Source organism: Bradyrhizobium sp. 132 (assembly GCF_023074185.1).
Classification (GTDB): domain Bacteria; phylum Pseudomonadota; class Alphaproteobacteria; order Rhizobiales; family Xanthobacteraceae; genus Bradyrhizobium.
In genome coordinates this window covers 1-57345 of record NZ_JADPKY010000182.1, presented here as the reverse complement: position 1 = coordinate 57345, position 57345 = coordinate 1, and the positions used below count along the sequence as shown (strand labels likewise).

The 57345-nt window shown below is 62.6% G+C and carries 50 protein-coding genes and 4 pseudogenes; 33 read left to right on the top strand and 21 right to left on the bottom strand.

Annotated elements, in window-relative coordinates; genetic code table 11:
• Positions 1–99 (bottom strand): annotated as a pseudogene (locus IVA74_RS40055) (endonuclease); the annotation flags it as partial.
• 399 nt (positions 100–498) lie between these two features.
• Between IVA74_RS40055 and IVA74_RS40050 the strand changes: the two are divergent.
• The 3 genes from IVA74_RS40050 (at position 499) to IVA74_RS40040 (ending at position 2369) form a co-directional block, all read left to right on the top strand.
• Positions 499–702 carry a hypothetical protein gene (locus IVA74_RS40050; protein WP_247353577.1) on the top strand — a complete coding sequence of 68 codons (204 nt, stop codon included), beginning with the start codon at positions 499–501 and terminating at the stop codon, positions 700–702.
• A gap of 723 nt (positions 703–1425) precedes the next feature.
• Positions 1426–1965, top strand: a complete 540-nt coding sequence (locus IVA74_RS40045) for an acyltransferase (protein WP_247353575.1) — start codon at positions 1426–1428, stop codon at positions 1963–1965.
• Between the two features lie 173 nt (positions 1966–2138).
• Positions 2139–2369, top strand: a complete 231-nt coding sequence (locus tag IVA74_RS40040; RefSeq protein WP_247353574.1) for a hypothetical protein — start codon at positions 2139–2141, stop codon at positions 2367–2369.
• A gap of 71 nt (positions 2370–2440) precedes the next feature.
• On the opposite strand, the gene IVA74_RS40035 is transcribed toward IVA74_RS40040, so the two are convergent.
• Positions 2441–2782: an H-NS histone family protein gene (locus IVA74_RS40035; protein WP_247353572.1), complete on the bottom strand. Its 342-nt coding sequence runs from the start codon at positions 2780–2782 to the stop codon at positions 2441–2443.
• 1049 nt (positions 2783–3831) lie between these two features.
• Between IVA74_RS40035 and IVA74_RS40030 the strand changes: the two genes are divergently transcribed.
• A complete protein-coding gene (locus tag IVA74_RS40030; protein WP_247353571.1) occupies positions 3832–4530 on the top strand; it encodes a response regulator transcription factor in 699 nt (232 codons plus the stop codon).
• Between the two features lie 719 nt (positions 4531–5249).
• Here the strand turns inward: IVA74_RS40030 and IVA74_RS40025 are convergent.
• The 3 genes from IVA74_RS40025 to IVA74_RS40015 form a co-directional block, all read right to left on the bottom strand.
• A complete protein-coding gene (locus tag IVA74_RS40025) occupies positions 5250–5459 on the bottom strand; it encodes a hypothetical protein (protein ID WP_247353569.1) in 210 nt (69 codons plus the stop codon).
• 520 nt (positions 5460–5979) lie between these two features.
• The gene (locus IVA74_RS40020) at positions 5980–7305 is read right to left on the bottom strand and encodes an adenylate/guanylate cyclase domain-containing protein (protein WP_247353567.1); all 1326 of its coding nucleotides are present in this window, start codon (positions 7303–7305) and stop codon (positions 5980–5982) included.
• 203 nt (positions 7306–7508) lie between these two features.
• A complete protein-coding gene (locus tag IVA74_RS40015; protein WP_247353565.1) occupies positions 7509–7931 on the bottom strand; it encodes a helix-turn-helix domain-containing protein in 423 nt (140 codons plus the stop codon).
• 116 nt (positions 7932–8047) lie between these two features.
• Between IVA74_RS40015 and IVA74_RS40010 the strand changes: the two genes are divergently transcribed.
• The 6 genes from IVA74_RS40010 (at position 8048) to IVA74_RS39985 (ending at position 15118) form a co-directional block, all read left to right on the top strand.
• Positions 8048–8920, top strand: a complete 873-nt coding sequence (locus tag IVA74_RS40010) for an NmrA family NAD(P)-binding protein (protein WP_247353563.1) — start codon at positions 8048–8050, stop codon at positions 8918–8920.
• 138 nt (positions 8921–9058) lie between these two features.
• Positions 9059–9472: a DoxX family protein gene (locus IVA74_RS40005; RefSeq protein WP_247353561.1), complete on the top strand. Its 414-nt coding sequence runs from the start codon at positions 9059–9061 to the stop codon at positions 9470–9472.
• Between the two features lie 216 nt (positions 9473–9688).
• Positions 9689–10042 (top strand): hypothetical protein, encoded by a 354-nt coding sequence (locus IVA74_RS40000; protein WP_247353559.1) that lies wholly within the window; start codon positions 9689–9691, stop codon positions 10040–10042.
• Between the two features lie 92 nt (positions 10043–10134).
• Entirely contained in the window at positions 10135–10542 is a 408-nt protein-coding gene (locus IVA74_RS39995; RefSeq protein WP_247353557.1) for a FixH family protein, read from the top strand.
• A complete protein-coding gene (locus IVA74_RS39990) occupies positions 10539–11933 on the top strand; it encodes an efflux RND transporter periplasmic adaptor subunit (RefSeq protein WP_247353555.1) in 1395 nt (464 codons plus the stop codon). Before IVA74_RS39995 ends, IVA74_RS39990 begins: the two co-directional genes overlap by 4 nt.
• Positions 11930–15118, top strand: coding sequence for a CusA/CzcA family heavy metal efflux RND transporter (locus tag IVA74_RS39985; RefSeq protein WP_247353553.1), 3189 nt, complete (start codon positions 11930–11932; stop codon positions 15116–15118). The genes IVA74_RS39990 and IVA74_RS39985 overlap by 4 nt, the downstream gene beginning before the upstream one ends.
• Positions 15119–15551: 433 nt before the next feature.
• On the opposite strand, the gene IVA74_RS39980 is transcribed toward IVA74_RS39985, so the two are convergent.
• Positions 15552–16355, bottom strand: a complete 804-nt coding sequence (locus IVA74_RS39980; RefSeq protein WP_247353551.1) for a DeoR/GlpR family DNA-binding transcription regulator — start codon at positions 16353–16355, stop codon at positions 15552–15554.
• A gap of 252 nt (positions 16356–16607) precedes the next feature.
• Between IVA74_RS39980 and IVA74_RS39975 the strand changes: the two genes are divergently transcribed.
• From IVA74_RS39975 to IVA74_RS39955, 5 genes are read left to right on the top strand one after another with little or no spacing between them, the layout of a single operon-like run.
• Positions 16608–17627 carry an ABC transporter ATP-binding protein gene (locus tag IVA74_RS39975; protein WP_247353550.1) on the top strand — a complete coding sequence of 340 codons (1020 nt, stop codon included), beginning with the start codon at positions 16608–16610 and terminating at the stop codon, positions 17625–17627.
• Between the two features lie 56 nt (positions 17628–17683).
• Positions 17684–18943 carry an ABC transporter substrate-binding protein gene (locus IVA74_RS39970; RefSeq protein ID WP_247353586.1) on the top strand — a complete coding sequence of 420 codons (1260 nt, stop codon included), beginning with the start codon at positions 17684–17686 and terminating at the stop codon, positions 18941–18943.
• Positions 18944–18992: 49 nt separating this feature from the next.
• Positions 18993–19913: a sugar ABC transporter permease gene (locus IVA74_RS39965; protein WP_247353548.1), complete on the top strand. Its 921-nt coding sequence runs from the start codon at positions 18993–18995 to the stop codon at positions 19911–19913.
• Positions 19910–20719, top strand: coding sequence for a carbohydrate ABC transporter permease (locus tag IVA74_RS39960; RefSeq protein WP_247353546.1), 810 nt, complete (start codon positions 19910–19912; stop codon positions 20717–20719). The genes IVA74_RS39965 and IVA74_RS39960 overlap by 4 nt, the downstream gene beginning before the upstream one ends.
• Positions 20719–21558 (top strand): endonuclease/exonuclease/phosphatase family protein, encoded by an 840-nt coding sequence (locus IVA74_RS39955; protein WP_247353544.1) that lies wholly within the window; start codon positions 20719–20721, stop codon positions 21556–21558. The genes IVA74_RS39960 and IVA74_RS39955 overlap by 1 nt, the downstream gene beginning before the upstream one ends.
• 65 nt (positions 21559–21623) lie before the next feature.
• On the opposite strand, the gene IVA74_RS39950 is transcribed toward IVA74_RS39955, so the two are convergent.
• On the bottom strand, positions 21624–22475 hold the full coding sequence (locus IVA74_RS39950; protein WP_247353542.1) for an alpha/beta hydrolase: 852 nt from the start codon (positions 22473–22475) through the stop codon (positions 21624–21626).
• A gap of 33 nt (positions 22476–22508) precedes the next feature.
• Positions 22509–23087: a TetR family transcriptional regulator gene (locus tag IVA74_RS39945; protein WP_247353540.1), complete on the bottom strand. Its 579-nt coding sequence runs from the start codon at positions 23085–23087 to the stop codon at positions 22509–22511.
• Positions 23088–23310: 223 nt separating this feature from the next.
• On the opposite strand from IVA74_RS39945, the gene IVA74_RS39940 reads away from it, so the two are divergent.
• From IVA74_RS39940 to IVA74_RS39930, 3 genes are all read left to right on the top strand, one after another.
• Positions 23311–24417 carry an efflux RND transporter periplasmic adaptor subunit gene (locus IVA74_RS39940; RefSeq protein ID WP_247353584.1) on the top strand — a complete coding sequence of 369 codons (1107 nt, stop codon included), beginning with the start codon at positions 23311–23313 and terminating at the stop codon, positions 24415–24417.
• Between the two features lie 40 nt (positions 24418–24457).
• Positions 24458–24916 carry a nuclear transport factor 2 family protein gene (locus IVA74_RS39935; protein ID WP_247353538.1) on the top strand — a complete coding sequence of 153 codons (459 nt, stop codon included), beginning with the start codon at positions 24458–24460 and terminating at the stop codon, positions 24914–24916.
• Positions 24917–25036: 120 nt separating this feature from the next.
• Positions 25037–28147, top strand: a complete 3111-nt coding sequence (locus IVA74_RS39930) for an efflux RND transporter permease subunit (RefSeq protein WP_247353582.1) — start codon at positions 25037–25039, stop codon at positions 28145–28147.
• Between the two features lie 160 nt (positions 28148–28307).
• On the opposite strand, the gene IVA74_RS39925 is transcribed toward IVA74_RS39930, so the two are convergent.
• On the bottom strand, positions 28308–28658 hold the full coding sequence (locus tag IVA74_RS39925; protein ID WP_247353536.1) for a RidA family protein: 351 nt from the start codon (positions 28656–28658) through the stop codon (positions 28308–28310).
• A 324-nt stretch (positions 28659–28982) separates the two neighbouring features.
• Between IVA74_RS39925 and IVA74_RS39920 the strand changes: the two genes are divergently transcribed.
• Positions 28983–31304, top strand: a complete 2322-nt coding sequence (locus IVA74_RS39920; protein ID WP_247353534.1) for a molybdopterin guanine dinucleotide-containing S/N-oxide reductase — start codon at positions 28983–28985, stop codon at positions 31302–31304.
• Between the two features lie 94 nt (positions 31305–31398).
• Here IVA74_RS39920 and IVA74_RS39915 read toward each other — a convergent pair whose 3' ends face one another.
• Positions 31399–32382: an AraC family transcriptional regulator gene (locus IVA74_RS39915; RefSeq protein WP_247353532.1), complete on the bottom strand. Its 984-nt coding sequence runs from the start codon at positions 32380–32382 to the stop codon at positions 31399–31401.
• A gap of 351 nt (positions 32383–32733) precedes the next feature.
• Here IVA74_RS39915 and IVA74_RS39910 point away from each other — a divergent pair, with 351 nt between their 5' ends.
• Positions 32734–35616 (top strand): winged helix-turn-helix domain-containing protein, encoded by a 2883-nt coding sequence (locus IVA74_RS39910; RefSeq protein WP_247353530.1) that lies wholly within the window; start codon positions 32734–32736, stop codon positions 35614–35616.
• A gap of 50 nt (positions 35617–35666) precedes the next feature.
• Here IVA74_RS39910 and IVA74_RS39905 read toward each other — a convergent pair whose 3' ends face one another.
• The 4 genes from IVA74_RS39905 to IVA74_RS39890 all read right to left on the bottom strand — a co-directional run bounded on the left by IVA74_RS39905 (position 35667) and on the right by IVA74_RS39890 (position 41324).
• Entirely contained in the window at positions 35667–36623 is a 957-nt protein-coding gene (locus IVA74_RS39905; RefSeq protein ID WP_247353529.1) for an alpha/beta hydrolase, read from the bottom strand.
• Between the two features lie 145 nt (positions 36624–36768).
• Positions 36769–37470 (bottom strand): type 1 glutamine amidotransferase domain-containing protein, encoded by a 702-nt coding sequence (locus IVA74_RS39900; RefSeq protein ID WP_247353527.1) that lies wholly within the window; start codon positions 37468–37470, stop codon positions 36769–36771.
• Between the two features lie 184 nt (positions 37471–37654).
• Positions 37655–38362, bottom strand: a complete 708-nt coding sequence (locus IVA74_RS39895; protein WP_247353524.1) for a hypothetical protein — start codon at positions 38360–38362, stop codon at positions 37655–37657.
• A gap of 118 nt (positions 38363–38480) precedes the next feature.
• Positions 38481–41324, bottom strand: a complete 2844-nt coding sequence (locus IVA74_RS39890) for a winged helix-turn-helix domain-containing protein (RefSeq protein WP_247353522.1) — start codon at positions 41322–41324, stop codon at positions 38481–38483.
• A 329-nt stretch (positions 41325–41653) separates the two neighbouring features.
• Between IVA74_RS39890 and IVA74_RS39885 the strand changes: the two genes are divergently transcribed.
• The 6 genes and pseudogenes from IVA74_RS39885 (at position 41654) to msrA (ending at position 46826) form a co-directional block, all read left to right on the top strand.
• Positions 41654–42322 carry a sensor histidine kinase gene (locus IVA74_RS39885; RefSeq protein WP_247353521.1) on the top strand — a complete coding sequence of 223 codons (669 nt, stop codon included), beginning with the start codon at positions 41654–41656 and terminating at the stop codon, positions 42320–42322.
• Between the two features lie 34 nt (positions 42323–42356).
• Positions 42357–43035, top strand: a pseudogene (locus IVA74_RS39880) (VOC family protein).
• 253 nt (positions 43036–43288) lie between these two features.
• Positions 43289–44602, top strand: coding sequence for an epoxide hydrolase (locus IVA74_RS39875; RefSeq protein ID WP_247353519.1), 1314 nt, complete (start codon positions 43289–43291; stop codon positions 44600–44602).
• Positions 44603–44662: 60 nt separating this feature from the next.
• Entirely contained in the window at positions 44663–45511 is an 849-nt protein-coding gene (locus tag IVA74_RS39870) for an enoyl-CoA hydratase/isomerase family protein (protein ID WP_247353517.1), read from the top strand.
• 205 nt (positions 45512–45716) lie between these two features.
• Complete coding sequence (locus IVA74_RS39865; RefSeq protein ID WP_247353515.1) at positions 45717–46139, top strand: OsmC family protein; 423 nt, start codon at positions 45717–45719, stop codon at positions 46137–46139.
• 171 nt (positions 46140–46310) lie between these two features.
• Complete coding sequence (gene msrA / locus IVA74_RS39860; protein WP_247353513.1) at positions 46311–46826, top strand: peptide-methionine (S)-S-oxide reductase MsrA; 516 nt, start codon at positions 46311–46313, stop codon at positions 46824–46826.
• Between the two features lie 29 nt (positions 46827–46855).
• Here the strand turns inward: msrA and IVA74_RS39855 are convergent, their stop codons facing one another.
• Complete coding sequence (locus tag IVA74_RS39855) at positions 46856–49696, bottom strand: winged helix-turn-helix domain-containing protein (RefSeq protein WP_247353511.1); 2841 nt, start codon at positions 49694–49696, stop codon at positions 46856–46858.
• Between the two features lie 293 nt (positions 49697–49989).
• On the opposite strand from IVA74_RS39855, the gene IVA74_RS39850 reads away from it, so the two are divergent.
• Positions 49990–50979: a tripartite tricarboxylate transporter substrate binding protein gene (locus tag IVA74_RS39850; RefSeq protein ID WP_247353510.1), complete on the top strand. Its 990-nt coding sequence runs from the start codon at positions 49990–49992 to the stop codon at positions 50977–50979.
• A 6-nt stretch (positions 50980–50985) separates the two neighbouring features.
• Here the strand turns inward: IVA74_RS39850 and IVA74_RS39845 are convergent, their stop codons facing one another.
• Positions 50986–52125, bottom strand: a complete 1140-nt coding sequence (locus IVA74_RS39845; protein ID WP_247353508.1) for an MFS transporter — start codon at positions 52123–52125, stop codon at positions 50986–50988.
• A gap of 741 nt (positions 52126–52866) precedes the next feature.
• Between IVA74_RS39845 and IVA74_RS39840 the strand changes: the two genes are divergently transcribed.
• Positions 52867–53022, top strand: coding sequence for a hypothetical protein (locus tag IVA74_RS39840; RefSeq protein ID WP_247353506.1), 156 nt, complete (start codon positions 52867–52869; stop codon positions 53020–53022).
• A gap of 457 nt (positions 53023–53479) precedes the next feature.
• Here IVA74_RS39840 and IVA74_RS39835 read toward each other — a convergent pair whose 3' ends face one another.
• Positions 53480–53878: a hypothetical protein gene (locus IVA74_RS39835; protein WP_247353504.1), complete on the bottom strand. Its 399-nt coding sequence runs from the start codon at positions 53876–53878 to the stop codon at positions 53480–53482.
• A 347-nt stretch (positions 53879–54225) separates the two neighbouring features.
• On the bottom strand, positions 54226–54918 hold the full coding sequence (locus IVA74_RS39830; protein ID WP_247353580.1) for a DUF2865 domain-containing protein: 693 nt from the start codon (positions 54916–54918) through the stop codon (positions 54226–54228).
• On the opposite strand from IVA74_RS39830, the gene IVA74_RS39825 reads away from it, so the two are divergent.
• Together IVA74_RS39825 and IVA74_RS39820 are read left to right on the top strand one after the other, a co-directional pair.
• Positions 54817–55047: a hypothetical protein gene (locus IVA74_RS39825; RefSeq protein WP_247353587.1), complete on the top strand. Its 231-nt coding sequence runs from the start codon at positions 54817–54819 to the stop codon at positions 55045–55047. The two genes, IVA74_RS39830 and IVA74_RS39825, sit on opposite strands and share 102 nt — an antisense overlap.
• A 413-nt stretch (positions 55048–55460) precedes the next feature.
• Complete coding sequence (locus IVA74_RS39820; protein WP_247353502.1) at positions 55461–55850, top strand: hypothetical protein; 390 nt, start codon at positions 55461–55463, stop codon at positions 55848–55850.
• Between the two features lie 5 nt (positions 55851–55855).
• On the opposite strand, the gene IVA74_RS39815 is transcribed toward IVA74_RS39820, so the two are convergent.
• Both IVA74_RS39815 and IVA74_RS39810 read right to left on the bottom strand, forming a co-directional pair.
• Positions 55856–56098, bottom strand: a complete 243-nt coding sequence (locus IVA74_RS39815) for a PilZ domain-containing protein (protein WP_247353500.1) — start codon at positions 56096–56098, stop codon at positions 55856–55858.
• 6 nt (positions 56099–56104) lie between these two features.
• Positions 56105–56326: a hypothetical protein gene (locus IVA74_RS39810; protein ID WP_247353498.1), complete on the bottom strand. Its 222-nt coding sequence runs from the start codon at positions 56324–56326 to the stop codon at positions 56105–56107.
• Between the two features lie 68 nt (positions 56327–56394).
• Here IVA74_RS39810 and IVA74_RS39805 point away from each other — a divergent pair.
• Positions 56395–56490 (top strand): annotated as a pseudogene (locus IVA74_RS39805) (SOS response-associated peptidase); the annotation flags it as partial.
• Between the two features lie 54 nt (positions 56491–56544).
• Here the strand turns inward: IVA74_RS39805 and IVA74_RS39800 are convergent.
• The gene (locus IVA74_RS39800; RefSeq protein ID WP_247353579.1) at positions 56545–56748 is read right to left on the bottom strand and encodes a hypothetical protein; all 204 of its coding nucleotides are present in this window, start codon (positions 56746–56748) and stop codon (positions 56545–56547) included.
• A gap of 185 nt (positions 56749–56933) precedes the next feature.
• Here IVA74_RS39800 and IVA74_RS39795 point away from each other — a divergent pair, with 185 nt between their 5' ends.
• The gene (locus IVA74_RS39795) at positions 56934–57194 is read left to right on the top strand and encodes a hypothetical protein (RefSeq protein ID WP_247353496.1); all 261 of its coding nucleotides are present in this window, start codon (positions 56934–56936) and stop codon (positions 57192–57194) included.
• Positions 57166–57246: pseudogene (locus IVA74_RS39790) on the top strand (SOS response-associated peptidase); the annotation flags it as partial. The gene IVA74_RS39795 and the pseudogene IVA74_RS39790, both read left to right, overlap by 29 nt.
• Positions 57247–57345: the final 99 nt, after the last annotated feature.

Below are 57345 nucleotides of genomic sequence, written 5' to 3'. Positions count from 1 at the left end.
CTTGGAGCGCTTGGCGCGAATACCGTGGCCAAACGCCTCCTTGGCATCCTCCGGCAGCAGCTTCTTGAGCTCGGTCTTGGCCAGCTCGTGCTCGCCATGTACGGGCCAAGCTTAGAGCTGGTGCGCATCCGCGCCGCCGGCCAGCAGATGTTGGCAGCGCTGCTGGACTGCCCGGTCCCCGCGGATGCAAAGCGTCTCATGGGCCTGGACCACTATGAGCGCGCGCCGCTCTGGTCGGCAAAAGCGGGCGCTTCGCTTACCCCTCGCGCGGGGCTGATGCGTGAGCAAATTGGCTTCGTTCTGGAATTCTTTGATGAACGGCCGAAGCGGAGCTACTCGTCAATTCAGAATGGTGATCGATCCGATATGATAATCGCGGCGCCGGCCTAACGCGCGGTTAAGGAAGAACCTATAGCCTGTTTCCGTCGTTGACCCGTACGCCACCCGAAAGGTGGTTTAGGATCTGGGCCGAATCACATGAGGGACCTCAGGGCAAAATTGGCCAAGCTCCGCGCCGATGCCGCAGATCTCGCCCTGATGAGCAGACGGGCGAGCGATCCGGAAAAGCGTGAACTGTTTGGACGCTTGGCAGATGAGCTTGCCATAGAGGCGCTTGAGCTTGAGCAGGTGGTCAAAAGGCAAAGCAAGAACTCAGGTTCCAACCACCCGGACAAAATCGTAATTCTTAAGGGGGCATTCTGAGCGGGGCTAACGCCTTCCTGATCGCGCAGGCTCGCTCGATCGCGGGACGCTCCGCAATGCTCGGCGATCCCCACCTACCGAACGGCCCCGGCCCCACGATTCTCAGAAACCCCTTGGCCGGGATCCTCTTTGTCCTGGCTACGATAGCCCTCTAGCGAACACCCTCAAGTTCGGCTCGGAGCCGCCCCGGAGCGGTACTTCCCTGCGCAAGGCAAACAAATTCCCTGTTCGCCAGCGAAAATTTCCCTGTTGGATGTGGGCGCAGGGCAGGTTCACGGTTGGGATTTGCTTCGCGAATCTAAGGCCTTGCCGCAACTTGGGAGGGGGGCAGCGGCCCTGCGCCCGGCGCGCTTTCCCTGTAAACTTCCCTGTTCGCAGGGAATAGATAGGCGCCCCCCTTCATCCGGAGGGGCATTGAACCCGAACCGTTTGAAAAGTTGGTTTTGACCGACCGAACCCACAGCGTTGACGAACAGGCGTGGCCGTCTACGTCCCGGGCTTCCGTTGCTTGAGGCCAATGGGCAAGTAGCCGCGACCCATCAAAGGGGCCCGCTCGCAGCTCCGGCGCGGAGCACGGCCTGGACCGCGTATGTTCGAAAACGCTTTGTGCGGAGCCGAAGCCAGTGCCATTCTCCCAGATTCAAACGACCGCGGGTCTGGCTCCGGTTGCATTGTTCGCAGTTGCAAATCACGTGGTGGCTTCCGATGCCCTTAGATCCCAGAATGCCCGATCGCCGAGTCGATCAATGGGTCGCGCTCATCCGAGAGTTTCTGCGAGTTCTTGCAGTTCGCAAAAAAGAACAATTTGACCGAAGAGTCTCAATCGGAGATCTTCTCACCGAACGCGACCAAAACGCCGCGGCATATGGCTTCGGCGAGGGAACCACGATGTACGACAACGTGCTCGTTCTGGGGTCTGTCAAGGTCGGACGAAATACCTGGATTGGACCAGGATGTATCCTGGATGGCTCGGGTGGAGATTTGCAGATAGGGGACTGGTGCTCCATCTCTGCTGGCGTCCAGATCTACACACATCATACCGTAAATCGTTCAATTTCGCTCGGCCGGGATCCGATCGATTACGCACCCACCTGGATCGGCAATGGAGTATATATAGGCCCGAATTCGGTTGTCCAAATGGGTGTAACGATCGGCGACCGCGCGATCATAGGTGCAAATTCACTGGTCAACAGGGATATTCCTACAGGTGCCAAGGCGTTTGGCTGTCCTGCGCGCCTTCAGCGGCCCTCAACGTCGAAATAATGCAATCCGCGGCCGGCCCAAGTTTCCATTTTCGCCGCAACTCCGGTCGCTACCGATCTAATGGCAAGACCAATGCGCAAGCCGGAGGAATAAATAATTACTCAGTTAAGAAATTTAAGTTGCGCTTCCGCTAGTTTGACGTACGATTTAATCGAGGGCTGGAATGTTGCAGGATGACCCCGATGACCCACCTGGACGCCGACAGCGAAGACCGTCGTGAGTTCTTGAAGAGTTGCGGAAGATTTGCCGCCGTGACCCCTCCAGCTATGACCTTGTTGCTCTCCACCTCTCTTACCTCGGCCGCCATCGCGGGTTCGGCTGGCCGAATTGTGCACGGCAACAATGGGGGCGGCAACGGCGGCGGGGACGGCAGTCCTAACGGCAAAGAGGATGACGACCGCTGAAGGGTGGCGCCAACGGCCCGCGACAGCCATGCCGGCGTTCGCGCGGGCGCCGGTACAACGATTGCTTGTGCTCAGCCGGTCTGGCGGCGCTTCTGGCCGGATGAGCGGTTGATCAACAGGTCGGTCAGCTTTTTGCCGGCGCGAAGCTGCTCTTTCAGCCATCGGGGCTGCTTACCGCGACCAGACCAGGTTTGGGATGGTTTCTTAGGATTCCGGTACTTCGGCAGCACTGGAGGGTAGGGGCGCCGTGCACGCTCCTCGGTGGGAGTGCCGGCGGTTCCCTCTATCCTGCGAAGCCGCTGTTCGAGCTTGGCTTTTTCCGCAGTCATCCTGCGACTGAGAACCGTGGTCACCTCGTCGTAAAGTTGCCAAAGGTCCCCCGTAGGGACGGATGTCCAGTCGTCCTTACCCATGGAAGCCGTCCCCAGCTACTTCCGTCAAACAGAAGGTGGAGGGGATATCAGGTCGAAGCCCGGTCCGGCAAGCGCGATCGGTTGGCGGGGCAGGCGGCCAGCGCGAAGTCCGACGCCTGTCGCCGCTACCGCCTCGTGCCGGTTGTCCGACCGAGCAGGCGCCTCCCAGAGGCCCTTCGCCGGTTGGCTCGTCGGGGGCCAAACATCCGTTGCTCGGCCTGCAATACGCGACTACGCAAATTCCGCAATTCGGTGAATTGAACGATCAGATCCTGATGAGTTTGACGCAGAACAGCCGAAGAATGCATGTGACCACCTACACTCGTTACAAAGATCACCTCGTAACCGCTCAGTGAAATTGCCGGGCTGACGAAGACGCCGGTTCAACTCTGCTGACCAGTTGTTCATCGGTGCTACAGTTAGATTGAAGGCCTTTTCCCTGGATTTCGCTCGAAACGAGCATTGGCAGGGTGCTTTCGTTGAAATCAGGCAGTTTGAAAAATTTTCATTCCTCATTTGAGCTCCGCGCCGATACACAAAATCAAAGGATCGGAGCCGTTCTTTGCGTCGGATGAACGCTCCTCGACGATAATATTACTCTGCAGCCTCCCCGGGTTGGATCGCCTCGTTTTAGGCGAAACTTCGTTGAATGTTAGATTTGAATCGCGGATATCCCTATATATCCTTCGTAATATAGCAGCGGTGGACCGATTAGATGGATGTCGATTATGATAGTCAGCGACTCACCCCGCGCCCAAAATACACCGGCCGGGCGAAGTTTACTTGCGTTACTATCAAAAATTGCCCGGAAGGTCGGCTTCCGCCGAAGATTTCGCGTTTTTGCGTTTCGAGCAGAGCCCGGGTTCGTACGGTGGTGCACGCAATTTCAGAGTGAGTTACGCTCACACCGCGGTCAAGCGTTGCGAGATGTGCCTCAGCAAGTGCGACACTTTGACATTGCAAATTGGCTTTATGGTTAGCGAACGTTACCGAAGACGTTGCTGGAATAAACTGCCGCATTATGGGTTTACGAATTGGGCAGAGGAAGCATGCGTCGCATCAGAATTGTCATCGCGGATCGGCACCCGATCGTTTTGGAGGGAATCAGCAGCGTCTTGGCGACGCAGCACGATTTTGCGATCGTGGCCTCATGCGGAGATGCTGCAAGCTGCATCGAGGCAATTCGACTTCTTGTGCCGGACATTGCGCTGGTGGATTTGGGCGCGCCTGAAATGAGCCGGTCTGACTTCCTGGCTCTGGCAAACACCGCGGGCCAGGGTACTCGGGTAGTTTTCTTCGTCGATACGGCTGGCGATGACGCGTTGCAGAAGCTGGTTGCCGGCGGGGTCTGTCTCGTCCTCACGAAGCATGCGAAGCCGGAGACGTTAGTCGCCACCCTGCGGAAGGTTGTTCAGATCCGAGGATTGGCGTCACGGTCGCACAGCACTGGGCAGGTTGCTGAAGACTCTCGCGCAGGTGAGGAGAAGTCCCTGACCCAGCTGACGGACCGGGAGCGGCAGATCATGCGGCTCGTATCGGAGGGCCTATCGAATAAGGAAATTGGGCGTTGCCTGAACATTGCCGACGGTACGATCAAAGTCCACCTTCATCACATCTTTCAAAAACTGGACATCAGTAATCGGACAGTTCTCGCGGCATTGGCAATTTCACGGAATGAGCTGCATTCAGCGCCTCGTGAGTCGAGTGCTACCGGTCTTACACAGCGAGATCCCGCCAGCGCGAAATGACGAGGACGTTAAGCGCAACAACGCCTTTTCGACTCACGGGAATCGGGTCTGCCTCTCAAGGAGGTTCTCGGATGTCCAGGCCCGCGGCCCCCGCAACCCGAGCCACGCTTTTCAGCATGCCGCAGCAAATGAGCCGACGTGCTGGCTGGGCAAGTCAATGCGCTATGCATGCGCTGAAACGATGCTAATTTTCGGCTTTGGTCGCGCTCGATACCCGAGTGATAGCGCGGTCGCAATTGGCCTTGAGCCTCTCTTCCTCTTCATCTGCGCAATCGACGCCGCCATATGCGGTCGGGCTTCCGGAGCTGCCGCCGGTCGCGAAAGGCCCCTTACCATTGCCTCCGGCACCAGCGGATCCGCCGCCAACGGGTGTCCCTGCAGCAGCATGAGGTGAGCTGGGCCGGCCACCGCCGGGTGCTCCACCCCCTCCGGATGATCCGCCGCTACTGGAGGTCCCCGACCTTACCGCGGAGGACCGATCGTTGTCGAAGACAGACTGGTTCCTGTCGCCCTGCGTCGCTCCGTTCAGACCGCCCGAACGTGCAATGGCTTTCGAGGTCAGGGAGGTGGACAGAAGCAATGTCATGACCGGGGGCGTCACGGCCGCGAATCTTCCGCATGTCTTCAAAAACGCCCGCCGGTCGTCGTCTTCGTTGCCGTCCCGGGTCACGCTGCGCTCTCCTCGATTTAAATGAAATATAAAACCATGGTATTATATATTATATTTTAAACAAGGCATTTTCTTTTTGAATGGCGGGAATTGCTGGGCGCGAATCTTCTAGGCCGATCAACGGCAGCATCCAGACTCGCCTTTGAACCTCCTGGGGTCTGGACTCAAGAACCATGCGCTCAATGACGTTGCGGCCTTTATAGGCATTCTTGTCGTATCCATGCGGATGTTTGCGGGTGGGGCGGTCGCTTCCCGGCACCTAGTTCCGCTGGCGATGTTGATGCTTGCGCCGGCATCAGGTCTTCCGGCGTTCGGCAGTGGCATCGCCATCAGCGTACTGTATGCGCTGAGTTTGGGCGGGGCGTCCGGCTCACTGCAGGCCATCAACGCCGCCGGTTACGCCCAGTATCGGCCGCGACCGTCTTGGTGCAATCAGGGGAGCGTCGTTCATCTTCGGCATCGCGGGCGCGGCATTCGGACCGCTGCCTTTCGCAGTCAGCATCGATTGGACAGGAAGTTATGCCGCCGTCCTCATCGGTTGTTGTGCTCTTTGCCTTACGTGCCGGGCTTGCGCTTTCACGGTCCAGCGACCGTCCTCCGCGCGGCGAAATTAATAGCCAAGCGAAAGAGTGGGCGAGCGGGATCTCCGCTTCAGGGCGACCCGCGCAATAGTTGATCTCCTAGCGTCCGTCAGGCCGATTGTCCGCACTGGGTCAAAATGCGAAGAACTCAACCTGAGCAAATCTGGTTCGCCAATAGCATCAAGAGCGGCCCTTCACTTAGATGATCGCTGCGAACAGATCCCACCGGCCCGGAAGTCCCTTAAGTTCATGCGATCCGCGCTCGGCGAACCTCAAACCCGCGCCTGCGACGAGATCGGTGACGACCCGTGACACCAAGACTTCGTCAGGCTGCGACTGGGTCATAACGCGCGAAGCTGCATGCACGGCGACGCCGCCTATATCGCGGCCCCTGATCTCGATTTCGCCGGTGTGAAGACCCACTCGGAGCGCCAAGCCAATCTGTTTTGCAGCTGTTCCAAGCGCGAGGGCGCAACGAACGGCGCGGGCTGGTCCGTCGAAGGTGGCGAGAATGCCATCGCCGGTGGACTTGATCAAAGTGCCGCGATGCTTCTCGACGATTTGCGACGCCAGTTCATCGTGACTGTCGAGCAATTTGCGCCATGCCCGGTCGCCGGCTTCGGCGGCGCGGCGCGTTGAATCGACGATATCCGTGAATAGGACCGTGGCGAGAACGCGATCGATATCCTCCGGCGAGCCGTCGCGATGCCCCGTCATGAACTCTTCGATATCGCCAAGCAGCTCGTCGCGATCGCTGAAGCCGAAATATGGACTGTGGTCATCTCCGGCATATTCGATGAATCGCGCGCCGGGAATCCCCGCGGCTAAATCGCGGCCATGCTCGACCGGTACCTGCACGTCGCCGTGACGATGCAGCACGAGCGTCGGAGCGCGTACGTTCTCAAGCAGCTGACTCACATCGATCGACGCATTCAGCAGGGCAAACTGCTTTATGGCTCCGGGACTGGCTGCAAGCCTTTCATACTTGGCGAATTGCGCTACGGCGGCAGGATCGGTCGCGAGGCTGGGAGCAACTCTGTTGATCATCGCGCCCGTGCCCCACGACTTCATGAGCTGTATGGCCCGTTGCTCGCCGTCTCCGGGCAAGTCGCGTCGCCGTCGATAGCCGCCAAAGAGGATGAGTTTGGATACGCGCTCGGGATAGGTGGCAGCAAACATGACGCTCATCGCGCATCCCTCGGAAACGCCAAGCAGCGCGGTCTGGGTTGACCCGATGCTGTCCATGACGGCGCGAACATCATCCATCCGCTGTTCGAGCGAAGGGGCCCCGGCCACCCTGTCGGAAAGCCCCTGGCCTCTCTTGTCGAAGGAAACCACGCGGGCGAAGGTCGAAAGGCGGCGCATGAAAGCGGTATAACCGCGCAGTTCATGCAAGAATTCGACATGCGAAATGATGCCCGGGACCATGATGATATCGACGGGTCCGCTACCCAGCGTTTGATAGGCGATATTGACGTCGCCGCTGAGCGCATAGCGCGTCTCCGGCATGGCAAAATCGATCATCAGTCACTTCCTTGACGGCTAAGGTCCCCACCGCCGAAGCAAACAGGCGACATCGTTCGTCACCTGGTCGGCGCGCAGTTAGCATCTTATCGTACGGGCAGCTCAACAGGGCTAGAGCAATGGCCTCGAAATGTCGCAAAAGCAGCTGTAGAGGCCGAGCGAGACCGTGGTGTTCGCCCCATGCGAACTTCTGCACCAGATCACTAGCGCGGGACATCACAGGGGGCTCCGTCAAAGCGGACGCGCGCGGCATGGATATCGGAATAACGCCGGTCGGCCCAATCGATGAGGCTCGCCATCGGCTCGAGCAGGGATTGGCCTAGCGGGGAAAGGTAATATTCAACGCTCGGTGGCTTGGTCGGAAAGACATTGCGGGTGACAAGTCCGTCGCGCTCCAGGTCGCGCAGCGTCTGGGTGAGCATGCGCTTCGAGATATCGCGGATGGCTCGATGAAGCTCGCTGAAGCGCTGCGGTCGCGTCGCGAGGGTCATGATCATGAGTATGCTCCACTTATCGCCGATGCAGTCGAGTACGTCGCGCACCGGGCAGTGTACGGATTCTGCTGACCGGGCGTCGTCCGATTGATATCGGCTGAATCGCTCGATCGCACTCAATGCGTCGCTCATGCCGGTCTCCTTTTTCTCTCCTGGTTACAAAAAACTGCCTCCTTACGGTGCAGACCTCAGGTCTCTATGTGAGACCTGCCCTAGAACGTAGACCATTTAACACCGGGAGAATACGTATGTTTCTAGTCACGGGAATCACGGGAAAAGTCGGCGGCGCAACGACCAGGCATCTGCTGGCCCAAGGTAAGAAAGTACGCGCGCTGGTTCGCGATCGCGCGAAGGCGGCAAGCTGGTCGGACCAAGGCGTGGAACTGGTCGACGGCGACTGGAACAATGCGGCCGCCATCGAGCGGGCGCTCAAGGGCGTCGACGGCGCGTTTGTCATGTTGCCGGCCGTCTGGGCTCCCTCGCCGGACTTTAGGGAAGCCAAGGGGGTCATCGCGAATTATGTCGAGGCGTTGACCAAGGCCGCGCCCCCGCGGGTCGTCGGGCTCTCGTCGATGGGTGCGAACAGAACCAGCGGGTTGGGGATGATCACAGCCCTGTCGTTGCTGGAGCAGAGCCTTCGCAAACTGACATCGCCGACCGCCTTCGTGCGCGCCGGCGGGTTTTTCGAAAATTTCCTTTACGGCCTGCACGCCGCCCAGGGCGGCACGCTCCCCGTCTACTACAATCCGACCAACCGGAAATCGACCATGGCCGCGACGAACGACATCGGTGCCGAGGCGGCGACGCTGCTGACCGGGCCGGCGTGGTCGGGGCATCGCGTCATCGAACTTGGTTCGATGGTCAGCGCGGATGAAGTCGCAGCGCAACTGGGAGATGTCATGCAGCGCGAAGTCAGGGCGTTCGCAGTGCCGCGGGCCGAGTGGTCGGCAGCGTTCGAACAGTTCGGCATCCCGAAGGGCCAAACCGGACCGGCTGAAGCGATGTTCGAGGCCGTCAACGCGGGCTGGATGGACCTCGGCGTAGCGGGCACGGAGCACGTCGCCGGCACAACGCTGCCCCGCGATGTCTTCGCGGCGGCCCAGAAGACCGCCACGGCGTAGGTCCGGATCAGCGATGAGATGCGACTTTCGAACCTGCTCCGGAAAGTCGCATCTCCTTCGGAAAGAATGCGTCGCGGCCGCCCCTCTCTTGGCGGCCACACAGGTCCTTCGGCGCCCTCATCAGAAAAGGATAGACAAATGTCAAAGAATTCCTGGAGCCAAGTCTCGGCCTTGGCGCTTGCTGTTTTCTTCGTCGTGGGATCGCTCAGCAACATCTTCGCCCCGGGGTCCATCTACGAGGAATATCTTCGGTGGGGATACCCACACTGGTTCCATTTCGTGACCGGATCGCTAGAGCTCACGACCGCCGTTCTGCTGGTGCGGGCACGAACGCGGCTGTGGGGCTCGGCGCTGGGCTGCACCGTGATGTTGGCGGCGCTCGCGACCGTCACATTGCACGGCGAATACGGGCACGCGGTGGCGCCGCTTGTCGTCGCGACACTATCGATAGTCGTCGGCTGGATCGCCTCGCGGAAAGCGGCTCCCCGGCCCGGCATGACCGACGCTACTGGAGAGCCGAGGGATTGTCTGCGTGCGAACGTTCGCGGCTGAAACTGGATGTCCACCTACCAATGTTTGGCCCTAGCTGACCCCGCGTTTGATCGGCTGCTGCGTGTTCTGCAGCTACGGGTCGATCCCGTGTCCGCCGATCCAGTCCGGCGATGAGGACCGAGAGTCCTGCTGCGGCTGAGATCCGGCAGGTTTGGCTGGCGAACATGTGAACCGGGCTGGCTTCCATAGTTTCACTTTTCGTGGGATGGTCGTGTCATGCATTTGCGGCGACTGCTCAAACTCACTTTCGCGTTCTTTGTGAGCCTCGGCCTGATGCTGGCGCCTCTGATCACGCCGGCCGCCGCTGCGCACGCGCGATCGGCCGTGATGGCCAACATGTCCATGTCGGCCGACATGCCCTGTTGTCCGGAGGAGCAGAAGAGCAAGGACTGTCAAGACTGTCCGCTGGTTGCAATGTGCGTGTTGAAGACGGCCCAGGCGGGACCCTCTGAGGCCGCCGCCCTTCCGCTGCGGCACGCAATCCGGACCACCCACTCAGTGGCGGACGACGTGGTCGGCGACGGTTTGATCCGTCCACCTCCCGACCAACCCCCTCGAATCCTGGCCTGAACGGCGCTTGACGCCGATTGCGTCCGAGCGCTTTGCGCCCGGATGACGCACGCCGCCTCGGCGGCGAATTCAGGATATCGAGGACACACAACATGAAGACGTCTACCTTCGCGCGGGCCGTCCAGGCCGCGTTGATCGCTGCGACCATCGGCGGCACAAGCACGGCCGCATTGGCCGACATCAAGGACTACACGTTCGAGCTCGTCGACCAGTCAGTCCAGGCCGGGCCCGACAAGATCATCACGGTCAGGCTCGTGAACACCAAGACCGGCAAACCGGTGCCGGAGGCGGTGATCTTCGCCAGCCGTTTGGACATGGCTCCGGACGGGATGCAGGAGATGGCGACCAAGGTCACGGCCATGCCCGGGACCGAGCCCGGCACCTACCGCTTCAAGGCAAGCTTTGGCATGGCGGGACGGTGGCAGCTTTCGCTGGGCGCCAAGGTCCAGGGCGAGACGGGTAGCGTCGAGAACAAGCTCGTCATCACGGCGCACAAATGACCCGCCCGATCGCCACAAGCCTGGTCGCCGCGTTGATCGCGGCGGCCGGAATCGCATTCGTCATCGCCGGCCCGCAGCGGCCGGCGGCTCGAGCCGTGATCGGCCTCGCTGCGGCCGAGGAGAGCGGCGCCCCGATCTACTACCAGGATCCGGACGGCAAGCCGTCTTACTCGCTTGTGCCAAGAAAGACGCCGGATGGCCGGGATTACCGCGCCGTGCCCGCTGGCGCCGACGTCGGCTTCGACGACGACCAGCCGGCGACAACGGCCGGCGATTCCGGAGCGCGATGGATCAAATACTACCGCAATCCCATGGGCCTGCCGGACACCTCCCCGGCGCCGAAGAAGGATTCCATGGGGATGGACTACATCCCGGTCTACGAGGGCGAGGACAGCGACGACGGCTCCGTCAAGCTCTCCCCGGGGAAGATCCAGCGTACCGGCGTCAAGTCGGAGCCCGTAGCGAGGCGGGTGATCCGGACCGTCGTCAGGGCGCCGGGCACGATCGCCCTCGACGAGCGGCGGATTTCCGTGATCGCAATGCGGGCGGAAAGCTTCATCCTTAAGGTCGCCGACGTCACCACCGGATCGCATGTTGCCAAGGGCCAGCCCCTGATGGAGGTCTACAGCCCCGCGGTGTCCTCCGCGGCGGCCGAGTACCTGACCACCATCACCTCGAAGACGACCAGCGGCGACGTTCAGTATGGCCGTGGATCGCGGCAGCGCCTGATGAATCTGGACGTGCCCGATGCTGCGATCTCCGCCATCGAGAAGAGCCGGACGGTGCCGACCTCGATCGAGTGGACTTCGCCGCGCGACGGTATCGTGCTGGAGCGCAATGCCATCGAAGGCATGCGCGTGCAGCCCGGCGGCGTCCTGTTCCGGATCGCCGACCACTCCGTTGTTTGGGCGCTGATCGACGTCGTCGAACGCGATCTGGGCATGATCGCCAAGGGCCAGCCCGTCGCGGTGAAGGCGCGGAGCTTTCCGGGCCGGGAGTTCACTGGGCAGGTCCAGGTGATCTATCCCGAGATCAACAAGGAGACCCGGACCGCGCGCGTCCGCGTTGAACTGCAGAATCCGGACCTGATCCTGCTGCACGACATGTACGTCGACGCCGACATCGACACCGGTAGCGGCGAGGCCGTCCTCGCGGTGCCGGAGAGCGCCGTGATGGACACCGGGAGCCGGCAGGCCGTTTTCATCGACAAGGGGCAGGGTCGGCTGGAGCCGCGCGAGGTCAAGCTCGGCCACCGGGGAGGCGGCTTCGTGGAGATCCGGCAGGGCCTCGCGGAGGGCGATGCCGTGGTGGTCTCGGCGAATTTCCTGATCGATGCCGAAAGCAACCTGAAGGCCGCCCTGAAGGGCTTTGCCGAAGGGGCGCAGCAATGATCGCACGCCTCATCGCCTGGTCCGCCCGCAACCTGCTGCTGGTCCTGTTCGGGACCGGCTTCGCCGCCGCGGCGGGACTGTACGCGCTTCTGCATCTGCCGCTCGATGCCATCCCGGATCTCTCGGATACCCAGGTGATCGTCTACACCGAGTACCCCGGCCAGGCGCCGCAGGTGATCGAGGACCAGGTCACCTATCCGCTGACGACGGCGATGCTGACGGTCCCGAAATCGAAGGTGGTCCGCGGCTTCTCGTTCTTCGGCGTCTCTTTCGTGTACGTGATCTTCGAGGACGGCACGGACATCTATTGGGCGCGCTCGCGCGTGCTGGAATTCCTCAATGGCGCCAGCGCGCGCCTGCCGGCCGGTGTCACACCCACGATCGGTCCCGACGCGACCGGCGTCGGCTGGGTCTACCAGTACGCGGTGATGTCGAAGGAACTGAACCTCGCCGACACGCGGACCCTCCAGGACTGGAATCTGAAGTTCGCGCTGGCCAAGGCCGAGGGCGTCGCGGAAGTCGCGAGCGTCGGCGGGTTCGTCAAGCAGTACAACGTGATCCTCGATCCGCAGCGCATGCGCGACCGGGGAATCACCATGCAGAAGATGCGTGACGCCATCCGCGCCAGCAACGCCGACGTCGGCGGGCGAACGGTCGAACTCTCCGAATTCGAGTACGTCATCCGCGGCAAGGGCTACATCAAGTCGATCAACGACCTCGGCGACATCGTGCTGAAGACGTCCGGCGGCACGCCCGTGCTGCTGCGCGACGTCGCAAGGGTCGAACTCGGCCCCGACGAGCGGCGCGGCATAGCGGAGCTGAACGGCGAGGGCGAGGTCGCCAGCGGCATCGTGCTGCAGCGCTTCGGCCTCAATGCTCTGGAGGTGATCCAGAACGTCAAGAAGCGCTTCCGGGAGATCGCCTCGAGCCTGCCGAAGTCCGTCGAGATCGTCCCGGTCTACGATCGCTCCAACCTGATCTACGCGGCAATCGACACCCTCAAGCACACGCTGTTCGAAGAAAGTGTCGTTGTCGCGCTGGTCTGCATCGTGTTCCTGCTGCACGTGCGCAGCGCGCTTGTCGCGATCCTGATGCTGCCGGTCGGCATCTTGATGGCGTTTGGTGCCATGAAGCTGCTGGGCCTCGGCTCCAACATCATGAGCCTCGGCGGCATCGCAATCGCGATCGGCGCCATGGTCGATGCGGCCATCGTCATGATCGAGAACGCGCACAAGCACCTCGAACGCGCCGAGCCGGGAAAGTCCAGGATCGACGTCCTGATCGCCGCCGCGGCCGAGGTCGGACCGGCGCTGTTCTTCAGCCTGCTGATCATCACGGTGTCGTTCATGCCGATCTTCACGCTCGAATCGCAGGAGGGGCGGCTGTTCAGCCCGCTTGCGTTCACCAAGACGTTCTCGATGGCGGCCGCCGCGCTCCTCTCGGTGACGTTGGTGCCGGCGCTGATGGTGATCTTCGTGCGCGGGCGGATCGTTCCGGAGCACCGGAATCCGATCAACCGGTTCCTGATCTGGATCTACCGCCCGGTGATCAAGGGCGTCATGCGGGCGAAGACGCTGGTGGTCGTGCTCGCGCTCGCCGTGCTGGCCGTGAGCATCTGGCCGGCGCGCCAGCTCGGCACCGAGTTCATGCCGAACCTCAACGAAGGCACGCTGCTCTACATGCCGACCACGCTGCCGGGCATCTCCGTCACCAAGGCCGGCGAACTGATGCAGACCCAGGACCGAATCATTCGATCCTTTCCGGAAGTCGCCTCGGTCTACGGCAAGGCAGGGCGCGCTGCGACCGCCACCGATCCGGCACCGTCCGAGATGTTCGAAACCCTCGTCAACCTCAAGCCGAAGGAAGAGTGGCGCCCCGGCATGACCATCGACGGGCTCATCGCCGAGATGGACAAGGCGCTGCAGTTTCCCGGGGTGTCGAACGCCTGGACCATGCCGATCAAGGCGCGCATCGACATGCTGTCGACGGGCATCCGGACTCCGATCGGCGTCAAGGTGATCGGGACGGATCTCGTCGAGATCGACAAGCTCGCTAAGCAGATCGAGCAGGTCCTCAAAACCGTTCCGGGCACCTCCTCGGCCTACGCCGAGCGCGGGATCGGCGGCTACTATCTGGAGGTCACGCCGGACCGGGCCGCGCTGGCGCGCTACGGCATCATGGTCCAAGACGTGCAGGACACGATCGCCATCGCGCTCGGCGGGCAGACGGTGACCACCACCGTGGAAGGCCGGCAGCGCTTCACCGTCAACATGCGCTACCCGCGCGATCTGCGCGACAATCCGCAGGCTATCGCCAACGACGTGCTGGTGCCGTTCCCCGCCGGCGGCGCTGTGCCGCTCGGCGAGGTGGCGAAGGTCGCGCCGGCGCGCGGGCCGACCTCGATCCGGACCGAGAACGGGCAGCTCGCGACCTACGTCTACGTCGACATCCGCGACCGCGACCTCGGGGGCTACGTCGCGGACGCGAAAGCCGCCGTGCAGGCCAGCATCCGGTTTCCGGCCGGCTACTACGTGATGTGGAGCGGCCAGTACGAATACCTGGAGCGGGCCACCGCGCGGCTGAAGATCGTCGTTCCCCTGACGATGATGATCATCTTCCTGCTACTCTACCTGAACTTCCGCTCGATCACCGAGACGATGATCGTGATGCTCTCGCTGCCGTTCGCGCTGGTCGGCGGGTTTTGGCTGATGTGGTGGCTGGGCTTCAACCTCTCCGTTGCCGTCGCCGTCGGCTTCATCGCGCTCGCCGGCGTCGCCGCAGAGACCGGCGTCGTGATGCTGATCTACCTCAACCAGGCGCTGGCGGAGACTGCGGCGAGGCGTGCCGCCGAGGGGCGGGCCCTGACCCGCGGCGATCTCTACGACGCCGTCATGGAGGGCGCGGTGGAGCGCGTCCGGCCCAAGATGATGACTGTGGTCGCGATCATGGCGGGCCTGCTGCCGATCATGTGGAGCACCGGGACCGGCTCCGAAATCATGCAGCGGATCGCGGTGCCGATGATAGGCGGGATGATCTCCTCCACGCTGCTGACGCTGATCGTGATCCCGGCGATCTTCGGATTGGTGAAGGGCTTCGGACTTCCGCCCGGTGATCAGGGCAGCGCCCAGTCGGCAGATCAGACAAAGGGGCCCGTCAAGGAGCGAGTGCTGCAGCCTGCTGAATAAGATCGACTAGGCGGCGTGCGCGAAGTCCTCGAGCCGAGCATGGCACGACTTAGACGATCGAACGGCACGATCGAGCGTGGCCGACGCACCGTCAGGACAACGGTGCGGGCCCAACTTGCGTATGGACGGAGTTGATCCGAACTTCGCGGTACAATGGACCCCAGCGACCAGATGAACGATCGATCGAGCAGTATGCCGAGCACTGCAGCTTCAGGTAGGTAACGAGCGCGGTCGCGAATGGGATGCCGGCTCGCGGGGAAGGGCGACTTCACCCCTTGCAACTCCAGGAGTTTCGCGTGGAGCTCTTTCCAGGGAGGTTTCCGGAAGGGAGCTTTGATGGCGTACGAAGTTCGGAGAGCGAGCGGCGGAACGAGGATGTGGGACCGGCTTCGCTCAAGTAACGCAAACGGACGCGTTCGTCAGCCGGTGCCGTTTAGTCGTAGCCAAGCCGCTCGGATTTCTCGCGAGTGTAGTCTCTTGCGTGAATACGATCGGCGTATCTGGTGGAGATCGGCTCAAAGATTGGCGGCAACGGGCCGTCGGTGAAGAGGTGGTGACAATCGTCGAGATGGCCGCCTCGCACCGTCGCGTTGCGACCGAACTTGGTCGTGTCAGCGACGAGCACCGCCGTGCGCGAATTGGCGACGATTGATTGACGTGCTTGAACCTCGTCCAAGTGAAAATCCAGCAGCGCGCCGTCTTGATCGATGCCGCCGACACCGAAGATCCCGTAGTCGGCTCGAAAACCCGCGAAGAAGCGCGCGGCGGCCTCGCCAACAATATCCCGATCAAGTGGGCGGAGGGTGCCGCCGGCGATCGTAATCTCGACTTCAGGGTTTTGTGCGAATGCAGCAGCCACGTTCAGATTGTTGGTGATGACGCGCAGATCCTGACGACGGGATAGTGCCTGCGCAACGTACTCTGGCGTCGTGCCAAGTCCGATCATCAGCGATGCTCCATCGGGAATGAACCTGGCGGTCGCATGCGCAATGCGCTGCTTGGCGACAGCGTTCAAACCTTGCCGGCTTCCATAGGCCAAATTCTGGTTCTGGACGGGAAGGCTGACACCGCCGTGGATTCGCCGGAGCAATCCTTGATCGCAGAGCGCATTCACGACACGGCGAATGGTCTGCTGCGTCACCTCAAAACGCGTCGCAAGTTGCTCGATCGAGGCGAAGCCTTGCTCGCGCACGATCTCTAGTATGGGGGCTCGACGTGAGGTGGAGGTCTTGAGCATAATTGATCCGTTCCAACCAAAGTATCATTTGAACGCTTAGGACGCAATTTTCTGTTTCATATGGGGTCACACTATGTTCATATGAACATAATAATTGCTGCGCCAACGAAGTTGCGCGGTCTGGAGGAACGGCATGGATCGGTCTGCTTGGGGTGAGGAGCCTTTGGCTGCTCCGCGAGGGCAGGACAAAGCCGGTATGAATGGCCACGCCGGTGCCCGGCACCGAACCCGGCATTTGAGAGCGAACAGACCATGTCAGCGATTGCGCTGAGCCACGTCTCCAAATTTTGGGGATCGATGCGCGCTGTCGATGACGTCAGCCTGACAGCCGACGAAGGCTCGCTGCTGGTGCTGCTCGGGCCCTCCGGATGCGGCAAGTCGACGACGCTTCGATTGATCGCGGGCCTCGAGGAGGCCGCCGTCGGCACGATCACTATTGGCGGCATCGATGTTACGCATCTCACTCCGGCGCAACGGAAGATCTCAATGGTCTTCCAGTCCTACGCCCTGTTTCCGCATCTAAGCGTGGCTGAGAACATCGTCTTCGGACTGCGCGTGCGCCGCGTGTCTCGCGCCGAGCGGGACGAGCGGCTCCGGCGCGTCGCCGACATCGTCGGCCTCAGTGGTCTGCTGGAGCGCAAGCCGTCGCAATTGTCCGGCGGGCAACGCCAGCGGGTAGCGCTCGGCCGGGCTATTATCGCGGAGGCGCGCGTCTGCCTCATGGACGAGCCGCTTTCAAATCTGGACGCCAAGTTGCGGCACGAGATGCGGACGGAAATCCGCGCGCTGCAGCAGCGCCTCGGCATCACCATGGTCTACGTGACCCACGATCAGACTGAGGCGATGACGATGGCGGACCGCGTCGTGCTGATGCGCGACGGCCGCGTCGAGCAGAACGGCTCGCCGGAAGAACTCTACAATCGTCCGGCAACGGCGTTCACGGCACGGTTCATTGGCACGCCGCCGATGAATCTCGTGCGTCAGGGCGACAAGCTTATTGGCGTCAGGCCGGAGCATATCCGCATCGTCTCCGGCGGCGATCATGTTGTGCGCGTCAAGGCCGTCGAGCATCTCGGCGCGGACAGCATCGTGCTGTGCGAGATGGGTGGGCAGCCCATCTCGGTGCGGCTTGACGGCTTCAGCAAGGTTCGACCGGGCGAGGATATCCGGATTGCCTGGGATGCGGATTACGAACACCGGTTCGATTCGACCACGGAAGTCCGGTTGGAGAGCATTTTCAAAGAGGGCCGTCTGGCAGCATCCGACCGATGAGGGCGGCGGTGCCAGGGCGGATAACGAAGGAGACTAGGATGTTTGCGCGCCGAACAATGTTGATGGCAGCTGCTTTCGCTGCGCTGTCCATGGGCGCCGCCCGTCCGGCGGCAGCGGTGGACCTCACGATGTACTATCCGGTCGCGGTCGGCGGTCCCGTCACCAAGATCATCGATGACATGGTCTCGCGCTTTGAGAAGGACAATCCGGACGTCAAGATGACGGCGGTCTATGCCGGCAACTACACGGATACGATGACCAAGGCGATGACAGCGATGAAGGGCGGCCAACCGCCGCAATTGTCGGTGCTGCTGTCCACCGACGTGTTTACGCTCATGGACGAGAACGCGATCGTGCCGATCGACGGCCTCGTCAGCGACAAGGCGTGGTTCAAGGATTTTTATCCGGCGTTCATGGCGAACGGGCAGATCGGCGGCAAGACCTGGAGCATCCCGTTCCAGCGTTCGACGATCGTGCTGTACTGGAATAAGGAGGCCTTCAAGGAAGCCGGCCTCGATCCGGAGAAGGCGCCGGCATCCTGGGACGAACTGGTCGAGATGTCGAAGAAGCTCGTCAAGAAGGACGGTGCCGGAAACACCACGCGCTGGGGTGTCGAAATTCCCTCGACCGGTTACGCTTACTGGATGCTGCAGGCGCTGGCCATCGAGAACGGCCAGAAGATGATGAACGAGCCCGGCAATGAGGTGTATCTGACCGCACCCAAGACGGTCGCCGCGCTGGACTACTGGGTCGATCTGTCGCGCAAGCACAACGTGGCGCCGGCGGGCAGCATCGACTGGGCCACACTGCGCACCGACTTCCTCGAAGGCAAGACGGCGATGATGTGGCACACCACCGGCAACCTGACGGCGGTCAAGGATGCCGCGAAGTTCCAGTTCGGTGTGGCCATGCTTCCGGCCAAGGAGCAGCGCGGATCGCCGACCGGCGGGGGCAATTTCTATATCTTCAAAAGCGCGTCCCCGGAGCAGCAGAAGGCAGCCGTCAAGTTCATCCAGTGGATGACGGCGCCAGACCGCGCAGCGGAATGGAGCATGAAGACGGGCTACGTGGCTGTGTCCCCGGCCGCCTACAAGACCAGTGTGATGACGGAATATGCCAAGGGCTTCCCGCAAGCGACCGTCGCGCGCGATCAGCTGGAGCACGCGGTGCCGGAACTCTCCGTCCACGAGAACGGCCGCATCTACAAGTTCGTCGGCGATGCCGTGCAAGCCGCGATCACCGGCACGCAGAAGCCGCAGGAGGCGCTCGCCGCAGCCCAGCAGCAGGCCGATCGCGTCTTGCGCGCCTACAAGTAAGGGAATCAGCGGGGTGGCGGCTCGCCGCCGCCATCCCGCTGATACAGGGATGTCCGATACCGTCGTCTCATCACAGGTTTCGCCGCGCCGCGCCGGCTCGCAGGCGTGGTGGAATGCCGTGAACGCCTGGCTGCTGCTGTTGCCGGCGGCGGTGCTGTTGATCGCGTTCACCCATTACCCGATCCTCGCGACGGTCCGGCATTCGCTGTTCATCACACGCCGCAATGGCACCGAGGTCTTTGTCGGCCTCGACAGTTATCAGGCTATGGCGGCCGACCCGATCTTCTGGAAGGCGCTGGTCAATAATTTCTGGTTCGCGCTCGGCACAGTTCCGACGTCGATTGCGCTGGCGCTGGTCATGGCGATCTGGGTCAATCGCAACATGCGCGGCCGCGGCTTTCTGCGTTTGGCCTATTTTACTCCGACCGTACTGCCGATGATCGCGGTCGCGAACATCTGGCTGTTCTTCTACACCCCGGACTATGGGCTGCTCGATCAGTTGCGCGGAAACTTTGGCCTCGCCGGCTGGAATTGGCTCGGCGATCCCTCGACCGTCATGGGCTGCCTGATCGTCATGGTGATCTGGAAGGAAGCCGGCTTCTTCATGATCTTCTATCTTGCGGCCCTCCAGCAGCTCTCGCCGGATCTCGAAGAGGCTGCGTCCATCGAGGGGGCAAGCCGATGGTACACATTCCGCCGGATCACGTTCCCGCTGCTGATGCCGACCACTCTGTTCGTCGCGATCAACGCGGTCATCAACTCGTTCAAGCTGGTCGATCACCTCGTCATCATGACCAAGGGCGGTCCTAACAACGCCAGCACGCTGTTGCTCTACTACATCTACGAAGTCGCTTTCACGTTCCAGGATTCATCCTACGCGGCGACGTTGACGGTGGTGCTTCTGGTGCTGCTGAGCGCCGTCGCGCTGATCAAGTTCGGCTATCTCGATCGCAGGATTCACTATCAATGAGAGGCCGGACACATCCCATCGAGGCTGTCGCCGCGTGGCTTCTGGCGCTGATCTGGCTCGCGCCGCTGGCCTATGCCTTCTGGAGCGCACTGCATCCGGCCGCCTATGCAACGTCGTTCAGCTTGTCCGCACCCTGGACGCTGGAGAACTTCGCCCGCGCCTGGAAGCAGGCGCCGTTCGCCCGCTACTATCTCAATACGATAGTGCTGGTGACGCTGGTTCTGGTCGGGCAACTCATCCTGTCGACGCTGGCGGCCTATGCGTTTGCACGCTTCAAGTTCAAGGGCAGCGGCATCGCCTTCGCGCTTGTCCTGCTGCAATTGATGATCATGCCCGACGTGCTGATCGTCGAGAATTATCGCGCGATTGCCAAGCTTGGCCTGCTGGACACAATCCCTGCGATTGCGTTGCCTTATCTCGCCAGCGCCTTCGGCATCTTCCTGCTTCGGCAGACTTTTAAAAGCGTCCCTCAGGAACTCGTCGATGCGGCCCGGGTCGAAGGATCTGGACCACTAGGGATTCTCTGGCGGGTCTATGTCCCGCTGGCGCGTCCGACCTACGTGGCATTCGGCCTCGTGTCGGTCAGCTACCACTGGAACAATTTTCTGTGGCCGCTGATCGTGACGAACTCTGTCGAAGCGCGCCCGCTCACCGTGGGCCTTGCGGTGTTCGGCGCGCCGGAGACCGGCGTGGACTGGTCGGTCATCACGGCGGCAACGGTGATGACCATGGCACCGCTGCTGATCGCGTTCCTGCTCTTCCAGCGGCAGTTCGTCCAATCCTTCATGCGCGCGGGCATTCGTTGATGCGGCTTCTCACCTGGAATATTCAGTGCGGCAAGGGTTGCGACGGCATTACTGACCTGGCGAGGATCGTCGAGGTCGCAAGGGAAACGATGGATGCCGACGTCTTCTGTTTCCAGGAGGTGAGTTCGAACTTCTCCAGGCACGACGGGGGAGGGGATCAGAGCGCAGAGCTCGCCGCGCTGCTGCCGGGCTACATGGCGATATTTCGGCCTGCGATCGAGACCGTCGATCAGGTGGGCCAACTGCATCGCTTCGGCAACATGACCCTATCGCGCCTGCCGGTCGTGCAGATCAACAACCACATCCTGCCGTGGTCTGGCGCAGGCACGGTGCGCAGCATGCGGCGCCATGCCCTGGAAGTAACGGTCCAGGCTGCGTTTGGTGCGATCCGTATCGTCAATACCCATCTCGAATATTATTCGGTCGCCCAGCGGGAGGCGCAGATCAAGCGTTTGCTGGACCTGCAGGAGGATGCATCGATCAGTCCCAAGGCACCGACCGGAAGGCCCGTCGAGCCCTATGAAAGCCAGACGGTCGCCGCGTCCAGCCTGATGTGCGGCGATTTCAATTGCGACGTTGCCGATCCCCAGCACGCCATGATCGATCGATCGAATCGGCCGGGCCTCAACTATCGCGATGCCTGGACGGCTGGTCGTCCAGACCGGCAGCGGTCGCCGACCTGCGGGCTATACGATCACGCGCAATGGACAGCAGGACCTGATTGCCGAGATTTTATTTTCGTGACGGAGGATTTGGCCGGCCGTGTCCTTGGCGTCGATGTTAATGGCAAGACAGATGCTTCCGATCATCAGCCGCTCTTCATCGAATTGGCGGATTAGAGGGGCGGATTCGAGGGTTCCTACTAAGCGTCCGCCGCTGCCCAAGAGCTTGAATGTGATTGCACTTATTTTGTCTCCATGATCACGCGAGCCAGCTCCGACGGATTCTCAACAGCTGAGAAGTGTCCCGTATTCTTCAGCGTCACCATCCGCGCGGTTGGAATGAGCGCCCGTGTGCGTTCGCGTTCATTGGGCCGAGACCAATCGCTGTCGCCATAAATGAGCGTCACAGGCGCCGAGATTTGCCGATAGTCATCGCGTGCCTTGCTCCAGGATCGCCAGCCCGCCAGCACCTTGCGTGCGATCCGCTTGTATCCCGGGCGGCGGGCCACTTCATCGAACTCAGCGAGCAGATCGGCCGGCAGTTTGCGCGGGTCGTGATATCCGCCGCTCATGATCTTGCCGAGGACCAGCTTGTTTTCGAGCGATGCATTCATCGCGCCGAGCAACGGGACCTGCAGGCTTCCGATGATGAAATTCGAGAACCAGTTGCCGCGTCGAATGCCGTCCCCGTAGCGGGTCTCGTAGTCGTAGGGGTTGATCGCATAGACGCGCTTCACCCGCTGCGGAAGCGACGCCGCCACCGTGAGGGCCAATGCCCCGCCGATCGACTCGCCGACGATCGTGACCTCCGAGAGATTAAGCTCCTCGATGAAGCGAATGACGGACTGCCTGAAGTAGGGTTCGTCGAAGCTCGCGCTCGGATCTATTGGTGAGTGGCCGTGGCCTGGGAGGTCAATGGCGTACACCGTGTGCGATCTGGCGAGGAGGGGCGCAAGACTGCGGAAATATTCGAGCTGCGTCCGGATCGTATGTATGAGGAGTAGCGGAGGTCCGCTGCCGATCTTTTGAAAACGGACGCTCAGCGTATCCGATATCTTCAGCAGGCTTGGTTTAACTTCAGTCATGCTGAGCATTCGATCTCTCCGTGCTTCGAGGGGCGCGCGCTTTCAAGCGGCAGCGGCGTCGCGAACCTGTTCGGCCGCGGCATCCAAAAGCGCCTGAGCCAGCTCGGGGTCGTTGACGACGCGCGATAGCGTCACGGCGCCGACCATCGTCGCGAGAATGGCCATGGCCTTGGCGCGGTCGGCCTCGCCGCCAGTCTGGGCAATGAAGTGGCCGATCACGTCGAGATGCGCCTTGATCCCCGTTTCGAATTCCGCCTTCACGCCGGGGCCCTGTCGGGCGGCATCTGAACCGAGTGCCACGATCGGGCAGCCGTCCATCCTTTCTCCGCGATGGTCGCCGCTGAGGTAAAACGCGATCACCGTGCCGAGCGGATCATCGGGATTCTTGGCGGCCGCGTCCGACCATCGGCCGGAAGCGCTCTCCAATGCCCGCCTGGACGCCTCGACCGCCAAATCTTCCTTGGACTCGAACTGCTTGTAGAAGGCGCCCTGGGTCAGTCCGGCGGCCTCCATCAGATCCTTGAGGCCGATGCCATCAAAGCCGCGCTCCCTGAAGAGGCGACTGGCCACATTGATCACGCTCTGGCGGTTCTCGGCAGCTTGAATGCGACTTACCCGCATTTTGGACCTCCATTTGGATTTCGATTGACGTCTATATGTTAGATAGAGGTCGAATGCAATCTATCAAGTGGGCGGGATAGATTCGCATCGCAGAAAGGTCCCCCGGACCGATTTCCTTCAATCACACTCCCGTGATAAGGCTTATTTAGATTGCGGATGAACTCTAATCCAATTATAGAGGTCAAACGAAATCTAAGTGGTATGGAGTGGTATGGAGATGGCGATGAAAAAGAGCAGACTTGTGGTCCTGGCTGGTGTGCTGATCGCGGCGTCTGGCGCGGCTGTGCTTGCTACTCTTACCATTCCCACTCATGAGGCCTCCGCGGCACGCGACCCGAGGCAGGATTCGCCGATGGTCAGCCTGGTGGCGGCTGCACGGGTGGCCGGAGCCGATCGCGGCTTCACCGGCGTTGTGGGCGCGAGAGTGGAAAGCAATCTCGGTTTTCGCGTTCCCGGCAAGATCGTCGAACGGCCGGTAAATGTCGGTCAGCAGGTCAAAGCCGGCGAGCCGCTGATGCGGATCGACGAAACCGATCTGCGCCTTGCGCTTACGGCGAAGCGCAACGCCGTGGCCGCAGCGCGCGCAACTGTCGTTCAGACGGATGCAGATGAGCGGCGATACGCCAATCTGGTCAACGACGGATGGACTTCCAAACAGCGCTACGAGCAGGCGAAGGCCGCGTCGGACACGGCCAATGCGCAACTCGCCGCGACCGAAGCGGACGCTCGCGTCGCGGAAAACCAGGCGACCTACTCCGTCCTGGTCGCGGATGCGAACGGAACGGTCATGCAAACGCTTGGCGAGCCGGGGCAAGTGGTCTCCGCGGGCCAGACGGTCGTCCGGCTTGCACAGTCCGGTCCTCGGGAAGCTGTGGTGGCGCTCCCCGAAACAATGCGGCCGGCGATCGGTTCGCTTGCTGAGGCGAGCCTGTATGGGAGCGATGGGCGCTTTATTGCGCATCTCCGGCAGTTGTCGGATTCCGCCGATGTCCAGACCCGCACCTATGAGGCCCGTTACGTGCTCGATGGTGAGGCCGCGGCGGCACCGCTTGGCGCGACGGTCACCATCCGGCTTGCAAGCCAGGGGACTCTGCCGGAAGTCCAGGTGCCGCTGGGAGCGGTGCTCGATGACGGCAGAAAGACCGGCGTTTGGGTGTTCGACAGCGGCACCTCGACGGTACGCTTTCAGCCCATCAAGCTTGTGCGTGTGACCAGCGAAAATGCCGTTATCTCCGGGCTGAGCTCAGGTGCTCGGGTTGTCTCGCTGGGCGCACATCTCCTGCAGGAGGGCGCTCACGTCAGGACTGCCTCCGAAAGCAGGAGTAACTGATGAGCCTCAATCTTTCAGCGATCGCCGTTGGAGAAGTCAAATGCTGTACAGTTACATTGTCAAAAAAGAAATCCGAAAGACCTTCGACCACGTCAACAACCATCGCTGGGATGAAGCGGTGAAAGCAGTCGCGCCGCATGTCCATCACCGCGTTTCCGGCGCCCACGCGCTTGGTGGTGAGCGCCACGACAAAGAAGCCCTGCGCCGCTGGTTTGAGCGCCTCGGCCGAGTCCTGCCCACTCTCCATCTCACGGTCAACCACATCTGGGTGAAGGGCTGGCCGTGGCACACTACCGTGTTTGCCCGGTGGGACGCCACCGCAACGCTGCTCAACGGCGACGCGTCGTACGTCAACCGTGGTCTCCACGTGTTCACCCTGCGGTGGGGTAGAGTCTATGCACTCGAGGAATTTCAAGATTCACAGGAAGCGGCCCGTGGGCTTGCCGCCCAAGCGGCAGCTGGCCTCAAAGAAGCTGTCGCCGAACCGATTGTAAACTAGCAGAAGAAGCGCAGTCAGATGCCCACGTTCTTTAGGTAAGCGCGGTTCACTCGGTGCCCACCTGCTGCAGGACGGCGCGAGCGTTAGGACGAACGTCGAGGAAATAGGAGTGGCCAAATGATGAATTTCAATCTTTCCGCGATTGCCGTTCGCGAACGGGCCGTAACCCTGTTCTTCATCGTCCTGCTGGCGGCCGCGGGCGCCTACGCCTTCCTCATGCTCGGGCGCGCGGAGGACCCCTCCTTCACCATCAAGACCCTGACGGTCACGACGGTATGGCCAGGTGCGACGGCTCGCGAGATGCAGGACCAGGTCGCCGAACCCCTGGAGAAGCGGATTCAGGAGCTGACCTGGTACGACCGGGTGGAGACGACCACACGGCCTGGTTATGCGTACATGACGGTGACGCTGAAGGACAGCACGCCGCCATCCGTCGTGCAGGAGGAATTCTACCAGGCCCGCAAGAAGCTCGGGGATGAAGCGCGCAAGCTGCCGTCCGGTGTGCTCGGCCCCTTCATCAACGACGAATATTCGGACGTGAGCTTCGCCCTTTATGCCCTCAAGGCGAAGGGCATGCCGATGCGGGAGCTCGCCAGGCAAGCCGAGACCATTCGCCAGGATCTCCTGCACGTATCCGGCGTCAAGAAGATCAACATCCTCGGTGAACGCCCCGAGCAGATATTTGTCGAGTTTTCCTATCCCAAGCTGGCAACACTCGGTGTGTCGGCACAGGATATCGTCGCCGCCTTGCAGCGGCAGAATACCGTGACGCCGGCAGGCTCGATCGACACAAAGGGGCCGCAGGTCTTCATCCGGATCGAGGGGGCCTATGATAGCGTCCAGGCGATCGCCGACACGCCGATCGTCGCTGCCGGGCGAACGCTGAAGCTGTCCGACATCGCCGAAGTCCGTCGCGGTTACGAGGATCCTCCCACCTACCTCATCCGGCACCAGGGCGAGCCCTCCATTATGCTCGGGGCGGTCATGCAGGAGGGCTGGAATGGCCTCGCGCTCGGCAAGGCGCTGGAGGAGAGGTCCGCAGCGATCTCCCGGACGCTGCCACTCGGGATGACGCTGGCCAAGGTCAGCGACCAGGCCGTCAACATCTCCTCGTCGGTTGACGAATTCATGATGAAGTTCGCGATGGCGCTCGGCGTGGTGCTGCTGGTCAGCCTGCTCAGCCTCGGCTGGCGCGTCGGAATCGTTGTCGCGGCTGCCGTCCCTTTGACGCTTCCCGTCGTGTTCCTCATCATGCTGGAGACCGGCCGTTTCTTCGACCGCATTACGCTGGGCGCCCTTATCCTGGCGCTTGGTCTTCTCGTCGACGACGCCATCATAGCCATCGAGGTGATGGTGGTGAAAACGGAAGAGGGCATGGACCGCATCTCGGCGGCAGCCTATGCGTGGAGCCACACTGCGGCACCGATGCTGTCAGGAACACTCGTGACGATCGCAGGCTTCCTGCCGGTGGGCTTCGCGCGATCGACGGCCGGCGAATACGCCGGCAACATCTTCTGGGTGGTGGGGTTCGCTCTCATCGTCTCCTGGATCGTCGCCGTGGTCTTCACGCCCTATCTCGGCGTCAAGATGCTGCCAGCGATCAAGCCGATCGAAGGTGGTCATCACGCGATCTACGGTACGCCAAACTATCGGCGCCTGCGCGCGCTCATTACCTTCGTCGTGCGCCACAAGTTCGTGACCTGCGGCGTCGTCGCCGTCGCTTTCGCGCTGTCCGTCGCCGGCATGGGTGGCCTCAAACAACAATTCTTCCCGACGTCCGACCGCCCTGAAGTGCTGGTGGAGGTTCGTCTGCCAGAAGGCACCAGCATCGAGACGACGACTGCCACCGTCGCAAAGCTCGAACGCTGGCTGGACGGCCAGTCGGAGGCCAAGATCGTCACGAGCTATGTCGGTCAGGGCGCTCCGCGCTTCTTCTTCGCGATGGCGCCGGAGCTGCCCGATCCGGCCTTCGCAAAGATCGTCGTACTGACACCGGACGCGGAAGCGCGCGAGGTCTTGAAGCATCGGCTCCGACAAGCGGTGTCGGACGGGCTCGCGCCTGAGGCCAATGTGCGCGTCACGCAGCTTGTGTTCGGACCGTACACGCCATTCCCTGTCGAGTTTCGGGTCATGGGGCCCGACCCGGCGGAATTGTACGCTATCTCTGAAAAAGCGCTCGGTATCATGCGGGGCGTTCCCGATGTGCGCCAGGCGAACCGCGATTGGGGTGATCGCACGCCCGTGCTCCGCTTCATCCCGGATCAGGATCGGCTGAACCTGATCGGCCTTTCGTCCGCGGAGGTGGGCCGGCAACTCCAGTTCCTTCTCACTGGCATCACCGTGACGCAGGTCCGCGAGGACATTCGCAATGTCCCCATCGTGGCGCGCAGCGCCGGCGGCGAGCGGCTGGATCCGACGCGACTGGCGGATTTCTCATTGATGAGCCGAGACGGCCGCGCGGTTCCACTCGACCAGGTCGGCCATTCGGAAGTCCAACTTGAAGAACCGATCATGAAGCGTCGCGATCGCACCCCGGTCGTCATGATCAGGTCGGACATCAACGAGGCAACCCAACCTCCGGAGGTCTCCAAGGACATCAAGACGGCCCTTCAGCCGCTGATCGCATCTCTTCCGGCCGGTTATCGCATCGAGCTGGGCGGATCGATCGAGGAGGCAACCAAAGCCAACGACGCGTTGGCGACGATCTTTCCAGTCATGATTGCCGCCATGCTGATCGTCATCATGCTGCAGGTCCGGTCCTTCTCGATGATGGCCATGGTCGTGCTGACCGGACCACTCGGCCTTGCCGGCGTCGTGCCGATGTTGCTGATCTTTCACCAGCCCTTCGGATTCAACGCCATTCTGGGCCTGATAGGCCTGGCGGGCATCCTGATGCGCAACACCCTGATCTTGACGGAACAAATCAAGGAGAACCTTGCCGCCGGCCTTGATGACTATCACGCCGTCATCGAGGCCACGGTGCAACGCACGAGGCCCGTGATCCTGACCGCGCTTGCCGCCGTGCTGGCGTTCATTCCCCTCACGCATTCCGTTTTCTGGGGATCGATGGCCTACGCGCTGATTGGCGGCACGGCGGTCGGCACGGTGCTGATCCTGCTGTTCCTGCCTGCGCTTTATGCCGCGTGGTTCCGGATCAAGCCGACAGCAGATGAGATGCATGAGGATTCGACGGCAGAGCCTGAATTGCCTCCAGCCATGGCTGCCGAGTAGCTCTATGGGCGGAGCAGACGGCTCAAATTCTCGCCTGGCTGCGCTTGGGTTTAATAGCGAACGCTCATGCAGATTTTGAGCCGTCGAACGATTCTCAGGGTTGCGAGATCGAACGCCTCGCGCAGCTGAAGGTCATCTGAATTCGGGCCTCGGCGCGCGACTATTGTCGAGCGGCGATGACCGTCATCTCGAGTCTGACACCCGGACCGAGATCGGCCACGCCGATTGCGGCGCGCGCCGGCAGATGGGCTTCTGCAAAATGCGCCTTCCAGGCCGCATTGAACTCTGCCTTCTCCTTCAGGTTCGTCATGTAGATGGTGACTTGCAAGACGTTGGCCAGATCGGACCCGAGGGTCTTGAGTAGCTGCGCCAGCTGCCCGAGCACGTCGTTCGCCTGGCCCGACATATCGAGGCTCGTGTCCTCGGGGACGATCCCACCGATGTAAAGCACGCCATTATGCTCGACCGCTTCGTGGAGCCGACCTTCGTAGGGCAAGACGCGCTTGATCATGATGAGACCGATGTTGCTGTGGGATGGGCGGCATATCGCACATTTCAATGTCACTGTCGTTGCAAGAGATTTCGCAGTGCTTCCTAAGACGAATTGCACTGCTCGAATAAGGCTTGGTAAGGCGTTGAAAATAAAAGTAGAAAACTGGCCAACAAATCGCCGCCGGTTGTTCCCTCGAACGTCCGCCAAGCCGTCCTTGCACGAGCGCCCGGCATTTCCGCCGACCCTGATCCCGACGACATCGGGAAGCGGATCGTTATACTGCCACCCGAATTGACACGGGCCGGGCCGGGACCGTGAAATGCCCGGAACAAGGATCAGACGATGGACGATACGATTGGCTTCCCCGACCCCGGCCTCGACCTGTCCGACGGCTTCAAGCCGCACACTTCGCATTGGGGAGTGTTCTCGGCGCGCCAAAGCGAAGCGGGGCTCGAGGTCAGGGCCTATGCGGGTGATCCCGATCCGAACGGCATCATCGACAATTTCCCCGGCGCGCTGCGTCACCAGGCCCGCATCACCCAACCCGCGATCCGCCGTGGCTGGCTCGAACGCGGTCCTGGTCCCGACAATCGCCGCGGCCGCGACGAATTCGTCTCCGTCAGCTGGGAGAAGGCGCTCGATCTGCTCGGCAACGAGCTGGCGCGCATCCGTGACACGCGCGGCCCCGACGCGGTGTTCGGCGGCTCCTATGGCTGGTCGAGCGCGGGCCGCCTCCATCACGCGCAGAGCCAGGTGCATCGCTTCCTCAACATCGCCTTGGGCGGCTATGTGCGTTCGGTGAATTCCTATTCCTCCGGCGCGTCCTCGGTGCTGCTGCCGCAGATCCTTTGCGGCTACGAGGACATCACCAAGCGCAACGTCACCTGGGAACAGATCGCTGCCGACACCGACATCGTGCTGGCGTTCGGCGGCATGGCGCTGAAGAACTCGATGGTCGCCGGCGGTTCGATCAGCAAGCATGTCGAGCGCGGCGCGATGGAGGCTGCGCACCGGCGCGGCTGCGAGTTCATCCTGGTCAGTCCGTTGCGTGAAGACCTGCCTGTCGAGGCCGGCGCCGAATGGATGACATGCGTGCCCGGCACCGACACCGCGCTGATGCTCGGCACCGTCCAGACGCTGGTCGCGGAAAACCTCCATGACCAGGCTTTCCTCGATCGCTACACCGAGGGCTGGCCCGTCTTCCTGCGCTATCTCACTGGCGAGAGCGACGGCCAAGCCAAGGATGCCGAATGGGCCGCAGCGATCTGCGGCGTCGATGCGGACACGATTCGGCAGCTCGCGCGCCGGCTCGCCGGCAAGCGCGCGCTCATCACCGTCTCCCATTCGCTCCAGCGCGCCGAGCATGGCGAGCAGCCGGTGTGGATGGGCATGGTGCTGGCGGCGGCGCTCGGCCAGATCGGCCTTCCCGGCGGCGGCTACGCCTATTCGTTGGGTGCGATCGGTTATTACGGCCGCCGCGTCAACGACGTGCCAGGGCCGACGCTGGGGCAGGGCCGCAACGCTGTCCGCGATTTCATTCCGGTGGCGCGAATCGCCGACATGCTGCTCAACCCTGGAAGCACCTATCGCTACAACGGCGAGACGCGCACCTATCCGGACATCCGCCTCGTCTACTGGGCTGGCGGCAATCCCTTCCATCACCACCAGGATATCAACCGCCTGCGCAAGGCGTTTGCGAAAGTCGACACGCTGGTCGTGCACGAGCTCGCCTGGACTGCTACGGCCCGGCATGCCGATATCGTGCTGCCCTCGACGATGACGCTCGAGCGCGAAGACATTGGCTACTCCAGCAACGATCCCCTGATGGTCGCGATGCACCGGATCGCCGAGCCGTTCGGCCTTGCGCGTGACGACTACGAGATCTTTGCCGATCTCGCCGACCGGCTCGGCGCGCGCGAACCCTTCACCGAGGGGCGTACGTCACGTCAGTGGCTCGAATATCTTTATGAGCCGACCCGTGCTTCGCTCGAAGCGCGTGGTTTGCAGGCCCCGAGCTTCGAAGAATTCTGGCAGCGCGGCAGCCTGGTCGTGCCGCAGCAGCCCGACGACGGCGGCCGGCTGCGCCGCTTCCGCGACGATCCCGTCAATCACGCTCTGCCGACGCCGAGCGGCCGCATCGAGATATTCTCGCAAAAGATCGCGGGCCATGGCGATGCGGATTGTCCCGGTCATCCGGTCTGGCTCGACAAGACCGATATGCCGACGCCCGGCGCACCATGCTTCCTGGTCGCCAACCAGCCGGTGACGCGCCTGCACAGCCAGCTCGATTTCGGCGGACATTCGCTTGCCGCAAAACATCGCGGCCGCGAGGTCGCGCGCATGAATCCGCGCGACGCCGACGCGCGCGCTATCAAGGACGGCGACATCATCCGTCTGTTCAACGAACGCGGCGCCTGTCTCGCCGCGGTCCACGTCACCGACGACATCGCGCCGGGAATCGTGCAGCTCCCGACCGGCGCCTGGTACGACCCGATGGACCCCGAAGACGAAGCGCCGCTCTGCGTTCACGGCAATCCAAACGTGCTCACCCGCGACGTCGGCACCTCGTCCTTCGCGCAGGGCTGCACCGGCCAGCTCACGACGGTCGAGGTCGAGAAGTTCACCGGCAACCTGCCGCCGATCCGGGCGTTCGATCCGGTGTAGGTCCATGAAGAAAAAGGGGCCGCCCTGTGTGGGTGCAGGGGGCGGCCCCGAGTGACTCGCGGGCCCGGGAGGAGGAGGGGCGCGAGCCTGTGCGTTACGCGGCTGCGCTGATCCAGTCGCTCTCCAGAGAACGACGGCGCGGCGGCAGCGCTTGCATCTCGTGCCGTCGTCCCTTGCTGGCGAGGCGCCAGCGTGCCGGAGATTGATCGCTGATGCGCTTGAAGACGGTCGAAAAATGCGCCTGCGTGCTGAAGCCGACGGCAAGCGCTATCTCGGCCAGCGGCCGCTCTGTGGTCGCGAGCAGCGTCTTGGCATGCTCGACCCGGTGATTGAGCAGATACTCGCGGGGACGGTAACCGGTCGCAGCGCGGAATTGCGCCGCGAAGTGCATTCTGGACAGGCCGGCGACATCGGCGAGCTCGGACAGGCTGATGCGGCGGTGGAAATGATCGGCGACATATTGCTCGACGCGCCGCAGCCGCCATTTCGGCAAGGCATTGACCCTGGCGCGCGGCGATTCCAATCGGGTGAGATGCATCGCAAGGGTCTGGCCGATGCAGCGCGTAAACTGGTGGTCCGCGGCGTCGCCGTGTTCGATTAGTGTCTTGGCAAGCTCCGCAGCGAGCGGGTCGCGCAACAGGACGAGGTCATTCAGTCCGTCGGCCTCGGAAAATTGCGCCGGAAAATGATCCGTGGAGATGTGAAAGTGCAGGAAGGCGCAGGGCGACTGGAATTGCACGCCGAGACGCTTCGACGGCGCGGTGAGATACAGCGTGCCCGCAGGCATGGTGCCGTCGAAAATGATCTGGCGCTCCCGGGTCAATTTGGCGCGCGTCGTCTTCAGGGCGATGCCGACGAAGTAACAATCCTGAGGTGTCGTCGCGTCGTGCGACGACGTGCTCCGCGAGTCTTCCCATCGCGAGATCGCGACGTCCTCGACGGCAGCCTCGGGGCCGCGATCGATCTGACGCCAATGGCTCTCCCGAGTGATCGCCTGGGTTGCTCGGGGGATCTCGCGATCCTCCGGGCTGGCCGGAAAATCGATCCAGGAATGCGCCGCCTGCAAATTGGTCAACATCGCTCGTCCTCTCCCGGGTTTGCCGCTGCTTGCGACCGGCAAGCGCGCCAAACCCACGTTTCCATGCTGAAACGATAGGCGTGAGCTGGCCAGGAAGCCCGTTAGGGGTGATTAGGATCTGTTAGTTTTTGTGGGGGCGCATCAGGTGTGCGGCAGCTCGTCGCAGGAAGCGCTGTTTTGTACAATTTGTCAGATATTCGCTCAGCCCCGCCCCAACTCTGGAGAGCGCAGGCCACCGCGTGGCGATCAATCAGCGGTGTGAGTTCCGAGTGGTGCCCTCGCTGGACCTCGCCTCGGTGCCGGGTATAGTCGTGCCGCATTTCGAGGAGCGACCGTCAAGATGAGTCAGAAGTGACCGAGCTCTCGGCAGGACATGGCCCCAGCGGCGGGGGCGCCACAACGATCCTTGATTTCGATGCCGTCTCGTTCGGGCCGTTTTCGCTTCGGTCGCGGCTGCTGGAGAAGGACGGCCTGCCGGTCAGGCTCGGCAGCCGCGCGATGGATATTCTGCGCTTGCTCGTCAGCCGCGCCGGCGAAGTGGTCCCGAAGGACGAGATTCTCGCCTATGCGTGGTCCGGACTCTCTGTCGAGGAGATCAGCCTCCGCGTCCATGTCGTGGCGCTGCGCAAGGTGCTTGGCGACGGAAAGGATGGTGCCCGCTACATCACCAACATCCCGGGCCGGGGCTATTGCTTTGTCGCGCCGGTGCGGCGTAGCGAGCACGCGGAGGTGTTTGCGCTCGCGTCGCGGGCGCCCGAAAAGGCCACGCCGCCACCGCCTCTACCGCATCGACTGGACCGGATGGTCGGGCGGGAGGACGCTGTGGCGGAGTTGGCGGCGCGCTTGCTCCGCGATCGCTTTGTCACGCTGCGAGGAGCCGGCGGCATCGGCAAGACCACCGTTGCGACCGCGCTCGCGCATCACATGTGCGATACCTTCGACGGCAACGTCCATTTCCTCGAATTCGGCCTCCTGAAGGACGCGGCGCTGGTCGCTAGCACGGTTGCCGCCGCGTTGGGCCTCGTCGTGCGCCACGATGATCCCTCGGGCAGCATCATCAGTTTCCTGCGCGGCCGGCGGCTACTTCTCGTTCTCGACAGCTGCGAGCACGTTGTCGACGAGATCGCACGTCTAGCAGAAAACATCTACCGGGAGGCGCCCGGCATCGTCATCCTCGCAACCAGCCGCGAGTCGCTGCTGGTGGAAGGTGAGCAGATTTTTGAGCTCGCTCCGCTGCCCGGCCCGCCGCAAGGCACCCGCCTCAGCGTCGGCGAAGTGTTAAGCTATCCTGCTGCGCGTCTGTTCGTGGATCGCGCAGTCGCGGCCGGACACCGTGACGATATCACCGACGAGGACGCGGAAGTCCTGGCCCGGATTTGCGGCAAGCTCGACGGGGTCGCGCTCGCGATCGAGCTTGCTGCCGCACGCGTCGGTCTCTATGGGCTGCGCGAGATGGCGGCGCTGCTCGACAGCCGACTGCAGCTCGAATGGCGCGGGCGGCGAACGGCGCCGCCACGGCAGCAGACCCTCGGTGCCACACTCGAGTGGAGCTTCGACCTGATCGGCGAAAGCGAGCGGATCGTGTTTCAGCAGCTCGCCATCTTCGCGGGCCACTTCACGTTGAAAGGCGTAATAGCTGTGGCGGCCGACGATGGGGCGCCGGGGGATCGCGCCGTCGACGCATTGGAGCAACTCGTGGCCAAGTCGCTGGTGTCCGCGCAGCCGGACGGGGCATCGCGGCGCTATCGCCTGCTGGATGCCACGCGCGCCTATGCCATGCAGAAGCTGGCAGACAGCGGTCAGGCAAACGAGATCGCGCGCCGTCACACGTTGTATGTTCAACGCGCGCTCGAAGCGGGCATGACGGATCAGGGAGGCACCGATCATGCATCCCGTTTGCAGGAGCGCGCGGGCCTGCTCGCCGACGCCCGCGCGGCGCTGCAATGGAGTTATGCGAATGACGACGGCGCCGGCTTGCGCGTGCCGCTCGCTGCCAGCTGCACAAGGCTGTTCGTCGAGCTCAATCTGCTCAGCGAGGCCCGCATCTGGTCCGATCGCGCACTCGCGGTGCTCGACGATGCCGACCGGGGCGGCAGATGGGAGCTCGAGCTTCAGTCGACGCTTGGCCACGCATTCATGTTCACGGAGCGCAACAACGAGCAGGCCGAGGTCGCGCTCCGGCGAGGGCTGGAGATCGCGGAAGCGCACGGGAACCACGCCAACACATTCAGGCTGCTGTCGCGGCTCAACATGTTCTACCGCCGGACCGGCGGCTATCGGCATCTGGTGCCGACTGCGCTTCATGCCGAGCGGATCGCTCGCCTGATCGGCGATACGGCGGGCATCGCCGGGAGCAAAGCACTGCTCGGTGTGTCCTATCACCTCGCCGGGGACCAGGCCGAAGCGCAGGCCCATCTCGACCAGGGCGTACGCGACGCCGCTGCGCTACGTGGCACGCAACCCGGGCATTTCGCCTATTCACGCACTCCGCAAATTCCGCTCGCGCGCGTGTTATGGCTTCGCGGCTTTCCCGATCGTGCGCTCGAATGCGTCCGACCGCTTGTCGGCGCTTCAGCGCCGCGCGACGCGGTCATGCATTGTATCGCGCTATGCTGGTCCGCCTCTGTGTTCGGCTGGGTTGGCGACTGGTCGTCGGTCGAGACCATGACCGGTCGCTTGTCGGCGCATGCGAGCATGCACGGACTCGTACCCTACGAAGCCGTCGCGGCCGGCTTTCGAGCGCAGGCCATGATCGCCCGCGGCGAGGGTAGCGCCGGTGTCGATCTCTTGCGGAGCGCACTTCCACGCCTGCACGCCGATCGCTACGAGCTCTATGCATCGGCATTCGCCTCGGACCTGTGCCGGGGACTGGTCGCTTTAGGACGATTGACGGAGGGCGTTCAGGTGCTGCACGAAACCATTGCACGGGTCGAGCAGGAAGGTGGCGCCTTCGACATGCCCGAGCTGCTCCGTCTGCGGGGAGAGCTCGAGGCCGTTGGCGGCAATCTCGAATCGGCCGGTGCAGATCTTGTCGCGTCGGTCACGCTTGCCGAACAGCAGGGCGCATTGTCCTGGAGGCTGCGAGCCGAGATGTCGCTGGCGCGGCTTCGGGTTCGGCAGGGTGTGCGGAATCCCCTCGAACAACTTGCCAAAACCTATGCCCGGTTCTCGGAAGGATTCGAGACCGCCGATCTCAGGGCGGCACAGCGCATGCTGAACGAGCCTGCTGCCTGATCAAGTCGATACGACCGTGCCCTCTCGCTGCTGAGCGCGCCCATCAGCGGTCAACCCTTGTGTCCGTCCAGCCGCGCCAGGAAGTCGCGGACAAGCGAAGCGATCTCGTCGGTGGCTTCATCCAGCGCGAAGTGGCCGCCTGCGAGAATGTGAACCTCGGCATCCGGCACATCGTCGCGATAGGCCGTCGCGCCTGCGACGGTGAAGGATGGATCGTATTTGCCCCAGACCACCAGCGTCGGTGGCCGCCTCTGGCGCAACCAAGCCTGCCATTTCGGATAGGAGGCGACGTTGGTCCGGTAATCCAGGAACAGCGTGGTCTGAATCTCGGCTTGGCCGGGACGCGTCAGGAAGGCATATTCGTCGATCCAGGTGTCGGGATCGTAGCGCTCGGGACGCGGGCTGGAGCCGAGATGCCGCTGACGCGTCGCCTCCAAGGACGTGAAGTTGGCCTTGAGCGCCTCGAGCTCATGCGCCGGGTCGGCCCAGTACTTCCTGCGCGCATTCCAGAGCGGGCTCAGCCCTTGCTCGTGCGAGACCGCGTTCTGGACGATGATGCCGCGGACGCGTTCGGGCTGCGCCAGCGCCATGCGGAAGCCGACGGGACCTCCATAGTCCTGCATGAACAGGACGCAGTCGGTGAGACCGAGCTCCGTTGTGAGCTCGCCGATCACGGCGGCGATGTTGTCGAACGTATAGATGAAATCGGACGGCGGCGGCGCGCTGCTGTTGCCGAAGCCGGGATAGTCCGGTGCGATGAGATGATATTTGTCGGCGAGCAGCGGCATCAGCGGTTCCCACATCCGCGATGAGGAGGGAAACCCGTGGAGCAGCAGCACGGTCGGAGCGTCGATGGGTCCAGCCTCGCGGTAGAAGATCTCGAGACCCCGGACATCGACCTTATGATAGCTGATCGAGCGCCGGCTCGATCGCAGATCCTGCGCCGAGGCCTGCACGATCGCGCCGGCCAAAGCGGCCGAGAGGGCAAGTGCGGCTGGAATGTTCATGTCTTTCGCTCCGAATCCGGCATGTGGGGTGAGGATGTGTCGCAAGTGCGGGCCATACTCTAGCGACGGCGATATGGAGCCTCCGGCCCGTCGGCATCGAGAGGCGCCATCGCGAGCGCCTCTCGCAACGTGCCGCATCCAGGATTTACGAGGCGCGCGCCAGCGGCTTGCCCTTCACCGCGGCGAGCAGGGCTTCCGCGGCCGGACCCGAGGAGTGCGGGTTCTGGCCCGTGATCAGGAGGCCGTCGGTGACGACGTGAACGCCCCAGTTTGCCGTTTTCGAGAAGACGGCGCCGAGCTTCAGCATTTCGTCTTCGACCAGGAACGGCACCACCTTAGTGAGGCCGACGTCCTCCTCTTCACCGTTGGTGAAACCGGTCACCTCCTTGCCCTGAACCAATGGCTTGCCGTCGGGTGTCTTGACGTGGCGCAGCGCACCAGTCGAGTGGCACACGACTGCGACTGTCTTGCCGGCGGCAAGGAACGATTCGATGAGCTTGACCGAGTCCTTGTCCTCGGCGAGATCCCACATCGGGCCGTGACCGCCGGGATAAAAGACGGTGTCGAAATCTTGCTGCCTGACGCTGTCGAGGCGAACCGTCTTGTCGAGCTGCGCTTCCGCCGCGGCGTCGGCCTCGAAGCGCAGCGTCAGGTCGGTGCGGAATTCGGGCTCGTTGCTCTTGGGGTCGAGCGGCGGACGGCCGCCCTTCGGCGAGGCGAGGGTGATCTCGGCCCCGGAATCCTTGAAGACGAAATAGGGGGCGGCGAGCTCTTCGAGCCAGAAGCCCGTCTTGCGTCCGGTGTTGCCGAGCTGGTCGTGCGAGGTGATGACCATCAATATTTTCATGACCGTTCTCCTTGAGTGCGTTTGCTGCGATGACGCACTCCATTGCGGTGGAGATGCGCCGACCTGGGTCTCGTCCGAGCACGTCACGTCGTTCGTTGCTCGCGGCCGCAATCTGCGCTCAAGACCGGCTGTTGGCCCGTTATGTATTGTTAGACGTTGAGAGCTGGAGATGTCGCGCGGGACGCTACTCGAAGACGGCGTCGAAGATCTCGACGTCCATCAGCACGGGCTTGGCGACCACGGTTCCGTCGGGCCGCAGCGTCTGCGCACGTCGAAGCGTCGGCACCACGATTCCGCCGAAGCTGTCATGAGCCCAGGAGTAATGCGCGACTTTCATCCCGAACAGATCGTGATCGTTTCGCCGTTGCAACGCGTTCTCGTCGAAATAGAAGATCTGCTCGGGCGCGAGCGTGATCAGGCTCGGCGGGAACTGCGCCCGCAGCCGCCGCCATGACTCCGTGTTCTCCTGCCACGGTGGCAGTTCCTCCACCACCACATCGGGATGGGCGAGCAGGAATGGATTGGTCAGATAATTCCAGATCGCGACGCCGCAGAAGAAGACGAGGTGCAGTTCGTCCGCAAGCGCAGGCGAGCCGACCTCGGTGAACGCAAGGCTCGGGTTACGCCAGGTCCGCAGCACCTCACCCTCCAGGCTCTCGATCGTGATCGCATCGGGTTGAAAGGATCCGGAGTGTTCGCCGCCGGTGATGCCGGTAAAGCGGACCGATTGCGTCCGGGTCGAACCTTCCGCCGTCACGTCTTTGAATTCCCTGGCATGTCCTGCGTTGGAGAACAGCGTTCCGCTGACGGAAAGGTGGAGCGTGAACCGGTTCAAGCTGTTCCAGCGGGCCAAACCGCCGCTGGCATCAATTACATCGTCAAGAAGCGCCATGTCCCGCCATATCCACCATGAAGTGCCACCACCATGGCGGGGCGGACGCGGCTTGGCGTGTTAGAAGTTGTTAGGAGTTGCGAGCGGATATTCTTACGGTATCCCGTTGAAGATACTCTCAATTCAGGCCGCCCAGGAGCTCCCTCGCGGCGACCAGATCGCGGCTCTGGAGGCCCTCCTGGTACCGCGCGACGAGAGGGGTGAGCAGGGCGCGTGCGTCGACGGCCTTGCCGGCCCCCTCCCAGAGGCGGCCGAGGCTGATCGCTCCGCGGAGCTCCCAGCCGACCGCGCCTTGCCGCCGCGCCAGATCGAGCGATTTGTCCAGATAGCTCTCGGCCTCCGCAGCGTTACCCGACCGCGCAAGGATGTCGCCCTTGATCCTGAGCATCTCCGGCATATCGAAGGATTCGCCGTGATCGGGGATCTGGGCGATGGCCTCGTTGATCGTCTGCAACGCTTCGCCGGCCTGGTTCTGGGAGGCGAGGCCCTCGGCGAGCGCCGTCGCAAACACCGTCGTCATGATCCGGTGTCGCGTCGCGTACAGCGTGGCCTGGCTGCGGCGAAGGTGCTCGATGCCGCCCGCGACGTCGCCGCGGCGAAGCAGCAGCTCACCCTTCTGGCCGATGCCGACCGCGTGATAGGGGCCGAGGAAGTGCCGCGCGGAATGCTCGATCAGCCGCTCGATCAGGATTTCGGCATTGGCCCAGTCGCCGACCCAGAGGAACACGTAGATCGTCCAGATCAGGGAAATACCGAGAGTGAGCGGCTGTTCGAGCAACTCGGCCTCGCGAACGGTGTATCTGGCCGCCTCGATCGCACGATCGGGCCGGCCTGTGAGCCAAAGCCCGCGCGCCAACGCCACCAGTGCGACAATGCGGTCGTCATAGCCGAGATGCCCGATATTCAGCCGCTGCGAGCCGGGATTGTGCACCATCGCGCTCTCGCAGAACTGCACCGCCTTGTCCTGGTTGCCGATCAAATGATGTGCGACGCCCAGCATCCATTCGACGTTTAGCGTGCTGGCGGAATCGTTCAGCTTCCGCGCGACGCTTTCGCTCTGTTCGCCGGTCCCGAGCGCGCCGTGAAAATCTCCGACCCTGGTCAGGTAGATGTGCAATCCGCGCAGCAGCCAGAGCTGCCAATGTAAATCCTCGAGCTCACGGGCAAGCTGGAGACTGCGCGTGAATGCCGACCGGACCGTTTCGGTGTTGCCCTGCGTGAACATCGCGGAGACGCCGAGCGCGGCCTGCAATGTCATTTCATGGCGGCTGTCGATCGAATTCGTATCGAGAGGGACAAGTGCCTGCTGCGTCCAGCGATAGCACTCCGTCAGCAATGTCAGTTCGAGGAAGAACTGGGCCGCCGACGCTGCCAGATCCACGCCGATCGTTCGGTCTCCGCCCTCGGAAAAACTCCAGGTCAGTGCCGCCCGGACATTGGGCAGGTGGTCGGCATAGGGAAGGAAGCCGCCCGCCGTCTGCATGCCCGTGGATTTGAGCGCGATGTCGCGCAGGAAGTCGCGGTAATATTCGGCGTGGCCGCGTGCGGCGCCGCCAGCTTCCCCGTTCTCGACAAGCTTGTCCGCGACGAAGGCGCGCGTCGTGTCCAGCAGGCGATAGCGCAGCCGCCGCTCCGCAGGCGAGGTCGCGATCAGCGATTTGGAGAGTAGATTCGAGACCGCCTCGACGGCTTCCGGCTCGCCGATGCCCTGACAGGAGGCGACCGCAAGCGCGGCTTCCAGGGTGAACGGCCCGACGAACACCGACAATCCACGCAGCGTTGCGCTTTCGGCTGCGGGCAGCAAATCGTAGCTCCAGGCGAGCGCTGCGCTCAGGGTCTGGTGCCGCGGGACAGCGGTGCGCCGCCCGCGCCACAGCAGCGAGAAGCGGCTGTCCAGCAGCGAGGCTGTTCCGGCAATGCCATAGGCGTTCACACGCCCGGCCGCGAGCTCGATCGCGAGCGCAATGCCGTCCAGCCGCCGGCAGATATCGGCAACGAGCGGCGCATCTTCCTCGCTGAGCTCGAAATCGCCCATGCTGTCGGCAATGCGCTCCACGAAGAGCTGGCTTGCGGGATAGGCAAGGATATCGGCGATACCGAGTCCGTCGCGCTGTGGCGGGCAATCCAGCGGAAACAGCCGATGGACCCGCTCACCTTCAGTGCGGAAGGATTCGCGGCTGGTGGCGAGAATATGCAGCTCGGGCGCTTCCCGCACGATGCGCTCGGCCAGGGGGGCGAGGTCGTCGAGGATGTGCTCGCAGCTGTCGAAGACCAGCAGCATCCGCCGGCTGCGCAGGAACGTCAGCAGCCCGGGCCTCGGGTCGTCGGAATTGACGGTCAGGCCCAGTGCGGCCGCAATCGTTCCGGGAACGAGCCGGGCCTCCGTCAGTGCGCCGAAATCGACGAAACACACCTGGCCGTCGAACGCCGGGAGCTCGCCATGCGCGACGGCCAGTGCGACCGAGGTCTTGCCGATCCCGCCTGGGCCGACGATGGTGACGAAACGATGCTGCGCCAGCTCGGCGGAAATTCTCTCGACCGCATCGTTCCGCCCGATCATTTTCGCGAGCGGCGAGGGCAGTGAGCGAGGTGAAGCCGCGGGCAGGCTGATCCGGCTCTCCAACGGGGCAGCCCGGAGCAGCGGGGCCGCGAAACAATAACCGCGTCCGGGGACGTTGACGACGTAGCGGGCGCCTTCGCCGGCATCGCCCAACGCCTTGCGCAGCGTCGTGATGTGGAAGCGCAGGCTGCCTTCATCGACGTTCACGTCGGCCCAGATGCGCTTGATCAACTCCCGCTTGTCCACCACCTCGCCGGCGCGCTCGGCGAGAAAAACCAGGATGTCGAGCGCACGGCCGCCGAGGTGAATCGGGGCGCCGTCCTTCTCGAGCAGCCGCGACTTTGCGAACAGCCGGAATGGACCGAAAGCGATGGCCGAATCCTGGTCGTTAGTGTCCGGCACGGGCCAATGATTTCCAGTGAAAGGGCTGACATCCGCACTTTGATCTACCAGAACGGAACCCTGAGTAAACTGGTCGAAAGTGGCGAAATCGGGTGGCGGCTGCAATTGGCCGGTTGCGCGACAATCCGTAGCAAATTTTGCTCAAACGCAGCATTTGCGAAGTGATCGGGACAATTCGGCAGCGTGCTTGGCCGCCGAACTGACAGTTCGGAGTCCGACCGTCGTACCGCCGATCATAACAAGAACTTGCAACGTCTAACGAGCAAAGCGCGCGAACTGCATCCAGTATGGCCTCCGAGTTAAGCGCTATTTGGAACGGGGAGGCTATGATGTCCGGTATCGGTGCTCGGCCGAACGACCATGTCGTTCAATCTCAATTTGTCGCCAGTCTTGAGGATCAGTCGCGTGACTGGGAACTCGTGCTGCGGGAATCCCACCATCGGATGAAGAACACGCTGACACTGCTGGGTGCGTCAGTTCGCCGCGATTTCACGCGGGCAGGCACCCGGGACGTGTCGCTTGCCGCGGACCGGCTCGAGCGGCGCATCGTCGCCTTCGGCAGGCTCTATCAACTCTTGTCCGACAATGGCGGGCATACGGCGATCCCGGTCGAGGCCTTCTTCGAAAACCTGTGCGCAGCGATTTCCGAGGCCGTGCTGGAGCCGGCGGGCATCCGCTGCGAGGCTGCCATTGCAAGCGGCACGCTGCCCGCATCGCAATGTCATAGGCTCGCGCTGATGCTGACGGAGCTGGTGACGAATGCGGCGAAGCATGCCTTCACCAACAAGAAGGATGCACTGATCCGCATCGACATGGCCGTTCGCGACGGCGCCTGGTTCTGCACAGTGGCCGATAATGGAATCGGCGCGACCGGGCCGCTTCAGGGCACCGGCAGCCGGATTCTCGAAGGACTCGCACGCAGCATCCGCGCCCGCCTGCACGGCGAGGCGGGAGAGGGCGGCACACGCGTGACCATCGTGATGCCGATTGCCGCTTGAAGCTTGTTTTAAATTCAACTCAGGGAGTTCGAACATGGCTACCAGCGAAATCGAACGCGACGCCGCGGCCAAGGGTTCTGAATCTAGCGGCGTTGATATGAGGCTCGAGGTGGTCGTGATCCCCGTGTCGGATGTCGACCGCGCCAAGGCGTTCTACACGCGTCTCGGCTGGCGACTGGACGCCGATTTTGCCTCCAGCGATGACTGGCGCGTGATCCAGTTCACGCCGCCGGGCTCGGCCTGCTCGGTGATCTTCGGCAGGAACGTGACGGCGGCGGCGCCCGGCTCGGTGCGGGGCCTGTACCTGGTCGTCTCCGATCTGGAGGCGGCCCGACAGGATCTGCTCGACCGCGGCATCGAGGTCAGTGCTCCATTCCACGGTGCCGGCGATATTCACGCCGGCCACGACGAGCCATATTTGTCCGGCAGCGTTCGGGTCAACGGTGCTGACCCGAAGCGCGGCAGCTACAGCTCGTTTGCCGCGTTCAGCGATCCCGACGGCAATGGCTGGCTGTTTCAGGAGATCACCACGCGTCTGCCCGGGCGACGGCACGACATTCGCTTCGCAGGCTGCGCTGGCCGCGGCACTGCGCCGCGCGGCGGCGGCCCATGGCGAGCACGAAAAGCGGACCGGCGGGCACGACGCGAACTGGGCCGATTGGTACGCCGACTATGTCGTCCGCGAACAGGCCGGCGAGCCGCTCCCGTCCTGAGTTGGAGCGAACGTAGCTCCTGGCTTGGCCGACACGGCGCGCGATGACCTGGTCGTCGCGCGCCGTGTCGCATTGGCCTTGCGCGTATCGTCGTCTTCGCCCGCCTTGCATCGCGCGGACTCGCAACGGCTAACGCTCTCTAACAATCCATAACGAGCAAATGGCCGATGCCTGGGTCACTGTGTGGACAACGAACCGACGCGTCCATTTTGAATTCGGTCAGCGTCACCGACCACAGCAAGGGAGATCCAATATGACCAACCACGCACGCACCGACATTCTCAATCCCGACCGCCGTCAACTGCTGACCCAGGCCGCGATGACCGCTGTTGCCGCAAGCGTATCGAGCTTGCTGCCGCTGCATCCGGCGAAGGCCGCTGCAAGCGGCGCCATGCGTCCGTTCCAGGTCAACGTGCCCGAGGAGGATCTGCTGGACCTCCGTCGTCGCCTCGCCGCAACGCGCTGGCCCGACCGCGAGATCGTCGCCGACCAGTCGCAGGGCGTGCAGCTGACGACGGTGCAGCAGCTCGTGCGCTACTGGCAGGACGGTTACGACTGGCGCAAGATAGAAGCGCGGCTGAACGCCTTGCCGCAATTCGTCACCGAGATCGACGGCGTCGACATCCACTTCATTCACGTGCGCTCCCGCCATGAAAACGCGCTGCCGATGATCGTGACGCATGGCTGGCCGGGCTCGATCATCGAGCAGATGAAGATCGTCGTCCCGCTCACCGATCCCACCGCACATGGCGCGAAGGCGGCGGACGCCTTCGATCTCGTGATCCCCTCGCTGCCCGGCCACGGTTTCTCCGGCAAGCCGACGGAACTGGGCTGGGACCCGCAGCGCGTCGCGCGCGCCTGGATCGTGCTGATGAAGCGCCTTGGCTACACCCGCTACGTGGCCCAAGGCGGCGATTGGGGCAACGCGATCACAGAGCAGATGGCGGTGATCGCGCCGCCGGAGTTGCTTGGTATTCACACGAACATGCCCGCGACGGTTCCTGACGAGATCGCCAAAGCGCTTCAGCCCGGCGGATCGCGGCCGTCCAACCTCTCGGCCGACGAGCGCTATGCTTACGATCAGCTCGACGATTTCTACAAGCACGGTCTCGGCTATGCGATCGAGATGGCGAACCGGCCCCAGACGCTCTATGGCCTGGTGGATTCGCCGGCAGGTCTCGCATCCTGGATGCTCGATCACGATGCGCGCAGCACTGCGATGATCGCGCGAGTGTTCGACGGCAAGACGGAAGGGCTGTCGCGAGACGACGTGATCGACAACATCACGCTCTACTGGCTCACCAACACCGCGGTCTCGTCGGCGCGACTGTACTGGGAGAACAAGCTGGTGTTCTTCGAGCCGAAGCACGTGAAGATACCGGTCGCCGTCAGCGTCTTCCCGGACGAGATCTACGCCGCGCCGCGCAGCTGGACGGAAAAGGCCTATCCGAAGCTGATGCACTACAACCGTCTCGACAACGGCGGCCACTTCGCGGCCTGGGAGCAGCCCGTGCTGTTCTCTGCAGAAATGCGCACCGCGTTCCGCCCGGTACGTCAGTCGATCTGAAACGAGCAGGGACGCGCATTCCGCGCGTCCCTGCTTGCCCCAACATCAGGAATCACGATCATGAATCGTCCCGAACGAAATTTCACGACCGACGAGATCCGCTTGGAGCGCCGCTTGCCGTCGTACTGGCGCGTCACCTTCGACATGCCGCCTGTGAATATTTTCGGCCCGAAGCAGCTCCCGCTGCTGGGTGACATCATCGCTGAGATCGAGACCGATCCCGATGTGAAGGTCGTGGTGTTCGACAGTGCCGTCGAAGGCTTCTTCATCACGCATTACGACTTCCTCGCGCCGCTGGAGGATTCCTTGAATATCGCGCCCGGGCCGACCGGCCTCGAGGCACTGCCTGATATGCTGGTGCGTCTCAGCCGCGCGCCGGTGGTCTCGATTGCGTCGATCAGGGGCCGCGCGACCGGCGTCGGCAGCGAGCTGGCGCTCGCGAGCGACATGCGCTTTGCCAGCCGCCAGAAGGCGATCTTGTCGCAATGGGAAGTTGGCGCGGGCCTCGTGCCTGGCGGCGGGCCGATGGCGCGGCTGCCGCGCCTGATGGGCCGTGGCCGCGCGCTCGAAGTCCTGCTGGGCGCCGACGACATCCACGGCGATCTCGCCGAACGTTACGGCTATGTGAACCGGTCGTTGCCGGATGCCGAGCTCGACGGCTTCGTCGAAGCGCTGGCCATGCGCATCGCGTCCTTTGACAAGGAAGCCATTGCCGAGACCAAGCGTCTCGTCGACGTCGCGAGCCTGCCGCCGGATGTCGAGATCAAGCCGGAATGGGACGCGTTCCTGGCTTCGCTCGGCCGCCCCGCAAGCCAGACCCGCATCAAGGCGCTGATGTCGCGCGGCTTCCACCGCGCCGGCGACGTCGAGAACCGGCTGGGCTTCCACGTCGGACAGATCGGCAGCTAAAGCGTTTTCGAGCGAAGTGGATACCGGTTCGTCAAGAAAACGCGCCAAAACAATAAATCCAGAGCGCCGTTCCGATTCCATCGGAACGGGGCTGTGACGGAACCGCTGCGGCGCTAGACCGGTTGGAGAGGCGACAGGCGGTAATGCCAATGTCGCCTTCCTCCGGTGCGGAGCGCCGGAGCCAAACCAAGCAAGGAGAGATGACATGATCCGCAAGGCAAAAGCAGTTTGGAAGGGCACCGGCCGCGATGGCACTGGTCAGCTATCGAGCGAATCCGGCGTGCTCGCCGAGACGCCCTATTCGTTCAAGACCCGCTTCGAGAGCGAGAAGGGCACCAATCCCGAGGAATTGATCGCGGCGGCCCATGCCGGCTGTTTCACCATGGCGCTGGCCTTCGGCCTGCAGCTCGCCGGCTTCACGCCGGACGAACTCTCAACAGAAGCCGCGATCACGCTCGAGCCCGAAGGCAAGGGCTTCAAGATCGGCAAGTCGGCCCTGACGCTGCGCGCGAAAGTGCCGAACCTCAACGAGGCGGACTTTGCCCGCATCGCCGGAGAGGCCGAGAAGAACTGTCCGGTATCGAAGGTGCTCAACGCCGAGATCACGCTCGACGCCAAACTGACGTAGGGCGCGCTCAATTTATGTCCATCTGGTTCTGGTTGGGAAGCTGAGCTCGTCGAAGCCTTGGCCTCCACGAGAGGAACCGGATGGACAAATGCCCGGCTTTCGGCTGGGCCGCCAAAAGCATAGGATGCGACGGATGCAGAACGGACAGACGGATCAATTGGGAGTGGAGATATGACAACGGAACGCGCAGTTTTGGCCGGAGGTTGCTTCTGGGGCATGCAGGATCTGATCCGCAGGCAGCCCGGCGTGATCTCGACTCGCGTCGGCTACACCGGCGGCGCGGTGAAGAACGCCACCTACCGCAATCACGAAGGACATGCCGAAGCGATCGAGATCGTCTTCGATCCCGCCAAGACCAGCTTCCGGACCATGCTGGAGTTCTTCTTCCAGATCCACGATCCGACCACGCTCAACCGTCAGGGCAACGATTTGGGCACGAGCTACCGCTCGGCGATCTTTTATACGAGCGACGAACAGAAGCGGACCGCCGAAGACGCGATTGCTGACGTCGAGGCGTCCGGCTTGTGGCCCGGCAAGGTGGTGACGGAGGTCGCGCCGGCCGGAGAGTTCTGGGAAGCCGAGCCGGAGCATCAGGATTATCTCGAACGTTACCCTGACGGCTACACCTGCCATTTCATCCGGCCCGACTGGAAGCTGCCGCGGCGCGCGACGGCTGCGGGAGGCTGAGCCCGTCGTAGCGCAGTCAGCGCGTACGGTCAGGTTCGCAATTGCGCGATCAGGTCGCGCGCGATGCGCATATCGGCGAAGTCTGAGCCCTCGGCAAAGGCCCCACGGACATTGTCGAGAACGGCCAGAGCGTTCGCGCTCTGGCCGGCCCCGACCATGGTTCGCGCGAGGCTGATCGCGCATCGCAGCTCCCAGAAGCGCGCGCCTTGCTGGACGGCAATGCCCATGGCCTCGCGAAAATGGGCCTCGGCGTCCCCTGCGTGCCGCGGGCTCCTGAGCATCAATTCACCCTTGATACGGGTCAGCTCCGGCAGATACCAGAGTTCCTGCCGGTTGTTGCAGCGGGTCAGGACATCCTCGATCACGTCGAGGCCGCGATCGACCTGGTCGGCCTCCAAAAAGCATGCGGCGAGCTCGCCGAGCAGGGGAAGAAACCGTGGCAGGAAGCGCGCATCGCCGGCGCGATTGAGCTCTTCACTCAACATCGGCAGTCCCGTCGCGACGTCGCCTCGCTTGACGATAACCGCGGCGTTGAAGGCACGCGCCCACAGCCCCCACAGCCGGATCGCGTGGCGATCCGTATGTTCGAGCAGCTCAGTGCCGTGACGCTCCGCGGCGTCGAAATCGCCAGCCCAGTACGTGATCGGGCAGGCGGCCTGTCCCAGCACGCTACAGAAGGTCAGCGCGTGGCCGTTGGCGCGGCCTTCCTCGATGTTTCTGGCGGTGAGAGCCTGGGCCTGATCGGCCAGGCCCTGAAGCCACAGAATGCGGGCCCGAAAATATTGCGTGGATATCCTGAGGTCGAGCGGGAAGATTTTCGGCTTCTCCGCCAGCACATGCAGCGATGCATTGACCCGGTCGATGCGCAGCCGTGCCTCGTTCTGGTCCCCCAGATAGTGCAGCGCGACGGCCGTCAGCCGATCGCCCAGCATGACATCGGTCCTGTCGGGCGAGTTCGCCGCGGCGTTCGCAAAGCGATCGGCGAGCGTACGGGCCTTGCCGAACTGTCCGTTGTTGAACTGGTCGATGCACAAGCCCCAGAGCGCGCGCAGCCGGAAGTCCTTGTCGTCGAGCCTGTCGGCCAGCTCGAGGGTCGTCTCGAGGATCGGCCGCGCCTCGCGCGCGCGGCCCTCGCCATACATCAGCGACCAGCCGAGCGCCGACAGGAGCTGCATGCGGATGCGGTTGTCCTCGGCGGTGTCTCCGAGCGCTGCGAGCGCCGTTCTGCTGCGCTCACGGCATTCGGCGAACAACGAAAGACGCACCCACAGCGTGACCGCGGCCGCCGTCAGCACGATACCGAGTGTCGCCTCGCCGTCGGGCCCGAAGGCCCAGTCCAACGCCGCGCGCACATTATCCAGCTCCGCGCCATAGATGCTCAGCCATTCGGGCAGCGGCGTCGAATTGTCGGCCTCCGCGCGCCCGAAGAAATCGCGAAAATGTTCGGCGTGGCGGCGCGCGAACTGCCTGGTTTCGCCGAGCTCGTTGAGTTTTCCGTGCGCATAGGTGCGCGTGGTGTCGAGCAGGCGATAACGCAGCGTCCGCGAGCCGGACGGCGAGATCAGCGACTTGGTCACCAGGCTGTCGATCGCTTCGAGAGTCTCCGATGCGGTGACGCCGTCACCGGACGCGACGGCGGCAGCCGCCTCCGGCGCGAAAGGTCCGGCGAAGACCGACAGGCGTCGTAGCGTAGCGCTCTCCGCAGCGGGCAGAAGATCGTAGCTCCAGTCGAGAGCCGCGGCGAGGGTCTGGTGCCGCGGCACGGCGGTGCGCCGCCCGCGCCATTGCAGCGAAAAGCGGCTGTCGAGCAGGGATGCCGTGCCGGCGATGCCGTAAGCATTGACGCGGCCCGCCGCGAGCTCGATCGCCAGCGCGATGCCGTCGAGACGCCGGCAGATGCTTGCGACGAGGGGCGCCTCTTCTGCGCTGAGCTGGAACGGACCCGAACTCTGCGCGATACGCTCCACGAAGAGTTGAACGGCGGGATAGGCAAGCACCTCGGCGACAGCAAGCCCTTCGCGCTCGGGCGGACAATCCAGCGGGAATAGCCGGAAAATCCGCTCGCCTTCGCTCCGGAACGATTCGCGGCTGGTTGCGAGAACACGAAGCGGCGGCGCCTCGCGAACGATGCGCTCGACCAGCGGCGCCAGATTATCCAGCACATGTTCGCAACTGTCGAAGATCAGCAGGGCCGGGCCGGTCTTCAGAAATGTCAGCAGGGCCGGCGTCGGATCCTCCGCACTGATGGTCAGTCCGAGCGCCGAAGCAATGGTGGTAGCGATGTGGCTGGCATCCCTCAGCGGGCCGAAATCGACAAAGAAGACACGTCCGCCGAAATCATGGGAGCGGCGATGCCCGACGGTGACGGCGACCGCGGTCTTGCCGATGCCGCCCGGTCCGACCACGGTCATGAAGCGATAGAGCGAAAGTCCGTTCGAGATTTTCTCGATGACGTCTTCCCGGCCGATCATCTTGGTAAGCTGAGCGGGCAGAGAGCGGGGAGCAGCGATTTCGGCCGGGGGAGGGGCGGCCGGCGGGGTTGGTTGAGCGAACGAGGCGACAAAGCAATAGCCACGGCCGGGCACGTTGACGACATAACGGGCCGACTTGCCGGTGTCGCCGAGCGCCTTGCGCAGCGCCGCGATATGGAAGCGCAGGCTGCCCTCGTCGACATTGACGTCAGCCCAAATGCGCTTGACCAGCTCTCTCTTGTCGACGACTTCACCGGGGCGTCCGGCAAGGAAGATCAGAATGTCGAGCGCGCGGCCGCCGACATGAAGCGGCGAGCCCTCCTTCTCCAAGAGCCGGGACTTCGGAAACAGTCGAAATGGCCCAAAGGAAATGGCCGAGTCTTCGTTACGATCTGGCACGCGCCATCGCCCCCTCGAAGGGAGTCAAAAGGTATTTCTTTCTCGTCTATCAGAACGAGGCGTACAGTAAACCGGCGGAAAGCAGTGGGCAGGGCTGAAAGCCCTGCGCGGACGGTTTAGGTGGACTGTAGTGCCAAAATAATGCTTGCAAAGCAAAGAGTTAGGCCCACGTGACTATGTCATGATGCCGGGGCTGATCCGGATGTCGCATTGACTGTGGGCGCGGATTGCTGCGATGGCAGGCCGGGAGCCGGTCCCGCCACACATTGACTGCCGACTTCCGGAATTTGAACATGCCTTCCTTCACGCGGCGACAATTCGTGCATGCGTTACCGGGCGCAGCGGCGCTAGCTGCGCTTCCCCGCAGCGGACAAGCCGGCGACTACCCGTCTCGTCCCATTCGTCTCGTGCATCCGTACGGGGCCGGCGGAGCGGGGGACCAGATCGGGCGTCCCTGGGTCGACAAGATGTCATCGCTGCTCGGGCCGACCTTCGTCGACTATATCGGCGGTGCCGGCGGCGCGATCGGGACTGCCGCGGTTGCGCGCGAGGAGCCCGACGGCTACTCGCTGCTGCTCGGCAACGGCAGCACGCAGGTCATCATTCCCCTGACCTCGGCAAATCCCGGCTATTCCGTTGACGATTTCCGCGCCATCTACCGTCTGATCAGCACTGCGCTGGTCTTCGCCGTCCATCCGTCGTTGCCTGCCGCAAATCTGCGCGAGTTGATCGCCTACGCAAAGGCCAATCCGGGAAAGCTGTCCTACGGGACGCCCGGCATCGCCACCGGAAACCATCTGGTCGGCGAATCCTTCAAGCAGCAGGCGGGCGCATTGGATATCGTCCACTTGCCCTATCGGGGGATGTCGCAGGCGGCCAACGACCTCGTCAGCGGCCAGATCTCGCTCATCATTGGCGTGATGTCCGTCCAATTGAAGGAGCTGAGCGAGGCCGGGAAGGTCAGGCTGCTGGCGGTCACCAGCGAAAGGCGGCTGAGCGGTGCACCGGAGATTCCGACTGCCGTCGAATCCGGCATGCCGGATCTTCGCTATGAGGGATGGTTCGGCATCTTTGCACCCAAGCACACCGACGATGCCATCATCGACCGGATCGCGCAGGCCACGCGGCTGGCCATGTCCGATCCGGCGCTTCTGGCGAGCTATCGCGCCCAGGGCATGGAGCCGGACAGCGATTCAAGCCCCGATAAATTCCAGCGCATCGTCGAGGCCACATCCGCAAGCCTGGCGCCCGTGATCAAATCGATCGGGCTGAGCAATTTGTGAGGCTGCTCAGCCGTCTGCGCGCGTAACAATGCGCGCCGACAGCGTGACGAGGCCCATCAGCGCAGCCAGGAGCCAGAACGCCATCGGCAATCCGCCAAGACGTGCGACGAACCCGACACCGGCGGGACCGAGGAGGACGCCGGCGTAGCCGGCGGTCGTGATCGCCGCGACGGCGAGCCCCGTGGGCATCACCTTCTGCCTCGCCGCCCGGCGGAACAGCACCGGCACGAGGTTTGATGCGCCGAGGCCGATCAGCAGGAAGCCGCCGACGCCGACCACTGCTACGGGAGCCGTGAGCAGGACCGCGAAGCCCGCGATCGCAATGAGGCTGCCCCAGACCAATGTCGTGCGGTCTCCGATGCGCGCGACGACGGCGTCGCCGCCGAGCCGCCCCATCGTCATTGCGATCGAGAACACGATGTAGCCGATCCCGCCTTGCGCTTCGGAGACGAGGCCCGCGCCGATGACGAGTAGCGCGCCCCAATCGAGCATCGCGCCTTCGACGAGGAAGGTGATGGCGCAAAGCAGCGCGAGCAGGAGCACGGAGCCATGCGGTAGCACGAACAGAGGCCCCTCCTGCACCTGCACGGAGCGAAGCAGGCGCGGCCAGGTCACCAGCATTGCGATCAGCATCAGGACGGAGCAGATCAGCGTGCAAACGAGCGCACCGAGTCCCAGCGAGAGCAGCGCGGTCATCAGCGCGGCTCCGGCAAAGCCGCCGATGCTGAACAGCGCGTGGAAGCCGGACATCAGCGGACGTCCCGCGGCGCGTTCCACCTCCACCGCGTGGATGTTCATGGCAACGTCGATGGAGCCGAGCGCGGCGCCGAATGCGAACAGTGCCAGCGCCAGCGTCGCGGGCGCGCTCGCGATTGCCAGCAGGGGCAGGACGAAAGCGAGACCGAGCCCGCCCGCAATGATGATCGGCTTGCTGCCATGGCGTGCGCTCATGATGCCGGTCAGGAGCATCGCGACGACCGAGCCGATGCCGAGGCTGAGCAGGAGCAGTCCAAGGATGCCGTCATCGACGGCGAGCCGCGCCTTCGCGAACGGTACCAGCGGTGCCCAGCACGCGATGCCGAAGCCCGCGACGAGGAAGGCAAGCCTGGTCGCAAGGCGTGTCGCCGGCGTGTCGGCAGAAGGCATGGGAACTCCGGGGGAAGCGGGGCGGGGGTGAATCGACAAGCCCTGCGATTGCCGCGCCTTTATGTCCGCAGCGTGCCCGAATTGTCGCAGGCAGCCATCGCCAGCTGCAAGTGGACGCGCAAGGCTCTGTGCCCTGTGTCGCCGCCCCGTCAACCCCACCGCGCAGAAATATTCCACTTTACCGAAATTCGGAATTGGCGTATGTGTCGCCCATCCCAGCTCGACCAAGAGGGGCGATCTTGTGTCGTCACGTTTCGCGAGCCGGGCTTGCGGTGGACGCGACAGCGTCGGGCGCGAAAGTGCGGGCAGGGCGGATTGCTCTCCGTGAGCCCGAGGCTTCGTGTCGACGAGCGATGCTGTCAGGTTCGTCTCGCCAGCATTCTTCTGGCAACGTCGACAACGCCGGGAGATAATGCGGCGAGCAGCGAACCGTGCGTACGGCAAAACCGTGTGGTCCTTTCTGCCAGTTGTTTTTTTTGGCCTGTGGAAACGGTGTAAGTATCTAGAAATAAAGGTGTTTTTTCGATAGACACTGGAAAACGGAAGGTCCGCCGAAAAACCGCCGGCCCCAATAGGCCCTAGTTTCACATGATGCGCTGGCGCGGATTTCCCAACCGAGGGCCAGCACGCGGGGCGGTCTTCGCGACTCGGGCCGGATCAATCCGCCCAGTGCCGCAATAATTTCACAGTTTAAGGAACCAATACCCATACCTTGCTGGGGGTCAGCGCATGGGGGTCGCCATGACTGACACGGAATGGAAAGAGCGTTGGCACGAAGTCAGGCGCTTTCGATTGATGGCGCAGGAAACGACGGATCCTACAGCGACGGCTCTGCTCCTCGATATCGTCCGAGACTTGGAGGCCGATTTAACTGAGTTGATCGGCGTAGAAGCGTGAAGGCTGCTACAACTTGGGGAAGCGTGATGAGCGCAGAGTTCGCATTTAACCTTGGGATGATCGCCGTAAGCATATTCTCGACAGTCGTGATGTCGATGGTGGTGCTAGGCCTGTAGAAGCGGGTCCGAATCCGAGTTAGCCATTCGCGAAAATGCAGGCGCTGGCGATTGGCTGAATGTGGCAATCACTGCCACCTGTCGCCTTAACGGAATCGTCGACGAGTGCCTGGCCTCGTGTTTGCGATATGACAGGCCCGGATCGATCCGCTGATCAACGGTCGCCCGATTATCAAGCGAGTAGCCGCGATGGACTATTGTCCATTAGGGCAGCGGTGATGCCTGCCCTCGCGTTGGCGAATTTGCGCAATGCTGGCACTTCCCTGCGGCGACGCTGGAGCTCACGATGCTGGCGTGTCCCGTTGACTGTAAGCGGCCTGGGGCGGCCGATGCACGCGGGCTTATGCCGACCGGCGCTCGCGCGCGATCAGTCGCCTTCTCCCGTGACGCGCTTTGCGATCATCGACGCGGTGGTGCCGCCCGTTTGTAAGGGGTGGAGGCTCGCTTGCCGGCGGTCGCTCAGTCAGATCAGCAAGCGTCGGCTCAAGAACGGCTGCCGCTGGACTTTCCAAGGCGGCTAGGAAGGCTCTGCCGGCCACGGTAATGCGCCACTCGCCCGGCTCTCGCGTAATCAACTTCTGGCCGAAAATGTCGATGGTTGATGGTGCCCGCTCGGCCAGCCGCTTCATCCGTTGCGACCATTCCGAGCCGCTCGAATAGAACACGGCCAAATGCTGTTTGACGGCGTCGAGTGTGGCCCGGCCATCAGGCTGACCATCCAAAATCTTGAGGATCGACACCGCGAAACTCACAGCACGCCCTACCTCAACGCCACCGACCTAAAATATCTCAACACCACTACACCGCGGCAGGTCAAAAAAGTAAGTGAAGCATTTACCGGCCCCGGTGTTTGCAAGGCTACTTCGCATATCTCGATCTGCAAATTAAATCGGCTGTCGGCCGCGACGGAACAGAACTAGCTGTTGCATTCTGATGACAGTTCCGGAGTGGCTATGCACGGTAATGGGCGCAAATCCACTCTGCTCTGTAGGGTTCGCCGACGGTTCTGAGGGGGCCGCGCCAAGGGCTGCGTAGGACTAGCACCGAAGCACCGCGAGATATGATTGTCAGGTGGAGATTTGCGGAATCAATCCGCATCGACGCGCTTGTTTCGCGCGGGTACCGGCTTCGGCGCGGGGGGCGCCGCGGGAAGCGGCATGCTGGTCACCTCGGAAGTTGCCGCCTTGTTTGCCGTCATGTCGGCTCGCGCCGGCGCGACCTTCATATCGGTCAACCGGGCGCGCACCTCCGGCGTCAGGCCCGGAAAAGAGGCTACCGGCGTGAAATCCGGGGTCTGGTCGTTGCCGACCCGTATACCCGAATAGGCGACGAGGCCGTCGGCGGTGGCGAGTACGTCGCCCGAGCGCAGCGAACCGTCGATCGCAAGGTCGATTGACGCGAGACCGGCGGGATTGTGGCCGTTGCAGGTGCAGTCGGCGCTCAGCGCCTTTCGATAGGCAAAGGCGTTTTCGCTATCGGCGTAGCGTTCGCCGGTTGCGGCATAGGCGCCGTCGATGCTGGAGCCGAAGAAAACTTTGGTCGGGCTTGCCGGACAGAAAGCCTGGCACATCTGCGCCGGCGAGGCGGCACCGCGCATCAGCCGAAAATACTTGCCGTCGCAGCTGCGCACGCAGAAAGCGGGCCCCGCTCTTGCGACGACCGGCCGCGGCGGCGGTGATTGCGGGTTATTATTGAAAAGATTGCCGAAAATTGGAGTCTGTTGTTGCTGCTTCTGGCCGCCGCCGAAAAGGAAATCAAGCAGGCTTTCAGCCGAGCTCATCTCGGGCGCCAGCGCCACGGGGCCAACGATGGCTGCAACGACAAGCATGCGGCGCAGCCTGCGCCGAAAGGTCAATTCGGTATGCAACGCTCGCTTCACCTGCGCAATGGACCTTCCTTGCAGCACTAGAGACGCGCCAAGCCCTCATTCGCAGCAATCGTGGATGGGAAACGCGCTCTAAGCAGGGCGGAGAAGGGGAAATAAATAGGCGAGTGGAAACTGCAAGCGCCACATTCGGTTACGCAGGTCCTCTCCCCGGGCAATGTTGAACGGGGTGGGGACAGTAGTCCTTCTGGAGTTGGCGCCGCGTTCACGTCCTAACGAAGTCCGGCGGATGTCGTTCTGAGTGAGCCAGCGGCAAGTCTAGCATGGTCGGGTATACAGCGACGTACGTCGCCAAGCGCGAAGCCGAGGGTGATCGAGCGGCAACGTGATGGCTTCCCGCTCGACCGGAAGCGCGTTGCCTATCTACGATACTTGCGACGAGAGCGACGGCATCCGCGCGCCAAGGCCGACGCCGATCACGTTAAGTCAAGACCGAGATGTTGCAGTTGCTCTCGCTGGAGAAGAAGCGCGAACTAGTGCGCCGGGCAGATATTGATGCGCTGATCGACGGCATTGCCGGTGTGACGCTGACCGCCTTGTCGAGCTTGCCTACGCGGTGCGCGCCGCGTGGCAACCTCGCGATCAGGCGCAGCATCGAGCGGATCGTATTTGAAGCGCGCACCGAGATCGCGGCTGTCTGTCAGCAGATGGCCGCCAAGAACGGCGAGTCGCCGCTCGATCAGCGTGATGTTAACGATGTCGCCATGGCAAGCCGTGGCCTTCATCGCGCTGGTCGTCGTCGCTGTCGCGCTGTTGCTGAGCTGGATCGTCAGCCGCCGGCGCGAGCGCCATGGTTGACAGCGACGGCCGACCGCAAGGTCTCTTGATGACGCTAATCGAAAGTTACGCCAATCTTGTACGCTCTTCGCCAGACCACGCGGCACGATATCTTCAGTTTGTCTTCAGGTATGATCAACGTGAACGCGGCAGGAATGGTCGCGCTCAGATCGGAAAGCTGCAGAGCGGCGCCCGTGATAGAGAGATCACGAATAATGCAGGAGGTCTTGTCGCCGCCATATTCAATCTGCGCCGGCTTCGAAACGCGATAGCGGGGCGCAATCCGGGTTTCGACCACTGGCGATCACTCCCAGTCCATTCCAAATTCGTCGGTCGTTTGATTGATCCAAAGCAGAGCGGCTCTACTATCAAGCCAAACCAGCCGCTCTTCTTCGAAGTCTTCGTCAGAAGTCATATGCAGCAGGAACTCATTCTCGCCGAGCCTGAATAGACTGTTGCGCGCCTGACGTTCGGTAAGCGTTTGAGTAGCGATAAATGCATACTTTCGCGTGGCGATGAGATGCATGGGCAATCTGGAAAGCGAAAAAATGAATTCCCGTATTATCACGGATAGAGGTTAAGAATTCTTCACCGATGCCGGGCGTGTTTCCCGACTATCCGGCTCCGGTGGTCCGCAACACCGACGCTGGCAGGGAAATGGTGACCATGCGCTGGGGCACGAAGCCGCCGCGCGTCGATGGCTCGCTCTCGAAGAAATTGGTGTCAGTAGAGCGAGCAGCGCGGCTAGTGGAGGAATTCCTTGGGCGGATGGTCCTCTGGTTGATCATCAAATTGAGAGCTTATCCGCTCCAACCTTCGCTCTAGCTGCTCGTTGACAAGCATCAGGGCTCTAAGTGCGCCATGCACGTCGCCGTCACAAGCGGCGACGATCTCGTCAATCGCTAGTTCGTATCGATCAAGAAGAGAGCAGGTGCGTGAGCGCGACATACGAACAACATACAAGCATAAATTGCCGCCCGAGGTGCAATTGTGCGCATTTCCCCCGCAATTCACAGGGAGGCAGGCTTGCGTCGGATCGTTTCTACGCCTGAGCTTCAGCGGCAGATTTTCCGCGTTGCACATTTAAGCCGTGCACACGCCCGAGACATTAAATTGGTCAGTCGGGGGTGAAAATGTTTGACCTCTATATCAATCATAAACGTGATCTGCTCGTCTTAAGCAAAGGCTCTCCGATCCCGACATTTGGTTCGCCAAGCAAATGGCGGAAGAGCAAAAAAAGAGTTTCTAAGGTCAGCGACGAGATCAAGTTAGCCGTTCAGACACAGGGCTATTATCTGCGGAGACTGCGGGATACCAAAATGCGGACGAGCCAAGTTCAAACACACTGGCATCCGCAATACCTCATCCGGCATCTGGACGACGTTCAACGGTGATCGCGGCACCGAGTTGAAGCCGGTGCCTGGACCGCATCAGGTCTATGGCTTCTGACCTGCCCCTGCCGATTTCCTCCGGTTGAAGTTAGAGTCCGGCCTTCTGAAGGACGGACAGATGAAGCGAGCCAGGTTTACGGAAGAACAGATTATC

Coding starts and splice junctions, on each gene's coding strand:
- IVA74_RS39850 (WP_247353510.1), top strand. CDS start 49,990: ATGCCTTCCTTCACGCGGCGACAATTCGTGCATGCGTTACCGGGCGCA.
- IVA74_RS40015 (WP_247353565.1), bottom strand. CDS start 7,931: ATGAGCGACGCATTGAGTGCGATCGAGCGATTCAGCCGATATCAATCG.
- IVA74_RS39985 (WP_247353553.1), top strand. CDS start 11,930: ATGATCGCACGCCTCATCGCCTGGTCCGCCCGCAACCTGCTGCTGGTC.
- IVA74_RS40040 (WP_247353574.1), top strand. CDS start 2,139: ATGACCCCGATGACCCACCTGGACGCCGACAGCGAAGACCGTCGTGAG.
- IVA74_RS40005 (WP_247353561.1), top strand. CDS start 9,059: ATGTCAAAGAATTCCTGGAGCCAAGTCTCGGCCTTGGCGCTTGCTGTT.
- IVA74_RS39845 (WP_247353508.1), bottom strand. CDS start 52,125: ATGCCTTCTGCCGACACGCCGGCGACACGCCTTGCGACCAGGCTTGCC.
- IVA74_RS39955 (WP_247353544.1), top strand. CDS start 20,719: ATGCGGCTTCTCACCTGGAATATTCAGTGCGGCAAGGGTTGCGACGGC.
- IVA74_RS39840 (WP_247353506.1), top strand. CDS start 52,867: ATGACTGACACGGAATGGAAAGAGCGTTGGCACGAAGTCAGGCGCTTT.
- IVA74_RS39830 (WP_247353580.1), bottom strand. CDS start 54,918: ATGAGCTCGGCTGAAAGCCTGCTTGATTTCCTTTTCGGCGGCGGCCAG.
- IVA74_RS40035 (WP_247353572.1), bottom strand. CDS start 2,782: ATGGGTAAGGACGACTGGACATCCGTCCCTACGGGGGACCTTTGGCAA.
- IVA74_RS39795 (WP_247353496.1), top strand. CDS start 56,934: ATGTTTGACCTCTATATCAATCATAAACGTGATCTGCTCGTCTTAAGC.
- IVA74_RS39960 (WP_247353546.1), top strand. CDS start 19,910: ATGAGAGGCCGGACACATCCCATCGAGGCTGTCGCCGCGTGGCTTCTG.
- IVA74_RS39875 (WP_247353519.1), top strand. CDS start 43,289: ATGACCAACCACGCACGCACCGACATTCTCAATCCCGACCGCCGTCAA.
- IVA74_RS39935 (WP_247353538.1), top strand. CDS start 24,458: ATGCTGTACAGTTACATTGTCAAAAAAGAAATCCGAAAGACCTTCGAC.
- IVA74_RS39915 (WP_247353532.1), bottom strand. CDS start 32,382: ATGTTGACCAATTTGCAGGCGGCGCATTCCTGGATCGATTTTCCGGCC.
- IVA74_RS39865 (WP_247353515.1), top strand. CDS start 45,717: ATGATCCGCAAGGCAAAAGCAGTTTGGAAGGGCACCGGCCGCGATGGC.
- IVA74_RS40045 (WP_247353575.1), top strand. CDS start 1,426: ATGCCCGATCGCCGAGTCGATCAATGGGTCGCGCTCATCCGAGAGTTT.
- IVA74_RS39965 (WP_247353548.1), top strand. CDS start 18,993: ATGTCCGATACCGTCGTCTCATCACAGGTTTCGCCGCGCCGCGCCGGC.
- IVA74_RS39895 (WP_247353524.1), bottom strand. CDS start 38,362: ATGGCGCTTCTTGACGATGTAATTGATGCCAGCGGCGGTTTGGCCCGC.
- IVA74_RS40000 (WP_247353559.1), top strand. CDS start 9,689: ATGCATTTGCGGCGACTGCTCAAACTCACTTTCGCGTTCTTTGTGAGC.
- IVA74_RS39945 (WP_247353540.1), bottom strand. CDS start 23,087: ATGCGGGTAAGTCGCATTCAAGCTGCCGAGAACCGCCAGAGCGTGATC.
- IVA74_RS39940 (WP_247353584.1), top strand. CDS start 23,311: ATGAAAAAGAGCAGACTTGTGGTCCTGGCTGGTGTGCTGATCGCGGCG.
- IVA74_RS39950 (WP_247353542.1), bottom strand. CDS start 22,475: ATGCTCAGCATGACTGAAGTTAAACCAAGCCTGCTGAAGATATCGGAT.
- IVA74_RS39920 (WP_247353534.1), top strand. CDS start 28,983: ATGGACGATACGATTGGCTTCCCCGACCCCGGCCTCGACCTGTCCGAC.
- IVA74_RS39820 (WP_247353502.1), top strand. CDS start 55,461: ATGTTGCAGTTGCTCTCGCTGGAGAAGAAGCGCGAACTAGTGCGCCGG.
- IVA74_RS39810 (WP_247353498.1), bottom strand. CDS start 56,326: ATGCATCTCATCGCCACGCGAAAGTATGCATTTATCGCTACTCAAACG.
- IVA74_RS39885 (WP_247353521.1), top strand. CDS start 41,654: ATGTCCGGTATCGGTGCTCGGCCGAACGACCATGTCGTTCAATCTCAA.
- IVA74_RS39925 (WP_247353536.1), bottom strand. CDS start 28,658: ATGATCAAGCGCGTCTTGCCCTACGAAGGTCGGCTCCACGAAGCGGTC.
- IVA74_RS39900 (WP_247353527.1), bottom strand. CDS start 37,470: ATGAAAATATTGATGGTCATCACCTCGCACGACCAGCTCGGCAACACC.
- msrA (WP_247353513.1), top strand. CDS start 46,311: ATGACAACGGAACGCGCAGTTTTGGCCGGAGGTTGCTTCTGGGGCATG.
- IVA74_RS39995 (WP_247353557.1), top strand. CDS start 10,135: ATGAAGACGTCTACCTTCGCGCGGGCCGTCCAGGCCGCGTTGATCGCT.
- IVA74_RS39990 (WP_247353555.1), top strand. CDS start 10,539: ATGACCCGCCCGATCGCCACAAGCCTGGTCGCCGCGTTGATCGCGGCG.
- IVA74_RS39980 (WP_247353551.1), bottom strand. CDS start 16,355: ATGCTCAAGACCTCCACCTCACGTCGAGCCCCCATACTAGAGATCGTG.
- IVA74_RS39800 (WP_247353579.1), bottom strand. CDS start 56,748: ATGTCGCGCTCACGCACCTGCTCTCTTCTTGATCGATACGAACTAGCG.
- IVA74_RS39975 (WP_247353550.1), top strand. CDS start 16,608: ATGTCAGCGATTGCGCTGAGCCACGTCTCCAAATTTTGGGGATCGATG.
- IVA74_RS40020 (WP_247353567.1), bottom strand. CDS start 7,305: ATGATCGATTTTGCCATGCCGGAGACGCGCTATGCGCTCAGCGGCGAC.
- IVA74_RS39905 (WP_247353529.1), bottom strand. CDS start 36,623: ATGAACATTCCAGCCGCACTTGCCCTCTCGGCCGCTTTGGCCGGCGCG.
- IVA74_RS39930 (WP_247353582.1), top strand. CDS start 25,037: ATGAATTTCAATCTTTCCGCGATTGCCGTTCGCGAACGGGCCGTAACC.
- IVA74_RS39870 (WP_247353517.1), top strand. CDS start 44,663: ATGAATCGTCCCGAACGAAATTTCACGACCGACGAGATCCGCTTGGAG.
- IVA74_RS39970 (WP_247353586.1), top strand. CDS start 17,684: ATGTTGATGGCAGCTGCTTTCGCTGCGCTGTCCATGGGCGCCGCCCGT.
- IVA74_RS40030 (WP_247353571.1), top strand. CDS start 3,832: ATGCGTCGCATCAGAATTGTCATCGCGGATCGGCACCCGATCGTTTTG.
- IVA74_RS40010 (WP_247353563.1), top strand. CDS start 8,048: ATGTTTCTAGTCACGGGAATCACGGGAAAAGTCGGCGGCGCAACGACC.